The organism is Acinetobacter sp. ANC 4178 (assembly GCF_004331175.1).
GTDB lineage: Bacteria > Pseudomonadota > Gammaproteobacteria > Pseudomonadales > Moraxellaceae > Acinetobacter.
In genome coordinates, this window is record NZ_SJOD01000002.1 from 230,687 (window position 1) to 288,357 (window position 57,671).

The following is a 57,671-nucleotide window of genomic DNA, read 5'->3' on the forward strand; positions in this document are numbered from 1 at the left end:
AACGGCAAATACAACATCATGGACTTCGGTATTGGCTCGTGCATGACGTCCGCCAAGCATGACCATAAATAGGCTGGGCATTCTATTTCCTTTCTTTTGAGATATTTTTTTATAGCTAACAGGCGCTTCACGGAAGCATCATTCGCAATTGTTCGAGGTAAACTACACTTCGAGAGAAATGTTTTTGCAACTCCATTAATCACATGAAAGTATAGGACGAGTTTTGCGAATGACAATGCCTTTGGTTACTTTGGGCTTATCCAAAGTAACATTATGAACTCCTTACATTTGAGGTGTAAGCAGTAAGACTCCGTCAAAATTTAAATAACGTTACGACCAATACAATAAGATAGATTTGACCAAAGTTTTCATTGGCAGGAAATATCTTACTTTTGTTTCGGCAAAAGTAACAAAACCAGCTTATTGAGCAGACATTACATCCCTGTAAGGCTGCTCAACGGGCAACATCCATGTCGCCTTCCCTTATTCATGTTTTGGATAAACTTCTATTTCAAAAAAAATCGTGCTGAGCTTTCACCCAACACGATTTTTTAGAATCTGGTCTTTAAAGCGCTCGCAAATAGGGAGGCCTCAAAGAAGTCATTACATCTCAACCATTTCCACGCCATCAATACGTGCCACTGTCATCAAATCCTTATCACCACGACCAGAAACCGTCGCAATAATAATTTGATCCTTAGCCATCGTTGGCGCAAGTTTAGTGACATAAGCCATCGCATGAGAACTTTCTAATGCAGGAATGATGCCTTCAATCTGAGTTAAATCACGGAAACCTTGCAGAGCTTCATTGTCATTGATTGGCACATAATCCACACGGTGCATATCTTTTAGGAAACTATGCTCAGGACCTACACCTGGATAGTCCAGACCTGCTGAAATTGAATGCGTTTCAATGATTTGACCTTGTTCATCCGACATTAAATAAGTACGGTTACCATGTAAAACACCAACATGACCTGCATTCAATGGTGCAGAATGTTTACCTGTTTCAATGCCATAACCAGCAGCTTCAACACCATACATTTTCACATCTGGGTCATTCAAGAATGGATAGAACAAGCCCATTGCATTTGAACCACCACCGACACATGCCACCAAAGCATCAGGTAAACGCCCTGCTTGCTCTTGGATTTGCTTACGCGCTTCACGGCCAATAATCGATTGGAAATCACGTACCAATTGCGGATAAGGATGTGGGCCTGCAACCGTACCAATCACATAATAAGTTGAATCAACGTTGGTCACCCAATCACGCATGGCTTCGTTCATGGCATCTTTCAATGTTTTAGAGCCACTTTCTACAGGCACAACGGTTGCACCGAGTAAACGCATACGGTACACGTTCATGGCTTGACGTTTCACGTCCTCTGCACCCATGAACACCACACATTCAAGACCTAAACGTGCAGCAATCGTTGCTGTAGCTACGCCGTGCTGGCCCGCACCTGTTTCCGCAATAATTCGTTTTTTACCCGACAGTTTTGCCAATAAAGCCTGACCAATCGTGTTATTCACTTTATGTGAACCTGTATGATTAAGGTCTTCACGTTTTAAGTAAATTTGCGCGCCACCCAACTCTTTCGACCATCGCTCAGCATAATATAAAGGACTAGGACGACCTACATAGTAGGCGAGGTCACGGTCGAATTCTGCCAGAAACTGCTCATCATCTTTCATACGGAAATAGAGCTTTTCTAAGTCTTCTAATGCTGCCATTAGAGTTTCTGACACAAAACGTCCGCCATGGATACCAAAATGCCCACGTTCATCTGGGTATTGGGTATAGTCAATCACATTACTTTGCTGATCCACGATGGACTCCTTGCATGAAGTTATCTATAAGTTGTTGGTCTTTTATACCTTTTGCGGATTCTACGCCTCCGCTGACATCTACAGCATAAGCCCCAGTCGTCTTTATAGCGTCTTCAACATTAACGGGGGTTAAACCACCCGCTAAAATTAAAGGAATATCGAGCTTGGGGAATTGTGACCAGTCAAAACTGTGTCCTGTTCCCCCTTTTAATTCTGGATGCCAAGCATCTAAGAGTACTGCACTTGCACCTGCCTGTTGGTAGCATTGAACTTCTGCCACTACATCCAGTTCAGGTTTTACTTGAATAGCTTTATACCAGCGTCGTCCTACTTGTGCCGCAATCGCCTGACAGTCTTCTGGTGTTTCATCACCATGAAATTGCAACATATCTAAAGGTACATCCTTTAATACCTGAACAATTTCATCTGCCGTTGCATTTACAAATAAACCAATCACTTGTACATAAGCGGGAATTTTTTGTACCAAAACTTGTGCTTGCTCAATACTGACATGCCGCGGGCTTGGAGGATAAAAAACCAAGCCAATCGCATCCGCTCCCGACTGTACTACAGACTGGACATCTTCAACACGGGTAATTCCACAAATTTTGACACGAGTACGCATATTGCCTTAGCTCTAAACTCAGTCTGATTCATAGCCAGTCTATGAATATCAGGGCGTGTCATTGTAATGCAATTCTTTTCTCTTGAGTAAAGTTCATCCTGAATATTCTTTACATAGATTGTTTAATTCGCGTACAAACCTTATACTGCGCCCAAATGCAATAAGTCATAGCAATATGCTTTAGGGAAGTTGGTGCAAATCCAACACTGCCCCCGCAACGGTAAAACGAAACGTATATCTTTATAAGTTTGCACTTACATCACTGCACTCGTGTGGGAAGATGGGTATACCAATATTGTTCGCAATATTTATATTTAAGTCCGGAGACCTGCTTATCGCGCCGTTTAACTCAATCATTCACGGGGGGTGAATGTATGGAGCCAGCATGCCAAATTTATTTCAGCCTACTGCTTTAGTGGGCGCAATCGCTATTGCGATGGGTTTCTCTACGTCTGTATCTGCGCAAGATAACACGAATGTTGTGAATGCTTCTTTAGAAACATTGGTGGTTACTGCATCACGTTCTGAAGAAAAGATTGAAAATGTTCCTGCACGTATTTCTGTGATTGATGAAAAAACTATTGAACAGTCTCCAGTTACAGACCTTCCGACCCTACTCACTAAAGAAGCTGGCTTAACTGTAAAGCAAGTTGGTGGTTATGGACAAACAGCATCAGTATTCTTACGTGGTACCAATGCAGCGCATACTTTATTTCTACAAGATGGTATGCGTTCAAACATTGCAACTGTAGCTGGTACCAACATTCCTCTTTTTGACCTTTCAGATGTGAAACAAATTGAAATTCTAAAAGGTCCTGCCTCAGTTCAATATGGTACAGATGCAATTGGTGGTGTAATTCAGCTCATTTCCAAAATACCAACAGAAAACTCAATATTTACAACGATTGAAGCTGGTGAACGTAATACCTATAAAACCATTTTAGGTGTTGATGTTGCAGAAGACGGTTTTTATGCTCAGCTCCGCGGTCAACGTTTTGAAACTGATGGTGATCAAATTATTGCCAATGATGACCGTAAAGCAGGCTTTGACCAAAAAGGCTATAGTGCGAAAGTAGGCGTAGAAAAAGAAGCTTATGGTCTTTCTGCTGAAGTTAAAGAAAATAAAGGGACTGGTGATTATTTTTCTTATGGTGCACCAGAAGCTTATGACTTCCTTAACCGTCTCTATAACGTTCAAGGACGCTTAAACTTAAGCAATAATTTAACTTGGAATACGCGTCTTTCTCAGTTTGATGATCAATACAATGTAGTCAAGTCATCTTATCCTTCAATTGTAAATACAGAACAGCAAGAAATTGACTCCAACCTAAAATGGCAATTCACTCAGCATCAGAACATACTCTTTGGTGTTGAATACAATAAAACAGAAGCAGAGAAAGTCGCTGCTTATATCGGTGACACAGGCTTTAAATCCGACAATGAGACCATTGGCTATTACGTCCAACATCAGTTTAAAAATGATCTGTTCTCAACGCAAGCAGGTGTTCGTGTAGAAGATAATCAGCAGTTTGGTACACATACTGTTGGTCAACTCGCTGCTCGTTACTTTGCCACACCAAAAACAAGTTTTTACACCAATGTAGGTACAGCGTTTAGAGCACCTGTTGTAGGCCAAATTATTTCTGAACCATCATGGTGGGGCGGTAATCCAGACTTAAAACCAGAAGAAAGTATTTCTTATGAACTAGGTTTTGATCATTCCCTTAATTACGGTATTCAACTGTATGGTTCTGTTTATCAAACCAAAGTTGACAATCTTATGGTATCTAATGCCTCTACAGGATTTAAGTTTTACAATCTGAAGAAAGCAACGTTCACTGGATCCGAGCTTGGTTTAAAGTGGAAACAGGATAACTTATTCGCAAATGCAGAATATGCTTATGTACAACCCAAAAATGATGATACTGACGAAGATGCCCCAAACCGTCCACGTCAAAACTTCACATTATCTGCGGGTTGGGATAATGGAGTCTATGGTTTCACAACTTCTTTGGTTGCTAAAGGTTCATCTAAAGATATTCAACAGATTCCTGGATATGCCACGATCGACATGAATGCTTATTGGCAAATTAACCCACATGTAAAAGTGTTCTCAAACATTCACAACCTTGGGGATACAACTTATAAAGCGGCATGGAATAACGAAGTTAGCTCGTACTACCTTGCAAGCGGCCGCCTAGCTACCGCAGGAGTCACTTTCCGTTATTAATTTAACTTAAAGACTCAAAAAAATTTTAAAACAGCGCAGTTTATGGATAATGTTTTGACCGGCATTATCCTTTTTTTCATTTAAACCTAGGTAAAATTATGGGCCACCGTTTAAGTAAAATTTATACCCGCACAGGGGATACAGGAACCACAGGACTTGGTGATGGATCACGTGTAACTAAAGATGATCTACGAATTACCGCACTTGGTGATGTGGATGAACTCAATTCAACGATTGGTGTACTTCGTGCTCAAATTAGCGCAAGCCCTATTACTGACAAAGCAATCTGGGATAAAAGCTTAAGTCTCATTCAGCATTGGCTATTCGACTTAGGTGGTGAAGTATGCATTCCCAACTACCATTTACTACAACCTGTTTGTATTGAGTTTCTTGAAAAAGAAATTGACAACATGAATGAAAACTTGCCCATGCTGAAAGAATTTATTCTACCTTCAGGTTCTTTGGTATGTAGCTATGCACATCAAGCGCGAGCGGTATGCCGCCGTGCAGAACGTAGCCTAATGTCGGTACACACCCGTGACCAGAACATTCAAGCCACTGCACTACAGCTGCTCAACCGCCTATCTGACTGGCTCTTTGTTGCATCTCGCGCCTTACAGCGTGCTGAAGGTGGCTCGGAAGTACTGTGGCAAAAAAATATTAACGACACGATTTAAAAGTAAGTGCATTGATTGAGACTAAATCACCAGTATTCAGTCTCAATCATGACTTTTTCTGAATTTAAGATCATTTCAGCGAACTTTCATTTACATCAATATCCAAACATTTATTGAGGACTTAAATTTCTAAAAATAAGGGGACAAATACAAGACTATGGACTGTGAAATTTCAGATAAGTCCGTAATAATCAAACTAGAGCAATCACTAGGCAGATTAAAACATGCAAATTATCGGACATCGTGGCGCACGGGGTGAAGCCCCTGAAAATACTTTAGGTGGATTCCAATATTTACATGACTTAGGCATCCGTGCTGTCGAGTTTGATGTGCGCCAACTTAAAGATGACACCTTGGTCGTGATGCATGATGATAATTTTTTACGCACGACCTCAATTGAACAAAATCTTTACACCTGCACAGTGAATGATTTAGCTCACTACAACCAAGCCACGATCTGGATGGACTGGCAACCTCAGATAACGCCGACCCTAGAGCAAAGCTTGAATATTCTACGTGAATTTTCTCATCTAGAAGTGGAAGTGAAAGCCGTGAATGATTTTGCAGCAGCAGAAAAACTGATTCAAAGTTTAGAGCAAGCTTTGACAGGATTTGAGCACAATGCGGTTATCACCAGTTTTGACTTAAAAATTCACCAAGCTTTACAACAGTCTAACTCGCGATTTAACCGTGGACTTCTGATCGAAGAGGACATTCAAGAACGTGCCATTGAACAGGCACTAGCATTAGGCTGTAGCCGTATTGGCTGGATGAATCAATTGGCAAGTGATGCCTTAATTCAAGCAACCCAAGCAGCAGGATTAAAGGTTAGTGTCTGGACCGTCAATGATATTGATCGTGCCAAGCATCTACAAAGTTGCGGTATAGATGGTCTAATTACTGATTTTCCGAAGATGATGCAACAGCAATTACAGTCGGTTTAATTTCTAACGGTCAATACGAGTGAGCACAGCTTATAGGCCTCTTTCATTCGATTGACCCAAAGCACAGATAAAATACCTCAAGCAACCAATAAAAATAGCGGATTGGTTACGATAAATTCAATCTTAGCATAGTCTTATTCTGTTACTGTTTAGTACAATACAACTGTACAATAATGCTAGAGTACAAATGTTGCTCATGCTAATATGCCAGAATCTTAATCCTTACAACTTGTAATGATTTAAGTCCTCAATTTTAACCTGTATCAGGTTTCTAGGAGTGCTGTTGGAGATGAATCCTCCCCTACCTCAAGCCCCAATTAACTGGATTGCAATTTTTGCACTGGTTTTTTTACCTATTGTTGCAGTTATCGCTGTTCCACTCTATGCCATTAATCATGATTTTAGCGCAAGCGCGTGGGTCAGCATGATTGTGTTATTAGGTATAAGTAGTTTGGGTATTACTGCGGGCTATCATCGCTTATGGGCACATCGTGCTTATGAGGCGACGCTACCTTTAAAAATCATTCTGATGATTATGGGTACTTTTGCCGTTCAGAACAGTATTTTATTCTGGTCTTCTGGTCACCGTACACATCACCGTCATGTCGATGATGTGGAAAAAGATCCGTACTCAATCAATAAAGGCTTTTGGTTTGCCCATATGGGGTGGATGTTACATGACTATCCAGCAGCAGAGCCTAATTTTAAAAATGCACCTGACCTGTTAAATGACAAGTTGGTCATGTTCCAACATAAATATTATGTGCCTTTGGTTATTTTGGTACATACTGGTATTTTATTACCGATTGGTTGGGCGGTTGGCGATATGTGGGGCGTGTTACTTTTGGGTGGATTGGTACGTTTAATCCTGAGCCATCATGTGACCTTCTTCATTAACTCACTTTGCCATATGTGGGGTAAACGCCCATATACGGACGAAAATACTGCACGCGATAACTTCTTGCTTGCGATTGCCACTTGGGGTGAGGGTTATCACAACTATCACCATATTTTCCAATACGATTATCGTAATGGTGTGAAATGGTGGCAGTATGATCCAACCAAATGGTTAATCTGGTCATGTTCAAAACTCGGTTTAGCGAAAAACTTACGTCGTATTCCAAGCTTTAATATCAAAAAAGCTGAACTTGCGATGAAGTTCAAATACGCTGAACAAGACTTAGAAGTTCATGGTCTAAACGTTAGTGACGATATCAATTCGGCTAAAGCTCGTATTGCTCAAGAGTACGATGCATTTACTCAAACCTTGAATGACTGGGCAAAGTTGAAAGAACAAGAAATTCAAGCGAAGAAAACTGCTGTGGCTGAAAAAATCCATCTAATGGATGAGAAACTCAAAGTTGAATTTCAGTTGGTCGAAAAGCGTTTAGGACATCATCGTGAGACTTTAACCAAGCTGATGCGTAGCATTAAAAAAGCGCCTGTTTCACAGTAATTGCTGCCTAATGAATTGATCGTTTCGAAAGAAAGCTCCGCAAGGGGCTTTTTTTAGCAGTACATAAAAGAAAACCATATGAATATAGTGAACATCCCTTTCGGCATCACCCACTGGGCAGAGATACCAACCACGCATCATACAGGTGATCAAGGTTACGCCTTGTGGTGCACTCAGCAATTTGACACGATTCGCGTATGTATGGCGGAGTATTCGGAGAACTATTTGGCCCTTGCGTATAAACAAAGCAGTGCTTGATTTATCCTCATGGTGTTCTAAAGGGCATATCCTGTTGTGCTTAGAAGGCGAACTACACACCGAACTAGATGATGGTCGTAGCTTTACCCTCACGGCTGGCATGAGTTACCAAGTTGCGGATCAGGCCGAAGCCCATCGCTCATCTACCTCGAAGGGTGCCAAGCTGTTTATAGTTGACTAAAACAGTTGGATATATCTCTTAACACTAAAACTTTGCTATATTGATGGGGTCATGGCTTATCCCTTGTGATCCTTCACTATGCAGTTCAATTCGCGCTACTCCCTCCTTCCTTCAAAGCTTTATCACCATCAACAACCTCTGCCACTGAAAGGGGCAAAAGCAGGTCATTTCAATGCTGCATTGGCAGAACAGTTGCAATGGTCTGAAGTCGACAAACAGTCTTGGGTAGAGATTTGTAGCGGACAAAAACCCTTTAGTGAATTTGAACCATTGGCAATGGTCTATGCTGGGCATCAATTTGGTCAGTGGGCAGGGCAGCTCGGTGATGGTCGGGGTTTATTGATCGCGCAAATTCTCGATCAAAATGGGCAAACCATTGACATGCATTTAAAGGGTGCAGGCTCTACTCCTTACTCACGTATGGGCGATGGGCGTGCGGTATTACGCTCGGTTATTCGGGAGTATCTGGCTGGACATGCGCTGAATAGTTTAGGCATCGCATCGAGTAATGCCGTGGGCTTTACCTCATCGGCTCAAGGCGTGCAGCGGGAAAAACTAGAATTAGGTGCGATGATGTTACGCACATCAGACTGTCATATTCGTCTGGGGCACTTTGAGTGGATCAATCAGTATCAACCTGATTTACTCGCCGAATTTACCCAAAAATGTATGGAATGGCATTATCCTGAATGCTTACAAGCCGAACAACCCATCTTGGCTTTTGCCACCCAAGTGATTCAACGGACTGCGGTGATGATTGCCAAATGGCAATTGGTTGGTTTTGCACATGGCGTCATGAACACCGATAATTTGAATATTACGGGTTCAACCCTCGATTTTGGTCCTTACGGTTTTATGGAACGTTTCCGCCCCAATTGGATCAACAATCACTCGGATTACCAAGGTCGCTATACCTATCAGCAACAACCGAGCATTGGACACTGGAATTTATGGACATGGCTGAATAACCTCATTCCGCTTTGCCCTCAAGACTATGACAAAGAACAATGGAAGCAAGATCTTGCCACTTGCCTAGAGCACTATGAACCCACATTCTTGGAGCACTATAAACTAGGCTTAAGTCAGAAAATGGGCTTGCCTCATTTCCATACTGACAGTTTTGACTGTGCCATGACCTTCTTACGGATTCTACAAACCGAACAGCTCGACTACACCGAAAGCTTTATTCGTTTGCAAAATAAACAATATGAAATGATCAAAGATGATTGTCTCGACCGCCGTCAGTTTGAAAGTTTCCTTGTGCAATACCAACAGATTCGTGCCAATCAAGACACAGCAGAACTAGATGCTGCAATGCAACAAGCCAATCCTGTTTATCTCCTGCGCAATCACATGGCACAAAAAGCGATTGAACTGGCTGAGCGGAATGACTTTTCAGAAGTCGAACGTTTATTTGACCTACTCAGTCAACCGTTTGAGCGAAATGAGGCACTAGAGAAAGTTGGGGATTTAGCACCTTTGCCAACGGATGTTCCTGAAGTGATGGTGAGTTGTTCATCTTAAAAGATTGGCTTAAACTGTGGATAAATTCAACAATATCCACAGCCCCCTCCCATTAGAGTGATCATCACCATGTCCTTACATCTTGTTGCTGCAAAAGCTGCACTTGCCCTACCAGAAGTCACTTGTAGTCAGCCCTTTGGTGAAGGCTGTGATGTGTATAAAGTCATGGATAAAATATTTTTACTCAATTCATCTTTAAGTGGTGCAATTTTAAGTAACTTAAAAGTTACGCCTGACCACGGCGCGATGCTACGTGATATTTATCCATATATTCATGCAGGATGGCATATGAATAAAAAGCATTGGATTTCAATTTATGAGGATGAAAACATAGATTCGGATTTAGTCATTGATCTTGTTCAAAGTTCTTATGAACTCGTGGTATCCAAGCTGAATAAACAACAAAGACAGCGGATCGCTGCACTTAAAGCCATCACATAAATATTTGGTAAATACTTTTTCGAATTCTTCTCTTTAATTAATTCGAATTTTTCTCTTTAATTAATCTGACTTCGGCTTAAAAATTTATCTAATTTATTGAAAAACAATTATCTTGGCGGAGTGTTATTGAGTTCTCATCGAATTTCATCATTCGCCACTTCATCTTGCGCTTCGCCAAAGCTTTAGTCGCTTTGACTAGCTCGGGCTCGCCCTACTTTTGTTTAGGCAAAACCTGCTCACGTCTTTTATTTTTTTAAAATATATTTAAGAAACAATATCTTACTTACACCATGCAAGTTGCAGATGACATTTCCACATATTATCTCGGCTAAACAGCTTTCCGACATTTTCTATGTATTACCCACTTTGGAATAAAAAATCGAAATTAAAAGCAAAGTGGGTAATGCTAAGCTCATAAAAAAAGCCCAACATCCTGTCGGGCTTTTTCGTATTAGTTCGCTAGGTATAACTCCTGTCGTACCTCACATCCTAGTGTTGAACTTATCATTTTTGTTTTATGTTTTGGAACATCCTGTTCTCCATAACTGCATCTTATAAAAAATTTTAGGGCTGACCTAGACGCAATCCGCTTGAGTTGGTGTAAGCCAAAACGTACATAGAAAAATAAGCTTAATCAGACTTACCCCCAAAATTATCCGCAGAAATTGTGGATAGTTTTATGGATGACTGAAGCAGAACCTTACTCCTTAAAATTAATTTTTGCGTGATTTAAAACCAACTTTATAGCTCACTGCTTCAATCTGTTGGAAATACAACCTTTCCTTTCTCAATTTTGTTTATTTAATTACCTATACAGATCAATCCGAAAAGATTCAGTATGAGAGTCGCTCACTCTCCACCCAAGTTAATCAAAAGTCCATGCCAAACCTCAGACAAAAATCCTCTGAGGTTGAATAAAACCTAAGTCATTTTCCTGCTCAGTTGCTTATTTGATTTGATTATTGAAAAGTATGGGCTCTATCTCTCAATCCACCCCGAAGTGACATGCTCATCGCTAACGGAACGCTTCACTGACTTGAATACAGACTGATCGACCTTGTCTAAAACAAATGTAAAAGTAAAAAGACAAACTAAAATATTATTTAAGAGGCTTATAATTTACCCATGAGTCAGAACCCTAACGCTCAAAAGCCCAATAAAAAAGGACTCAGATTGAGTCCTTTTCAACATCATCACCTGCGCTTTAGCTTTTCTTCGACTTCAATGTTTTAAATAAAACAAATAACACGAAGATCCAGACAGGAAGCATCAAGACTGAAAGCATAAAACCTTGATTCCACATGATATATAAAATCATCAGCATAAAGGCCAAAACAAAATAATTGCTAAATGGTGCAAATAAGGCTGGAAACTTGGTCTGAATACCCTGTTTTTTCATACTCTGTCTAAATTTAAGATGAATCAAACTGATCATCATCCAATTCAACACCGCCGCACTGACCACAATATAAATCAGATAACTCAGTGCTTTTTCAGGCAAGAAGTAATTTAACAACACGCAACCAAAAATCAGTAATGCTGAAAATAAAACAGCCGCAATCGGTGTCCCTTGTCGATTAACCTGCTTAAAAACTTGCGGAGCATTGCCCTGTTCTGCCAGTCCTAATAGCATGCGACTATTGGCATACATGCCACTATTACACACAGAAACCGATGCAGTCAGAATAATAAAATTCAGTAAATGCGCTGCCCAATCAATGCCCATTTGCTTAAAAATAAGCACGAATGGACTTTTATCCAGCCCACCCAAATCCAATTGATTCCAAGGCACCAAAGATAAAAGAATCGCCAACGAGCAAATATAGAATAGGAAAACCCGAATCACGGTTTGATTGACTGCTTTTGGAATATTCTTTTCAGTATCTTCGGTTTCCGCAGCCGCCATACTGATCAGCTCAATGCCACCAAAAGCAAACATCATAAAGGCCAGCATATAAAACAAACCTTCAAAGCCATGTGGGAAAAACCCGCCATGTGCCCATAAGTTCGTGATGGATGCGGTTGAACCGACATCTGCCGTCAGCAAGAGGTAAACCCCGAAGATGATCATGGCGATAATCGCTACAACTTTAATCATCGACAGCCAAAATTCAGACTCTGCATACAGTTTGACATTGGCAAGATTGGCCAGTGTGATCACCACAAAGAACACCAACACCGAGACCCAAGCAGGAATATGTGGCCACCAGTAATTCACATACTTACCAATCGCAGTCAGCTCCGTCATCACCACCAAGATATACAGCACCCAGTAGTTCCAGCCCGTTAAAAAGCCTGAAAACCGCCCCCAATATTTAAAAGCAAAGTAGCTGAATGAACCCGTCACTGGCTCATGCACAATCATTTCACCGAGCTGACGCATAATTAAAAATGCAATCAAACCGCCAATCATATAACCCAAAATAATAGATGGGCCAGCAGACTCAATAATATGTGCTGAACCTAAAAACAATCCTGTACCAATTGCACCGCCCATAGCAATCAATTGGATATGGCGGTTCTTTAAACGGCGCTGAAGTTTAGGCATCTCGCTGCTCAAAACACATGCTCATCTGATAAAAAATGAATTGTACCGCTTGCACAAGCGATCAACCAGTCTTGTCCTTTAAAGTCGCTGATTGCTCTATCTCATTTTCACCCACTGGAGATTTAAAAGGACTACTAATTTTAATTGCCGCCTTTGCTTAAATCCCATAAAAAAAGCGGATAACCCAAGGCTTATCCGCTTCTTCTATCACTCAGAAAACTGAATTAATCTTCTGGATACTCAAAACGATAACCGACACCATACACCGCTTGAATCCATTCATGACGGTTGCCTGTTTCGGCTGCATCCGAAATTTTTCTACGTAAGTTTTTGATATGACTATCAATAACACGGTCTGCCACATCAAAACTATCTGGATTAATATGGTCTAATAATTGTACGCGTGAATAAACTTGTCCCACATGCTCAAGGAACAATTCCAATAAACGAAATTCGGTTGGAGTTAAATTGAGGGTCTTTTGTTGATACCAGATGCGTTGTTGAGCTTTATCTACTCGAAACAAGCCATTTTCTTCAGGCTCAGCTTTACGGTCTAAACGGCGTAAAACCGCCTGCACACGTGCCACCAGTTCTTTCGGACTAAAGGGTTTACAGATGTAATCATCAGCCCCCATATTTAAGCCCAATACACGATCAATTTCTTCGGTTCGTGCCGTCACCATAATAATTGGCAAGTCAGACTGCTCTCTAACCTTACGACAAATGGTCAGACCATCCATTCGAGGCACCATCAAGTCTAAAATCATCAGGCTTGGTTTGCGTTGCATAAAACTGTCATAGGCTTCCTGCCCATCATGAAACAGACTGACTTCAAGACCTGCTGCTTCTAGATAATCACGGACCAATTGAGCCAGTTCAACTTCATCTTCAACCAGCATAATATGCTTCATGAATATTTCCTTTATGGTTTCATTTGTTTGGGAAAAGTGAGTTTGCAACGCAAACCACCTAATGGTGAATGTTCAAAACGCAAATGCCCACCGAGTGCCTGAGCAATCTTACATGAAAGTGCCAAACCTAGCCCTGTTCCACCTGTACTTCGGGTTCGTGAATCATCCACACGATAGAATCGTTCACCCAAGTGCTGCAATTGTTCATCGGTCAAACCATACGGGCTATCATCTACATAAAGGCTCCACGCTGTTTCAGTTTGTTCCGTGTGAATCTGGATTTCTCCACCCAGTTCGGTATAACGAATACTGTTGCTGAGTAAGTTGACCACAATTTGTTTGAATCGGTCTGTATCTAATTGTAAGACAGGAGCATCACCTTGCACGCTGACTTTTAGATTGGCTTGTTCAAACTTCGGCTTAAAGTTTTCGACCTCTTGTACAATCACATCCCATGGATTTACAGCAGTAACATAACATTTCAATTGCTGAGCATCGGCTTGGGCCAAATCGGCCAAATCTTGGGTCAATTTTTTCAGGCTACTCACTTGACGCATCATGGCATCCAAATGCTCAGGAGTTGCCTTGCGGATACCATCTTGCATCGCTTCGATTTGCGCTTGTAACACAGCCAAAGGGGTTTTTAATTCGTGCGAAGTATCAGCCACCCATTGCCGACGCGAAGTCTCATGCTGGTCCAAAATTTCCGCCAATTGATTCAATTCATTAGATAAATCACCTAATTCATCATTACGGTTAATTTTGACTTTATGTTGGTAGTTGCCCTGAGTCAATTCACGTGTCCCGTTCAACAAGCGCTGAATCGGTTTCTTAAAATAGGTCGCCAGCAATAATGCAGCAATTAGACTGGCTAAAATGGTCAAGCCATAAACCAAAAATAAGTAGCGTTTTTGATTACTAAAGAAGTTGATACTTAAGGCATCATCTTGATCAAGGACGGGCTTTAAACCTAAATAACCCACCACTTTGTCATTTACGATAATCGGGCGATAGGAAATTTGATCTGAAGAAGGCTCACCCACCACAAATTGTCGCTTGGCATCATATAAAGATAAACGTGAACTTAGCCCTAAACGGTCTGGCATTGAAATAAATTGCTTTTTCTTGTTGCTCTCTTTTAACTTATTTTGCGCTTGCCCTTCTTTACGATCAGGTGGTCGGAAAGCATTTTCATTCGATTTTAAAGGAAATTTTAATCCTTCAAAGGGTTGGTATTCAGAGGGCAAGTTTAACTCTAGCCAGCGTAATTCTTCTTGGTCGAGCAAAGGTTTTCCCTGATCTGCCCGAGCCAGCGTTGCTGGTAAATTCACAAAGGTGTGTTCTTCAAAATAACGCTGCTGCAAGGCAATATCATATTGTCGGCGCAACCACCAATGCGACAGTCGATCATAGTCATCTGGGTCGGCCTGACCCTCAATTTGTAAAATCTGAGCCTGAATGGCATTGCCCCAGTCATGATAAACCGAATACACCCCTGCCAAGTTGGAAATCAGATGATCGAGCTTTTGCATTTCGACATCTGCCACATACTTGGTGAAATTTTTCTGCATGGTCCAGTGCAACACCCCTAAACTCAGTGTGATAATCACTAAGGTAGTCAGCAATACAGTCAAGAAGAGGCGTAGCGCAATCGGGACACGTCGAGTATTCAACAGTGGTGCTCGGTTGTTATTGTGTTAGTGCTATTGTAACCAACCTATTTTCAAAAAACCCTCCATTGTTTCTTCATCTTTATTATTTAATCTTTAAGCACAAATGAAAAATAGCGTGCTGGGGTAACTTGTAATGAACTTGACGAAAAAAATTGTATTAGCAACCTGCGGTATTTTAAGTGTCGGAGCATTAACAGCTTGCCAATCCACACCAGAACCACAAGAGCACCCGCACCACACGATGGATGGTCGACATGCTGATCGTCTAACGCCTGAACAACGTGCTGAACGCGATCAAATGCGTACCGAACACAAGGCCATGTTTAAACAAATGCAACAAGCCTGTGATGGCAAAACTGTGGGGCAAACTGTTCAGGTAAAAGCAGGCACGCAAACCATTGATGGTCAATGTCATATGATATTCCAACCTGACCACAAACGTGGACATGAGATGCGTATGAGTCAAGCCCCAATGCAAGGTGATGAAGGCATGATGCGTCCTCAACGCGGTGAAAAACTAACCGATGCACAACGCCAACAAATGGTGCAACAATTCGATCAACGTTTGAAAGAAAAACAAGCGTTCCAACAAGCGGTAGAAACTGCTTGTAAAGGTCAAGCAGATGGCAAAGCCGTACAAATTAAAGCAGGTGAACAAACCCTTTCAGGCAAATGTTCGGTACGTTTCTTCCCTAACCCACCTCAACCGAATACGGCTCCAACTACAAATATGGCACCACCTCAAGCCGCATAAGCCGATTTACAACAAAAAAGACGCCTCAAGCGTCTTTTTTTATGCCTAAATGAGCAACATAACTTTTTACGTTTTTTGACTATTTGTATCACCTAAAAAAACATAAAATCGTTTACACTCAATGTACTTAGAAAATTCAAGCCACCTTTTCTTGACTTTGCAGTCACTAAGAAATGAGGGACAAGTGCTTGTACCTTATAACAAGATGTTGCACGATTAACTTGTACTTAAAAACGTGTCATTGAAGGCACGTCACCATGTTTATTAGGATTATAACGCTGGTTAAAACCAGTATTGAGGAAAACCGACATGCCACAATACAAAGCGCCCTTACGTGATATGCAGTTTGTTTTGCATGAATTACTAAATGCTGAACAACATTATGCAAAACTTCCTGCTTTCCAAGAAACCGTAAGCCGTGAATTGGTTGACCAATATTTAGAAGCTGCGGCAGATTTCTGTGAAAATGAATTGTCTCCAATCAATCAAAGCGGTGACCGTGAAGGTTGTACTTGGAATGATGGTGTGGTGACTACACCTACTGGTTTTAAAGAAGCGTACCAAAAATATATCGAACTTGGCTTCCCGTCTCTTTCTGCTGAAGAACAATACGGCGGTCAAGGTTTACCAGTTTCTTTAGGTAACGTGATTTCAGAAATGGTCGGTACTGCGAACTGGGCATGGGGCATGTACCCTGGACTTTCTCACGGTGCAGTCCGTACTTTAGAACATCATGGTTCTCCTGAACAAAAAGATGCTTACCTACCAAACCTTGTATCAGGTGTTTGGACAGGCACAATGTGCTTAACTGAATCTCATGCAGGTTCTGACTTAGGTATTATCCGTACTAAAGCTGAACCAAATGCTGATGGTAGCTATGCGATTACTGGCGAGAAAATCTTTATCTCTGCTGGTGAACATGACATGGCAGAGAACATTATTCATATTGTACTTGCTCGTCTTCCTGGCGCACCAAAAGGCACCAAAGGTATTTCTCTATTCATCGTACCAAAATTCAACTTAAATGCTGATGGTACTGTGGGTGAGCGTAATGCGGTACGTTGTGGTTCGATCGAACACAAAATGGGTATTCATGGTAACGCGACTTGCGTCATTAACTTTGACAACGCAAAAGGCTACCTGATTGGACCTGAAAACCGTGGTCTAAACTGTATGTTCACCTTCATGAACACGGCACGTATTGGTACTGCTGTTCAAGGTCTTGCTGCATCTGAAGGTTCATTCCAAGGTGCACTTGCATATGCTAAAGACCGTTTAGCAATGCGTTCACTTTCTGGTCCTAAAGCTCCAGAAAAAGAAGCAGATCCAATTATTGTTCACCCTGCTGTCCGTAACATGCTATTGACGCAAAAAGCATATGCTGAAGCGGGTCGTGCATTGGTTTACTTATTGTCTTTCCATGCAGATATCGTTGAGCAAGGTGCGACTGAAGAAGAACGTAAATACTCTGACAACATCCTCTCGCTACTTACACCGATTGCTAAAGCATTCTTAACCGAAACAGGTTCTGAATCTGCAAAACACGGCGTACAAGTGTTTGGTGGTCACGGCTTTATTTCTGAACATGGCATGGAACAAATTGTTCGTGATACTCGTATCGCTTGCTTATATGAAGGTACAACTGAAATTCAAGCTTTGGACTTGTTAGGTCGTAAAGTTTTGGGTACTCAAGGTGCAATGTTAAAAGACTTCACCAAGATTATTCACAAATTCTGCGAAGCAAACAAAGACAATGCAGCAATGAAAGAGTTTGTTGAGCCACTTGCTGCGCTTAACAAAGAATGGGGCGACCTCACCATGCAAATTGGTATGCGCGCTATGCAAAACCCAGATGAAGTAGGTGCCGCTGCTGTAGATTACTTGTATTTCTCTGGTTATGTCACGCTGGCTTACCTCTGGGCTCAAATGGCGTTGGTTGCACAACAAACACTTGCTACGGGTACCACTGATGTTGACTTCTACAATGCAAAAGTGACCACTGCACATTTCTACTTCAAGAAAATCTTGCCACGTGTTCGTTCACACGTCGATGTGATTGCGGGTGGTGTAGAGCCATTAATGTCATTAGATGCAGAACACTTTGCGTTCTAAACATACTTTAATGTTGCTTGCAATGTTAATTTAAGAAAAAAGGACTGGTCGGTTTTGACGGTCCTTTTTTTATGTAATCAATGCTAAATTTAATTCAATCCATAATACGTTGAATGCGTGTTATTCCACATTCAGCACATGCAAATGTATACAACAAAGGTGAACGAATATGCCAATTTATAATGCCCCACTTGCGGATATGAAGTTTATCCTCAATGACGTTTTCAACGCAGAACAATTCTGGCAGTCTAATGAAAATCTTGCTCATGTAGACAGCGCAACAGCTGAAGCAATTCTCGAAGAAATGGCTAAATTTGCACAAAACGTAACCTTACCGCTTAATCGCACTGGTGATGAAGAAGGTGCAACTTATAACAATGGCGCGGTGACTACACCTGCTGGTTTTAAAGAAGCGTTTAAGCAATATGCTGAAGGTGGTTGGATTGGTTTAGCTGCAGATGAAGAATGGGGCGGTCAAGGCATGCCTAAAATGCTGACCGTACTTGCAGACGAAATGTTATTTGCAACCAACCCATCGTTCATGCTTTACCCATTACTTTCTGTGGGTGCTGGTATGGCACTGAATAGCTATGCCTCTCAAGAGCAAAAAGAAACGTATTTACCTAAAATTTACTCAGGTGAATGGTCAGGTACCATGTGCTTAACAGAACCACACTCAGGTACAGATTTAGGTATTATCAAAACTAAAGCTGAACGTAACGAAGATGGTACTTACAACATTACTGGCACTAAAATCTTCATTACTGGCGGTGACCACGACTTAGCTGAGAACATTATTCACTTGGTGTTGGCAAAAACTCCAGATGCACCTGCGGGTTCACGTGGTATTTCATTGTTCATCGTACCAAAATTCCTTGTCAACGAAGATGGTTCAGTAGGCGAACGTAATGCCGCAGGTCCTGGTTCAATCGAACACAAAATGGGGATCAAAGCCTCTGCAACTTGCGTCATGAACTTTGATGCTGCCAAAGGTTACCTCGTAGGCAAAGAAAATGAAGGTCTTGCTGCGATGTTCGTGATGATGAACTACGAACGCTTGTCGATGGGTATTCAAGGTCTGGGGGCGTCTGAATATGCCTACCAAAATGCAGCACAATATGCGACGGATCGTTTACAAGGTCGTAGTGCATCTGGCGTGAAATCACCAAACAAACCTGCAGACAGTATTTTGGTACATGGCGATGTACGTCGTATGTTGTTAAACGTACGTGCCAACAATGAAGCATCGCGTGCCTTTGCTGTGTATGTGGGTCAACAGTTAGACATCACCAAGTTCTCTACTGATGCTGCAGCAGTAAAACAAGCCAATGACCGCGTTGCGCTACTTACACCAATTGCGAAAGCATATTTAACCGACACCGCGTTCCAAGCAACGCTAGATGCGCAAATGTGCTTCGGTGGTCATGGCTATATCCGTGAATGGGGTATGGAACAATGTGTACGTGACTTACGTATTGCCCAAATTTACGAAGGAACCAATGGCGTTCAGTCACAAGACTTGATCGGTCGTAAAACCATTAAGTGTAATGGTGCCTACATTGCTGAATACATCGAAGAAATTCGTGATTTTGCCAATGGTTTAGATGCAGACTTGAACTTCATTAAAGATGCGACCTTAGATGCAGCAACAGAAGTTGCTGACCTGACTCAATTCGTACTTGAACAAGCGGCTGAAAATGTAGAATTCCCGAACGCAGCAGCGGTTGACTACTTACACGCTGTGGGCCTACTTAGCTTTGCTTATATGTTTGCCCGTATTGCCAATGCGGCAAAAGATAAAGACGGTGAGTTCTTCCAAAACAAATTAGTACTTGCGCAATACTTTGCACAACGCATTCTTCCTGAACTAGACATGCGTATTGCTAAAGTGAAAGCAGGTTCTGACTTGATCATGAACTTCAGTGAAGACTATTTCACTAGCCAAGCATAAGCATTCAATATAAAAAACGCCTGCATTGTCAGGCGTTTTTTTATGCAACAATGTTCATGTGCATGAAATTTGCTTATGATTGAATATGTTGTTATTTCATTCAATTCAAGGAGGTAAAGATGTCTGAACGAGATCCTAAAGTGGTCAAAATTGAAACCCTCCTCGACCGACTAGGCAATATAGCGGTTGAAAGCTTTCACTACATTGCCCTATTCATTATTGGCTGTATGGTGGCATGGTCCGCGGTGCATACTGTAATCGAGATTTTAACCGTCAAACAATACGCCACGATCGATGACATTCTATTGTTATTTATCTATTTAGAATTGGGCGCCATGGTGGGCATTTATTTTAAAACCAATCATATGCCCGTGCGTTTTCTGATTTATGTGGCGATTACTGCCCTCACCCGTCTTTTGATTTCAGACATTCAACACGATCATAAAGCCGATATGGACTTGGTGATTATTACAGGTTCAATTTTGATTCTTGCGCTAGCCATTTTAATTGTGCGTTATGCGTCATGGACATTTCCTTCCGTCATCCGCGATAAACATCATGATAAACCCTTACCGCTAGGTAAAACCCCACGTCCTGAAGATGATGAATTGGCTTAATTGAATCTTGTAAAGATTATATAGCTACTTTCGATCACGGCAGAGGTCACTTTGCCCAGATCGAAAGATGGCAGCATGCCTCTATCTAGGGACTAACACATAACGACCATTTTCAAAGATCCAGTACATGTTTTGTGGCGGTTCAGGTAACCCTAAACGTTGCCAGTCATTAATAATCCGATAATTTGAACTTTCAATCCTTGAATTGGCATCACCAAAAACATAACTGGTACTTTGATGATTGTATTGCGTGTAAGTCGGCGCTTGTAAGTTAATACTCACGTTGGCTTGTGGTCGATCCCAATTCGGTGGACGATGATCATGTGGCGGATAAGGTCGATTTGGATAAGGCGGTTGGGGTGGATAAGGTCGATAATTGGGCCGTTTGGTACTGGTTCCCTGATAATTCGACCAGCCATTGGCATCTGCAGAGGCATAGCTAGAACTCAGCATCAAGATGGCTATTCCACATGCAAAACAGAACTTCTCTTTCATCTGCTGCTCCCAATGATCTTTGTTGATATTTTAACCTATCTTGTTGCTCAAGCATGTATAAAAATAGCAGGCTGGGCAAAGATTTGTACACGATGCTCTTCCCACTCTGAATGTGAATTTGGATTGCTATGCTTTATGTTAAAATAATTTTTTTCATGGATTAGGTGGAACATTGTGGCGGAATTAAACTTTGAACGACTGCATCAATTTTTCTCAAAAGTACCAAGCGTGCAAAAAAGATTAATCGACTCTTATGGAACAGACGGTCAACATGCATGGTGGTTTAAATTCCAAATTAATGTCGATCATCCTCTCGCATGGCAAACCGTACAAGAACTGGGGCATGTACTGAATTACATTTCGACCAATGAACGTTTACCTACTGTATTCATCCCCGTTTCTCCTCCACCTTATATGAATGGTGAAGCCAAGGCGTTTCTGGCGTGGGTTATTCAATGTAACCATCCAGATTTTCCACCCGATGTGGTTTGTGACTGGCTCGAAGCCCGTTTACCACAGCCTGTTGAAGATGAAACGCAGTGGAAAATTAAAACTGATCTACATGAATTAGATAACATGACCGACAAAGATTTGGATCAAATCATTCCGCCAAACCCTTAGGTCTAAACAATTTCCCCCTCTCAATTCCTGATTTAAATCAGGAATTTCCTCCCTTTATTAAAGGGAGGTTAGGAGGGATTAAAAATTAAAACGTCGATAAACCACTCCACTCCATAAAACGATATAACGCATATTTCAACTTCGAGTCATCTGCATACTTGGCATAATCCACACTCATTTGTTTCCCTTCGAGGTTTGACCATGCCGTATTAAAGTACTGATTCGCATCTTGAAACACTTGAGCCTGAGTCGAACCCAGTACACGTAAATCTGTCTCTAAATTATAATTTTTAATATTTCGCGCGGTAAAATTGGCTGAACCTAAAATCATTTCACTGCTATTGCCACTACGCTTCACAATCATTTTACTGTGGCATTGTTCGCCTTGAGTGTTGCACCAACGCACAGAGATACCAACCGCATGTAACTCAGAGGCTACCTGACGGTTAGGAATACCATTTTTTTGACGTCCAAAAGCATCTTTATTCGGATCAAGTAAAACCCGCAGTTGCACACCACGCTCCTGTGCCGCGATGAGGGCCTGAATAATTTGTCGCTCAGATAAATAGAACATTGCCAAATCAATCTGATTGTGTTTCTTTGCAGTCGTAATTAAGTTTAAAGTTGCCTCCAGAATCGCTTGTTCCGTCAGGACTTGCACTTGGGGTTCTGTTTTCGCGGCCTCAAACTCACCCAGAATAATCATCGGAATGTCACCACCAGACATTCGACCTACCGCTTGCTCGGTCTTTAAAATATCGATAGCGGTATTGCCCATCACCACTAAAGCGACATTAGAATGTCGTGAACTACCATCATGTGGGTTCATCGACGTGACTAAAGCCTTCCATCCCTGCACCGTATCCACCACCAAGGTTTTACGATGATTGGCTTTAAAGTTAAATAAATTAAAATAACTGCGTAGAGTGATCGGTTCTTTACCAAATGGATTTGGCAACCAACCTTTTTCAGGATTATTGCCTGCATTTTGACAGCACAAATACCAGAAGCCTGACCAAGTTGGATTGGATGCCCGTAGTGGACGCAAATCGGTTTCAATCACATCAATCCCCGCTTGGCGCAATTGACGATAATGTTCAGGCGCTACACCGCCATAGACTGAATTAATAGGGTCGGTAATAAATTTAATTTCAACCTGCGGATACTGGCGGCGTTTCGAAATTAAGGCATCAGTTAATTGTTGGGTTAATGCTTGCTGTTGCAGTTTCGATTCACCGACTTCTTTATTGAATAAAAACATATCCAATACAATGGTCGTTTGGGCTTCATCAATCATTTTTAGCATTTCATTAAAAATGACGTGCTGTTGCTGCTGTTTGCCATCACGGGTTAAATACGTCTGATCCGCTAAAAACTTCACTTGGGCATGCCGTAGTTTCCCCGTGTAATTTAAACCTTCAGGCAACGGTTTTAGCGTGTGATAAATCCCTGACGCCAAATAGCCCAGTGCCAAGAAACTAACAATGACCGCAGCATAACGCCGCGGTGTCCAATTTAATTTATGATGAATTTTTCGAAAAATACGCATAAGAAAAAACCTAACCCAATAGGTTCAGGCTAGGTTTTCTTGACACATTTTTCAAGTGGCTTTGTGTGACATCACCTTGAATCCATTCAAAAAGTCAATGTTTACTTAGAAACCAAATTCCAACCCAACTGTGAAGTTCCGCCCCATTTGTGGCAGTGTCGATAAGAATGATGCATGGTTATATACCGTTTCATCTAACAGGTTATTGGCTTTGGCATAAACCCGATAATCCGTTTTATCCGATAGGCGGGCGGCATAAGCTAAACCCAGATTTACCATATTGTAGCCATCGGTTTCTGTTTCATAGACTGCAATTTTGTCTTGTTTGAAAGCACGGTAATATTCCGCAGTTCCCGAGAAACCATCACCAAAATCAGCGTCAAAACGTGTTCCTACACGACCACCAGGAACACGTGGCGCATCCCCTTCAGCATCGATTTTTCCACGTACATAGTCACCAAATAACGTGGTGGTATAGATTGGCGACAGTTGATATGAAATTTCCCCTTCAGCACCATAAAAACGTGCTTTATCTTGCGCATATTGAATTAGACGGAAATCTTCATAACGATCCAGCGTTTGGGCATAGATATAATTATCAAACCAATTATGGAACACATGAACATGATAGTTCAGTCGATCGGTATCGTAATGGAAACCCAATTCAAGGTTATTCGATTTCTCAACAGCTAAATTTTCATTGCCCAACTCGTAGGTATTGGTTGCCAGATGCTTACCTTGTGAATACAGCTCCTGCGCCATCGGTAACCGTTCTTGATGGGAGGCCACCAAAGACAATTTATAATTCGGTGCAAATGCCCAGTTCGCCGCACCTGAATAAGAAAATGCATGATCGTCATAATCTTTTTGTGGTGAATCAATATCGATATTTTGCTGATCCAAACGTGCTGCCAGTTCAAAATGCACATCGTTCCATTGGCGATGCTCTAAAGCAAACACACTCCATTTATCTGTGGTACTTGGCCCCGCAAATAACGCTTCTTCTCCTATGATATCGAGTTTTTGGCGACCAAACTGAGTGCCAATCACGCCTTCCCATGCCCCAATCGGGTTATGCAGCAATTCTAAACGCGTGTCATAACCTTGGCTTTTAAAGGTTGTGGCCGCTTGACCTTCTTCAATTTCATCATGTTGATAATCGGTATAACTCGCTTGTACACGTAGTTTTTGGAAGCCTGCAAATGGGTCTGCCAACTCACTTCTAAAATCATAACGCTCTGATTTTAGATCTACCCAAGGTCCCGCATGACTATGGTCATGTGCCTCATGTATATCTGCTTCATGCTCATGATCGTGCTCACCACAATGTAAATGTGGTTGTCCTGCTAAATGTGCTTCACAGCTTTCATATTCATGATTATGACCGGGCAATCCATATTGATCTTGACGATTGGTATAAGAAACTCCTGTAAAACCATGATCATAAATCCATGACAGTCCTAAAGTCACATTTTGAGACTCCGCAAAAGTGTTATCTACGCGACGTTCTTTTTCACCTTCATGAACATAATCTGGGGCAATATAATTATTTGCATCTCGTTTCAGGCCTTCAACACGTAATGCGACTTGATCACCCAAACCAACGGTTACCCCTGCTGTAGCTAACTTTTCATCGTTGCCCGTGTTGTAACGTACACCAAGTTTTCCTTCATAGCCGTTCTCTGGCATCTGGGTGGGAATCTTATTGTCCGTGACATTGACCAAACCACCTACATTTCCAGCCCCGTACAATAAGGTTGACGGACCACGTACAATTTCAATTTGCTTGGCTAAAGTCGGATCTACGGTCACTGCATGATCAGGCGATAAAGTCGATACATCCATGGTTTCAGAAGCATTTGCCAAGACTTTGACACGTGCCGCATCTTGCCCTCGAATCACGGGGCGACTGGCACCTGGACCAAACTGATTAGAATATACACCGACTTGATTACTTAACGCTTCACCTATGGTGGTACTGCCTTGCGCCAACTGATCGCTTTTAATCACGTGATCGGCAGCCGAATAATCCACGGCGGTCTGCACCAATGGATGTGCGGTCACTTGAATGGTGTCTAATTTTTGCGTAGATTCATTATCTTGTGCAAATGCAGAAGGTGCGATTACCGCAAGAATCGCAACGGAAAGTAAATTCTTATGAAAGTGCATGAGTCAGGTTTGGTCTGGTGAAAGTCATTAACTGTTATAATATAACATTACTATTATTTTGCAATAAGAAACAGAATCTCCCTGCTCAGTTCTTTATCTTGGTTTTAGCGCATTATCCATTTTATCGCCTTATTTCGAATTATGGGATTAACCTGATTTCATGCCTTTTACTCTTTCTCATGCTGTTCTCGCACCGCCCCTTGCCAAACTTAGCAAAGGGTATTTACCCACGGCTGCCCTCGCCATTGGTTGTATGACGCCCGATCTAACTCGGCTGTTTACCCAACAGGATGGTGGAAAAACCCATCTCTGGAGTGCTTTGATTTATCCGAATTTAGCAATTGGGCTGATTTTTTGTCTGTTCTGGTATTTACTCTATCGACCTGTGCTATATCGTTTTTTAGGCTTACAAGATCCATTGCAGCTAACACAACTTAAAACACGCATGGGTTTTGTTATAGGCATTGTCATTGGCATTTTGGTTGGGATAAGTACCCACCTGATTTGGGACGGGCTGACCCATGTCGACTTCAGAACCTTTGCCTTTCGGGATTTCCTAAGTCAAAGCATTTCCCTATTCGGGCAGCATTTTCCTGTGCATCGTGTGCTTCAAATTGGCACATCCATCCTGACATTACCTATCCTTGCTTGGATGTGTATCCATTATTTTCAACAATTTCGACAAAGAGAAAAAGTTTCGTTCAAGATTAAGCTTTATGCTTGGAGTTTATTTGGCTTAACGCTGCTGAGCGGCTTTTATTCAGTTTGGGATTATGCGCGTTATTTTTCTCATGAAGTCTGGGTCGCCAATCTGTACTATTTTACAGGGCGAAGCATCAATGAATTTACTCAAGTCGCTTTAGTCATCTTCAGCACAGGCTGTCTTATTTTTATGTTCTTCGATCAAAAACAGCATTTCAAATAACCTCAGGTTCCTGAATTTTGCACCGAAAAGCCCTGAAATAATGTGGAATTTGGATCTAGTCCTTGTGACAAAATCCTCAACGAGGCATAATCCTTCCTTTACGAGCGGTACGCTGTTTACGTATGCGCTTCCTTAACCCATATAGTTGGATTTTATACGCTATGATGCGAACTCATTACTGCGGTTCTTTAACCGAAGCCCAAATTGATGAAACCGTAACCCTTTGCGGTTGGGTACATCGTCGCCGTGACCACGGTGGTGTGATCTTCCTCGACATGCGTGACCGTGATGGTTTAGTTCAAGTCGTGATTGATCCAGATACTCCTGAAGCATTCGCAACTGCGGACAAAGCACGTTCAGAATTCGTATTAAAAATTACAGGCCGTGTACGTCGCCGTTATGAAGGCACAGAAAATGCCAATATGGTGAGCGGTCAAATCGAAGTTTTAGGTAAAGACATTGAAGTTCTGGCTCAATCTGAAACTCCGCCATTCCCATTAAATGACGAAAATACCAATATTTCAGAAGAAATTCGTTTGAAATATCGTTTCTTGGACATCCGTCGTCCAGAAATGTTAGAGCGCTTACGTTTCCGCTCTAAAGTGACTAACTTGATCCGTAACTATTTTGAAGATCACGGTTTCCTTGACGTTGAAACACCAATCTTGACCCGTGCAACACCAGAAGGTGCACGTGACTATTTAGTGCCAAGCCGTGTTTCAAATGGTAGCTTCTACGCACTTCCACAATCACCACAATTGTTCAAACAGTTGTTGATGGTGGGTGGTATTGATCGTTACTACCAAATCGCGAAATGCTTCCGTGACGAAGATTTGCGTGCAGATCGTCAGCCTGAATTTACCCAAATCGACGTTGAAACATCGTTCATGAGTGACGATGACATCATGGATTTAATGGAAGGCTTAACGGTTAAAATGTTCAACGAATTATTGAATGTAAAATTCGATAAATTTGAACGTATGACCTATGCAGACGCAATGCGTGACTATGCCTCTGACAAACCAGATATGCGTATTCCATTGAAATTGGTTGACGTTGCAGACTTAATGCAAGACGTTGAGTTCAAAGTATTCGCAGGTCCTGCTAAAGATCCTAAAGGTCGTATTGTAGCTTTACGCGTTCCAGGTGCAGGTTCTCTTCCACGTAGTGCAATTGATGAATACACTAAATTCGTTGGCATCTACGGTGCGAAAGGTTTGGCTTACATCAAAGTTAACGAACTTGAAAAAGGCATCGAAGGTCTTCAATCTCCAATCGTTAAATTCATCGAGCCAATCGTGCTTGATTTGTTAAAACGTGTTGGTGCTGAAAATGGCGACATCGTGTTCTTCGGTGCAGACAAAGCCAAAGTTGTTAATGACGCAATGGGCGCACTTCGTGTGAAGATTGGCCATGACATGAACCTTGCAACTTGTGAGTGGGCGCCGCTTTGGGTGGTTGACTTCCCAATGTTTGAAGAAACTGATGATGGCAAATGGACCTCTGTGCATCACCCATTCACCCTTCCAAAATCAAGTGTTGAAGAAGTGAAGAATAACCCAGGCGCTGCGCTTTCTGTTGCCTATGACATGGTATTGAACGGTACTGAAGTCGGCGGTGGTTCACTCCGTATCTATACTTTAGAAATGCAAAAAGCAATTTTTGAAGCATTAGGTATTGGCGAAGAAGAAGCCGAAGAAAAATTCAGCTTCTTACTGAATGCATTGCGTTACGGTGCACCTCCACACGGTGGTTTGGCATTTGGTCTTGATCGTTTAATCATGTTAATGACAGGCGCGACTTCAATTCGTGATGTGATTGCATTCCCGAAAACGAAGACTGCTGAATGTCCATTAACTCAAGCGCCAGCGCCAGTTGAAGCCAACCAATTGCGTGACTTAGGTATTCGTTTACGTGAAAAACAAAAAGCTGAAGCAAAAGAAGCATAAGCTTTAGCTTCACTCAAAACCCTGCACTCGTGCAGGGTTTTTTATGCTCAAATGTTCCAATCAATGACATTTTTGAAAATTACATCTTTACTAAGCATTCTTTAAATTTTCTTTTGAACTTTTCTTTCATCCCGCTTAGAGTAAGCAACAATAGCCTATATTCTGTTGCAACAGTTCTTGCCTTAATTATTCTATTCAAAAATCCATTTTGTTCTTAAGATGCTCATCTTTTTTTGATTCTATCTATCTTAGATTTTTAAGTCTCTTTACAAAATTTTCTCTCATCCTTTCTTGTAAAAAGATTCTTGAGTCAAAATATGGCTATTTATTTCCTGCTTAAATTTATCGCAATTTTACCTTTGTCATTTTTACAAAGAATCGCGCTTTGGATTGCCTATCTACTCTTTCATACAAGCTCCTCCATCAAACGAATTACAACGATTAATCTCCGATTGGCATATCCTGAATTAAATGAACAAGCCTTACAAAAGCGTCTTCGTCTCAGCATTCAAAGCCAATGCATGACCTATATCGAATTTGTAAAATGCTGGGGAATGTCGCCTCAATACAACTTCAACTTACTCAAGAATATTCATGGTGCAGAGCTCTTAGAAAAGGCTTTAGCCAATCAAAAAGGCGTGATTGTGGTCGTTCCTCACTTTGGTTGCTGGGAACTGTTAAATGCTTGGTTAAATATTTATACGCAACCCATGATCATGTACAAACCTGACAAAATAAAAGGCGTGAATCGGTATATTTTAAATGCCCGACAGAAATTTAATGCCACCTTGGTACCAACAGATGAAACAGGAATACGTCAAATTTTTAAGCATCTAAAGCAAGGTGGTCTGACTGTCGTTTTGCCTGATCATTTACCTAAAGCTTCTGGCGGAATTTATTCACATTTTTTCCAGCAGAATACACTATCGGCAACATTGGTTTCGAAAATGGCGGCCAAGACGCAATGCAATGTCATTGGCTTAAGCTGTATCCGTAATCCTGAATTATCCAGTTTTGATGTATATTGCACCGAATTGCCTCAAACAATTCTTTCAAAAGATTTACAACAGTCTGTGGATAGCTTAAATCTGGCAATGCAAGAGATGATTCAGCTCGCGCCCGAACAGTATATCTGGTCATACAAACGCTTCAGGAATTGTTATGGCAATGTCAATGTTTACAGCAAACACCCCATGATCTAACATTCTTTAAGAATTTGTTTGGATTATAAAAATAAAAGCTCAAATTGATATAAATTTGTATTGCATTGAGCTAATTGTTTTTATTCATTTGAGATCAATTCTGAGCAGTGGCATAATAGCCGCCAGTTTTATGTCGATAGATGAGCAAGCTTATGGCTATGCGTCCTGAAGTCCGCCGTCGTGGTCTTGTGGTAATTGTTTTTGCAGTCGTTCAATGGTTATTCATGCGTTATATTCTTGCCAATGACTTATTTAACTTAGACACTTCTAGCCGTATTCTGTATTTCTGCGTGAGCAGTTTAGGCGGTGCCTTTGCAATTTTTGTCGGCTTGATTTACATGGTGCTTAAAGGCAATCCTGACCATAAATAAAATTCATGAACTTAATCCGGAATCAAGTTCATGAAAGTCTTAGCCATCGTTTCTATATCTATAGTACTTTTGACTTCTTTAGGTATGCTGTAAGGATGATTAACACATTCTTTTAAAGCAAGGGCTAACGTCTCTATGTCATTTTTTGGAACTAGATAACGGTTCATAGTCGGGTTATCAAAGAGTAATGCTATACTACTACTTGAGTTATAACTTACTATTGGTACATCCAAACTCAATGCCTGTAATAAAGATATCGGGCTTCCCTCACTTGATGAGCTCATAACAACACACTGAGATTGGCATATAAAATCTTGCGGGCTATTAGACCAACCAAGAAAATCTACACGATCCTGTATATTCAATTTATTCACTAAACTTTTTAAAGATAAAATTTCAGGGCCATCACCTAATATTCCAAGTTTTCCACTCACTTTTGCTTTATAAAACGCCATAATAGTATGATCAACCTGCTTAAGATTCACTAAGCGTCCTAAAAATAAAGCATCCCACTTTTTTGAATTAAAACGTTTTGTATTTTCTGGTAACTCAATACCATTTGGAATGGTTACAAACTGTGATAATTCAAGGATCTTTTTATAAGCTTCTTCTAGATGGTTGCTAACAATAACAATCTTTTTCCCATTAAGTAGCTGTTTAAAATAAAATTTATGACGCTCGTAACGTAAATAACTTCGCAACTGTCCCCAAATATTCTTAAAAGGTCTTTTCTCCAATATTTCTCCATGTACCCAAAACCAGATTTTATCTTTTTGCCCAAGATAGTCATAAAGATAATATCCATTGTGAAATCCTAAAATAATTAAAGTGAAATTCCTGTTATTAATTTTTTCTTCAACCATAGCCTGTTCAGCTTCTGTTAAAGTTTTCCTTTTCCACAATTTACCATAAGAAAAATCATGGCGAATATTTAAACTGATAAGTTCAACTGACGGTTCAAGATGACAATTCTGATTAGTATTATCAAGTGCACAAACAGTGACTTCAACTAATGAAGAGCGGCTTAAAAAGTTTGCCAGAGCACATGTAATGCTTTGAGCACCACCCTTACCTAGATTATCAACGATAAAAAGTACTTTCTTCATTTCCGGATTTTCAACTTTAATAAATAATATCTAAACCAGTTATTTACTCTTAGCCATAAATATCCAGAAAAAGATTTATTTGTTTTAAAAAGTGCTTTTGCTATTTGTCTATTAATTTTATATTCAGCCAGAGGATATAAAAAATGAATTTTATAGTCTTGTATAATTTTTTTCATATCATTATACATTACTAAATGATTATGAGAAAAGTTAGAGCCATGTACCCTATAGCCACAAAAGACTTCTGGTATATAGTCGAGTCTTTCACCATTCTTTGTTAGCTTTAACAACAAGTACCAATCTTCAACTTTTATACTTTCATCATACCCATTTACATCTTTTAAGCTAGTCAAACGAATCATTTGTGTACATGCGGGCAAATCGTGCTTATTTAAAATAATATCTTCAAATGAAAACGATGGCTTATTAGAGATTCTCGTAGTAACAGCATTTCCATTTGCATCAATAATTGCTACTGCACCAAATACTCCAATAACAGGAGTATTTTCAAGGTATTCGACTTGTCTGGACGTTTTCTCAGGGAACATTATGTCATCTGATGCAATCAGAGATACATATTTTCCCTGACACCATTTTATTGCTTCATTTAGTGTCGCACTCAGGCCTTTATTTTCACGTGTATAACATTCGAATCTGATAAATCTTCCCCGACATTCTGACTCTATTTTTTTTATTTCCTCAAATGAGTCGTCTTTTGAACCATCATCGATAACTATGAGTTCAATAGATTGATAAGTTTGATTTAAGATAGACTGGATACTCTCAAGAATATACTGTCTATGATTATAACAAGGTATAATGATCGAAACTAAAGGCTGCATTTAACATACTCATGTCTACTAGAAATACTAAAAACCTGAATTACTTGTATTTGACTATTTAAACTCAATATAGTTCTCACTTAAATCTGCCATTTCCAAAAGTATTCATTCAACTAATAATTACCTCAACTTATTGCATTTTTTACACTTAACCTTATGTAATGATATATGCCGATAGAGGATACCTATAAAAAACCAATAAAATAGGTATGTATATAATTAAAATCTTACTACAACTTACCTTTTGAATTGGTTAAATATCCAAACTTAATATCTTCACATTCACCCAAAATATCCGATTCAAAATAGTTGATTAAGCTTAATCAACTATTTGTAGCAATTATAGACATCATGGATAAAAGCATTATGCTCTTTAGCGATTTGATCAAAACAATAAATTTCCAATGCTTCTTTTTTGGCTTGCTGGGCAATTTTTAGTGCTTCATCTGGATGATGAATCAGATATTCAATTCCATTTGCAAGATCTTGTGCATCCCCAACTTTTGCAACCCAGGCATTTTGCCTATGTTTACACACCTGCAATGGTCCAATATGGTCACTACTTAAAACAACTTTGCCCCATCCAAAAGCATCCAAAATTCCAAGTGGTTGAATGTCATTCAATGAAGGAATCGCCATCATATCTGCAGACTGATAAATCTCAGATTTTTCTTCAGCATTAATCCATCCAGGAAATTGAACTAGATGCTCAATTTTAAAATCTTTGACCATTTGCTCATATTCGGCTTTATTCTCACCATCTCCTGCAAGTATTGCTCTAACTTGAATATTTTTTTCATTTAACAAATGAATTGCTTCTATCAGGACATGTACCCCTTTATTCGGAATCATACGTGTCAACATTGCAATAGTGACAGGCTTACGTAAAGGTTGCGGTAATGCTGGTTCTGCGGGTAGATGCATAAGATTAGAAATTACACGATGCATTTTATGAGAATTCTGAGCATCCGATAAACGTGATTTAACTAAATGTTGAATATGTGGTGTAATATGAATAAATGCATCCGCACGTACCGTACGCTTTACATTATGACTATGATTTACTGCAATAACAGGAATTTTAACTCCCATTGTTAGCATTGCATTTTTAAACAGCCAAACTGCTTTACCACTATGAGCAATAATTACATCAGGTTTTTGTTTCTCAATGAATTTACGGATTTTTAATGCTGCTCGCAGACTATAAAAACCAGTGTTTGCAATCACATGTATAGGTCGACTACCGCTGCTAAGATGAGCATTTTCAGTTCCCCTTAATAAAACCACTTCATGCCCATACTGTTCTAATGTATCAGCAATATTCAGCATTGCTTGCCAACGCCCACCTGTAGCATCGCCATAAACTGTATTAATAATTTTCATATAAAATCAACCTAAACTACAATATTTTCATTAACTAAATGGACTATTCATGAACTGACTCAGCCTAATTTTTTCCAAGCACTCTATCAAGCCGAAGAAGTATATTTTCTGCATGATTGTGCTTTTTTATTTTCACTATGCTTTGACTAAAGTTTTGACTATTCATTTGATCAAACAATCCAATCCACCCTTGCTTCGCAAAAAACATCAACTGTCGTTGAATATCTAAATCCTGCATGCCTTTTTTATTATAAAAGACCAATAATGGTTGCCCTGACATTACTACTTCAGCCATCATTGAGGTTGAATCTGCACTTGATAAAACCCAATTTGCCGCCAAAATATAATCTTTAATATCACACTGTTGACCCTGCGCCACCCAAGTCATTTGATCTTTATCTTGAAAAATATCATGGGCATGACAGAACTCTTCCAAGCTATGTTCAAACTCAATCGATGTTCTTCTGGAAGTCGTCAGCAAAATATGGGCAGCAGGATATTCCAAGCGTATTTTTTGAAGGACTGCACCCCATTCTTCTACAGATCCGATACTAACGGTCTTGGTATCCGCACCAATCAATACCGTTATGACTTGAGCAGAAGATTGAATACCTAATTTTGTTCTGGCTTGAATTTGAGTTAAAGCCAAAGCACACATTTTGTTTGGAGCGACTGGATAATACAGATAATGTGCTAAATTTTCCTGTTCCGCGTGTATGGTAAATACCACATCAAAATAATGAGACTTGATGCCACGTAAAGAACTTGCCACGATATTTTTTACAGCTCGTGTTTTGGAGAGTTCTAGCTTAAGCAATGCATTGGGCAACAGCGTATTTCCACCAGCGGAGACAATATAAGCAACCTGTTTCTGCTTTAAATTTTCCAATTGTTCATGGGTCAAAAATGCAGTTAACCATGCCGTATTAGGGCTGAATTTCATCAACCATTTTAGTATTCGATACTGCCATTTACTGGGTAATTTGAGTTTGAGCCATTCAACTTGATAAGTCTGCTGTTGATTTAACAGTTGTACAATACCTTGTGTTTGTGTTTCATGCCCTGCTTTCCCATCGGTGAGCGCAAGAATAAGTGGTTGATCATTCAGCATTTAAAACCTCCCGATAAACGGATTCTACGTTTCTCAGCATGCCATCGAGTACCAATTCTTTTGCAGCAAACGCATAGACTGCTTTATAATTTTTCTGCATTTCCTCTAAATCTACCAATGCGTTGCGCATGAGTTGATTTAATCTATCTACATCGTTTTCAGGACATAAATATTGCTCTGGCAAGACCATGGTCATTGCACCTACTGCTGTCGAAACCATTGGTGTTTTACACAGTAAAGCTTCAATCATTGTATATGGGCAACCTTCATAATGAGATGACATTACATATAAAGAGGCTTGCTGCATCAACTCTGCAATATCGGACCTAAAGCCTAAAAGTTTCACAGACTGTTCTAAATCCAACTCCGTAATCAAATGTTGTAATTTTTCTTTTTCAAAACCATCACCAACAATCCAGAGCTCAGCATTTTGGATGCCTTTCCATGCTTGAATAAGCACATCAAACCCCTTAACTGGCACTAGCCTTCCTACAGCAAGCACCACAGGTGGTGTATGTTTCATAATATTGGCATTTAAAATTGGAGGCTCTATTCCATTCAGCACCACATGTTTATGGGGATGATCCAATACTTCTGCTGCATTTGGACTCACCGCAATCACAGCATTAAAAGCTTTAAACATTTTGGTGTTTTTTTTACGGCTATGTAGTGTTGCAACACTCTTCAGCTTTAAATACGGTAAAAGTAAACTCACCATTGCAGCTGCTTTATTTCCATGCACATGGACAATATCAGCATTTTCATTTTTTAATGCTTTATATAACTGATAAAGTACAAAAATATTACGCCGACTTTTACTCAAATCCACAGCTACAAAATGTACCTGCAAGCGATCACGATATTTTTCATGTGCAATGACAGTCACCTGATGACCATGTTGTTGTAAACCATGTGCTAGCTCAACCACATGCTTTTCTAAACCACCTTCCTCATCACCTGCCATCACAAGCGTAATGTTCATACTTAGCCCTCACGCTTGCCTAATTTTAATCTTAACTTCACGGCAAAGAGTGAATCTTTCCCACTAATTTTAATACGTTGCAACTGCATAAAATCAGGTTGCTCACCATCGATCCCTTCAATCGTCGTTACCGCATTGTGATAACCAGCCTGTTTGGCCAATCCCACATCACGGGCAGAATAAATCCCAAAAGGATAGGCAAAACTGGTCACTGGCTGTTGAGTTAATTGTTCAAGCTGCTGTTTAGACTCTGTTAATTCTAAAAGACATTCAGCATCACCCAGTTTAGCAAGATTGGCGTGAGTCATGGTGTGTGATCCAATTTCAACCCATCCACTCTGGGCCAAAAACTTCACTTGCTCATCATTGAGTTTCGGTTCACGAGCAAGTTCACCGCTATTATGATGTGCCTTTTTATAAGTCGACCAGTCTCGATCATGACGATCGACCACCACATAAATGGTGGCTTTGGCTTGATATTTTTCTAAAATTGGATATGCATTTTCCAAGTTATCCAAATAACCATCATCAAAAGTAATTGCGACAGTTTTTTCAGGGTGTTTCCCCCAATTCTGTTGTAATTCTTGCATGGTGACAAAATGAAAACCTTGCGTGCTCATCCATGCAACTTGCTGCTCAAATTGTTCGGGTGTAACTCTGAGCTTATTAAATTTTGCCCCATCAATATGCTCTCGCACCATGTGATACATCAACACACGTGGTCGTTTCCAATCTACCGCAGGTTTCCACCACGCAAACTTGTAACTAAACAGTACCACCATCACGAACAGAACAAGAAATAAGTAAATCACAGGCAACTTCTGCTTATTGAGCTAAAAGATATGTTGCCACACGCTCTGCTTCTTTAAAAGCATTTGGTTCGGGCAACTGAGCTAACAAGAGCGATTCCGAGATAATTCCTTTCTCCAATAATCCATCTACCGATGTGGTAATTCGGTCTTTTTTCATCCGATCCATGGCAATCACACCAACTCTACAACCCGCGGTCAATGCCTCATAAATCATCGAAACACTATCTTCCGTGACCCAAACTGCTTCTGCCTGTTGCATTTCTTCAAAGATCCAACCTTGTGGCGTCTGTTCTACAGGAAAAAAGTGCACATGAGGTAAAAAAGGATATCTCTTCAAACGTTCAACAAACGGCTCAGGTGTTCGACGCGAAGTGGTAATAATGATTTCATTCTTCGAGTGTTGCTCAACAATCGTTTGAATAGATGCAAATACTTTTTCATCATTCCATCGATGGCGTTTAGAAGAACCACCCAATGCAATTAAAATCCGTCCAGATTGATGACGTTGCTCATTCACGATTGGATTCAGTGCGCCTTGGGTCACAATCACATGATCAGATGCTTGAACATCATCATGTGCAGGAATCACACTATAATCAAACCATGAAAATGGAAAATTTGGTTTCATTAAAATCACGGTTTTCGCTTGGCGATAAATTTTTCCAAGCAATAACACGCGTAATTGGGTATGACTACCAACGCCAATAATTAAATCTGGCGAGGTTTTCAACTGTGGAGTTGATTTACGGAATAATCCAAGCAAAAGTGGAAATAAAGCTAAATCTTCTATCGAAATTTCTTCAAAACTCATGCTTTCTACAGATTGTCTTTGCATGGCTTTAAACAGACCAAGTGCTTGTGAACGATGTCCTGCTTTTCCATCACTGACATAGACAATATGCATAAACTTAAACCATGATAAAATTTCAATAAAAAAGGCGAAACCGAAGTCTCGCCTTTTGATCTTAACCGATCAACTTAGTTTACGTAAGTCAACCAGTGTGCATATTTGTCGTTACGACCTTGAACTGCATCAAAATAAGTCTTTTGAATTTCAGTCGTAATCGGACCACGTGCACCACAACCGATTTGACGATCATCGTATTCACGAATTGGCGTAACTTCGGCAGCAGTTCCAGTAAAGAATGCTTCATCCGCAATATAGAATTCGTCACGGGTGATACGGCGTTCTACAACTTCGTAACCCAAGTCTTTAGCAATAGTAATCACCGTTTGACGGGTAATACCGTCCAGCGCGCCACCTGAAATATCTGGGGTATGTAACACACCATCTTTCACAAGGAATACGTTTTCGCCAGAACCTTGGCATACATAGCCTTGTGGATCCATTAACATTGCTTCATCGTAACCTGAATGTGCAACTTCTTGATGAGCCAAAATAGACAAAGTATAGTTGCCCGAAGCTTTTGCTTTACACATGGTCACGTTTGGATGGTGATGCGTGAAAGAAGAAGTTTTTACACGAATCCCTTTCGCCATCGCTTCTTCACCCAAATATGCACCCCACCCCCAAGCTGCTACTGCAGCATGAATGGTGTTGTTTGTTGCAGCAATACCGAGCTTTTCAGAACCAATCCAGATTAAAGGACGTAAATAGCAAGAGGCTAATTTATTTTCACGAACCACATCAATTTGAGCTTGTTCTAGCGTCGCTTGATCAAATGGGACTTTCATTTGATAAATTTTTGCAGAATTAAGCAAACGCTTAGTGTGGTCTTTTAAACGGAAAATCGCTGTACCTTTTGGTGTTTCATAAGCACGTACACCTTCAAAGACACCCATACTGTAATGCAAAGTATGCGTTAAAACGTGAACTTTCGCTTCACGCCAGTCAACCAATTGTCCATCTTGCCAAATAAAACCATCACGATCAGCCAAATTCATGGCACACACTCCAAATTTTTATATACAGTCATTTTTATCCAACAGCCGCAGCAGTTGGATCTATTAGTCTTTGCCATAACTTGCAAACGATCACGCGGGTATTGTGCCAATCCGCAGCATTGACTTGCATGGATTGATTCGCAAGTGCTAAACGGTGGCTCTCGGCTCGTTCACTGAGATAAGCTTGAATCAATGCTGTTGCATCGTTACTGGATAAGCAACCTGCTTTTGCAGCGTCTTCAAGGATTCGTACATTGTCGGAGTAGTGGGCGAGATCGGGATTCGACCCACTCCAGGCTAACACAGCATACTGTGCCATAAATTCAATATCAACGATACCTCCTGCATCCTGTTTTAAATGAAAAATTCCATCTTTTTGTTGTTCTTTAGAAGAACCTAAATGGTCTTTCATTTTTTGGCGCATTTTGAGGACTTCTTCACGAACATTGGCCTCATCTCTTGGTAGCGTTAAGATGCGACAGCGCAGTTGCTCGAACTTCTCTCGCAATGTTTCCTCACCCGCAATCGAACGTGCACGCACCAATGCCTGATGCTCCCATAACCATGCATTTTTAAGCTGGTATTGTTCAAAGGCTTTCAAACTAGTAACAAGTACACCTGCTTCCCCCGAAGGACGCAAACGTGTATCAATTTCATAAACACGACCATCTAAAGTCTGTGTGGTCATTAATGAGATAAACTTTTGCGCCACACGCATGGCAAATTCAAAACCACTGATGGATTTTGGTCCGTCAGTATCTGCCTGCTCATCCATATAATGAATAAACACCAGATCCAAATCTGAACCATAGCCCAACTCAATGCCGCCAAGCTTACCATAGCCCACAACGGCAAAAGCCATGTGGTCAATCGCACAGCGCTGCCCCTCAATATCCACAGGAAAACCATGTCGTTTTGCAACCATCTGATATGCCAGATTCAACGTTGCATTGACTGAAACTTCTGCAATATCGGTTAAGGCATCGGACACTTTCATGAGTGGGCTTTCTGCCAAAACATCACTCGCGGCAACTGCCAAAACATTGGATTTTTTAAATAGACGGAGCACCCGCATCAGATCTTCCACTTCATCCAGTTCAATGCGTAGCAATTGCTGGCGTAAAGAATCCTGTAAATCCTGACGGCGTGGCAACTCAAAATCCATCGATAAAAATTCATCTAACAACACTGGATAATGCGTCAATTCTTCACAAATCCATGGGCTGACCGTCGCCATTTTGACTAACCGCTGTAGTGCCCCTTTGCTTTCGATCAACATCACCAGATATACCGTACGACGCATCACCGATTCGACCAAAGGCATTAAACGCAATAAGGCGGTCTGGGGCTTATCCGACTCCAAAATCGCTTCAATCAAATGTGGCCAGAACATTTTCAAACGTTGAACGGCTTTTGCAGGCAACTTTTTCAAAGCATTGCCATACCAAAATTCATGCACCAATTTTTTGGCATCATCATCCAATACGGCTTGTAGACGTTGTTCAAGCTGACCAAAACTCTCGACCAATGGGTCGGGTTCTTTTTCTTTAATCAAATGCTCGAATTGATAAATGACTTTGGCACGTTTTTGATTGAGTACATCCAGAAATGCTTGCCAGTCGGTATAACCCAGTGTATCTACCATACGTTGGCGCAGTTCAGGCTCATTCGGTAAAGATTGCGTCTGTTGATCATTTAATGCCTGAATGGCATGTTCAACTCGACGTAAAAATAAATAAGCATCTTCCAGTTCAACCACAACTTGTGGATCAAGTAATCCCACCTCACCCAAATGATGCAGACTCACCAAACATTGACGATCTTGCAACTCAAGCTTTGAACCGCCATAAATTAATTGGAATACCTGTACGATAAATTCGACTTCACGAATTCCGCCTGCACCCAATTTAATGTCATCTTCAATATTACGACGCGCCACTTCTCGTTCGATCATGGCTTTCATTTCACGCATAGCTTCAAATGCGGTGTAATCAACGTAGCGTCGGAATACAAATGGACGCGTCATGGCAAGTAGCTCATCACCTTCCTTGCCGCCCGTCACAATACGCGCTTTGATCCAAGCATAACGCTCCCATTCGCGTCCATGCTGACTCAAATATTTTTCCAAAGCCACATGGCTGATGGCGAGCGCAGATCCATCTCCCCACGGACGCAGACGCATATCCACTCGAAACACAAAACCATCGGCAGTCATGTGATCCAGTAAATAAATTAGCTTTTGCCCCCAAAGAATACAAAACTGCTGAACATCAATGCATTTACGCCCATTGGTTTCGCCTTGCTCATCAAAAGCAAAAATCAGATCAATGTCACTGGATAGGTTTAACTCTTGTGCACCATGTTTCCCCATGGCAATCACGATCAGGTCCTGAACTTTACCGCTATAGCCTATTGGCTCACCATGCTTGGCAACCAGAGGTTTACGCGCAAAATCTTTCGCTGCGCAAACCATCGCATCCGCAAAATCAGAAAGTTCACGTGTTAAGGTCACAACATTGGTCAATTGGTTTGCATCTTGCCAAATCCAACGAAACATCAAACGTGCCCGCAAAATGCGACTTAAGCGTAGCCATGTCGTTTCATCTTCCACACTGTGTAATGCCTGTTGAACTTGCGTAAAAATTTGGGGGGTGGTTAATGAAGTTTGAAACTGATCAACGCCATAATCTTGTTCTAGTAAGGTTGTATGGATTGCCAAAACCTGTTCTGCATACTGGCTCGCACACAACGTTTTTTGCAATTGTTCAGCGTTCATCAAGAGCTACTCTCCTTCTTTGGCACATGCCTGATTCAACTTTTTTTTAAACCATCAAGCTTCATGACATCTTAATTTTCATATCTGGGCTCATCCTGCTGTTTTAATCCTGATTCGAGCATCACTGGCGCTTTGAATCAGCAAAATTCTGGTTAAACAACAAGCATATTTCGAAATAATCTGAGCTGATATTGGGCATAAGTCTGAATTCGACTTCAGCTCGAGTGTACTCAATCAAATGCTGGGATACTACCGAATGCGTGTAGTTTTGAATGATTTTTTTGAACCATGTGAATCATCTGGAAAAGGTGTATCGTTAAGGCGAAACTTCTTTTTTCTTTTGGCTTTGACTCAAGGCTAAATAAGATTCCGCTTGCGGTAACGTCACCTTAAACAAGGTGCCTTCTCCTTCTTTAGATTGCACCTGAATTTTACCCTGATTAATTTCTACAAAACGTTTACACAGCACTAAACCAAGCCCCATGCCCTTTTCGCCATCCGTGCCTTTAAAACTGACCGTTAACCGTGGTTGGAATAACTGTTCGATTTGTTGTGCGGTCATGCCCAAGCCCGTATCTTGAATGGCAATCTCGACCCCTTTGCTTGTGACTTCAGCAGAAATTTTGACTACGCCAGAACCATCCATATGGGTAAACTTCAACGCATTGGAAACCAAATTCTGAATCACCGAAGTAACCATATTAATATCGGCAAAAACTTTGATCTCTTCAGGTACGGCATCAATCAATTGGATTTTCTTTTTAATCGCTAAGCCATTCAACACATCAAAAACAATTTTGGAAGCTTGTTTCAACTGGAAATTAATCGGATGGAAAACAAAACGTCCACCTTCTGCCATAGCCCAATTGAGTAAACTTTCTAATAAGCTATATGTTGATTGCGTCGTGTCATGCAAATAGTCGGCAATATTTTGAATACTGTCTTCATCCAAACTGCCACGCTCTTGAGCTAACACCTCTGAAAAACCGAGCAAGCCATGAAATGGGGCACGTAAATCATGTGCAATAATTTGGAAGAATTTGGTTTTACTAAAATTTAATGCAGACTGCTGCTCATACATTTCTTTCAGTTCTGCATAATCGATTTTAAGTTCAATATGCTTCATTAAACTGGCAAATAACTCTTGCAGCATTTGAATTTGATCTTGTGTAAATGCTTGTGCTTGATGGTCAAATAAAGCCACGTGACCAACCGAATTACCTTGGCTATTTTGTAAATTCAAAACCACTACACGAGGCTGCGAAACCAAGCCTAAAGTCGAAATTGTTGTTACAAAATTTTCATAATCAGGATGTCGTGCATCAATATACGCTTGTCTAACCAAACTGGGAAACAATGACGCACTGGCATAGGCTTTTAAACCCGACTGCATTGATACCCATGCATAAGGCTCAGTATGAAATTGTAAAACTGCATAATCCACAGCAAGCAGTTGCCGCGCCAATTTGAGAAAACTCGAAATTTGATTCTGTGATGACGTAATCCCTAACAGCAATGACAGTCTACATGCACTTAACTGCTCGGTTTCTGAGCCAATCTCTAAGAGTTGTATGTTCATAATTGCCTCGAGAAAATCAAACATTGCGACAGTAGATTGTGCAGATTCAGTTAAATCTTTAATTAAGAATGAATTTTTGAATTATGATACAAAAAATTAAAATATATTTACAAAAACAATATAATACTTAATCGGTGACTTGACCAGTAATGCATGTGTTAAACACATAGATAAATTTCATCAAAACTAGATTTTTATCTCGTTTCTCTATACATTGTCCAATGTAAAACAAGTTTCATTCAGACTGACTTTCAATCCAATATCGTCACTCGACAGCATATAGCACACACGCCATTTTCAACAGCACCTGACCCATATTGTGATGACCATTTTGCAAAGGCTACTTTCAAAACTCAATCTAGATTTGAGAAAGTTAATTCTTTTTCTTGCGATGTTCAGTGTGTTTAGCCTATTTGTAATTTCACTGGCCGTCAGCTATTACATTCAGCGCCAACAACTCATTGAAAATTCATTGTCTGTTAATTTTGATTATGCTTCAAAAATTGCCCAAGGAACCGATTTACAATTTAAAAGTTTAGTCAAGCAACTGGCATATAGTGCAGAAATTTTGGGTCATTCTTTTGATGATTCGAGCGCACTGCAAAATGAAGTCAATCGCCTACGCTATCAATCCGATTTTTTTGATAGCGTCGTGGTGATTAATAAAGAAGGACGGTTTGTCAGTTATGCACCAGAGCATTTGGCATTTGATAAAAAGTTAGTCAATAAAACCTATGGCATTCAACTGTCCTTAGAAAAAAAAGCCCCTGTTATTACACCGCCTTATTATTCAATTCGACATAATTTAATTGTCTTTATCTCACAACCCATTTTTGACCAAAACCACCAATATCTCGGTTTCATTGGTGGGGCGCTGTATTTAAAGAAGAATAATCTAATCCGCGAATTGCTCAGTATCAAATATAATTATCAAAACAGTTATATGTATGTGCTTGATCAATATAATCGTATTATTTTCCACCCTGATCCGAAACGAATTGGTGAAACCGTAACGCATAACTCGGGGCTCGCCCACATTCAGGCCACTAAGTATGGAAAAATGCAATTGGTGAATAGCCAAGGACATGAAAACCTTGCTGGATTTGCCTATGTACCATCTACCAAATGGATCATCGTTTCTCAACAACCCACCGCAGTATTATTAGAACAAGCCACCAGTATTGTTTATAAAATTTTATTCGGTATGTCGATCTTTTATTTGGTTATTTTCTTTATTGTTTGGCGGATTGCCTATCTCATTTCCAATCCACTCGAACAGCTTGCCAAAATGGCGAGTGTATTGAATACCCCAGATATCGATCAAAAAATTAAAAGCATTGAACCTTGGTATTTTGAAGTTTTAAAATTTCGCCTCTCTTTACTGCTGAGTGCCCAAAACTTTAAAAAACGGATTAATGAGCTAAATTACCATGTTAATACCGACCCACTGACAGGCTTTTATAACCGTCGTGGTATGGATGTATTTACGCAAGAATTGATCAATGCCAAAACCCAATTTTGTGTGATCGCCATTGATATTGATCACTTTAAGCAAGTGAATGACACTTACGGACATGACAAAGGCGATTTGGTTTTACAAAAAGTGGCTGAACTGATTCAGGCTAACTTCCGTGATAATGATGTATGTTGCCGTTTTGGCGGTGAGGAATTTATTGTTCTAACACCAAGTACCGATTTGGATATTGGTTATAAATTGGCAGAACGCCTAAGACTAAAATTAGAATCGACTTTAATTGAAGGGATTGGCCCGATCACCATTTCGATTGGTCTAGCACATTGGCCCGATTCTTCCGCACATATCAAGGCGGTAATGAAACTGGCTGATGAAAACCTCTATCAAGCCAAAGCGGATGGACGCAATCGCATCTGTATGTAACTTAAACAGGTGCTTTAGAATTTAATCGCGCCCAATCAATCTCCGCTTGAGCAATCCACATCAGACTAACGCCTTCAACCGCCTTGAACTTGATGATTAAAAGCGTTCGAGTTGGTCGACTGCCATTGGCATCGCAAGTAAATAACCTTGTAACTGCTGACAGCCTAAACGCGATAAAATTTCGGCTTGTGAAGCACATTCCACCCCTTCAGCAGTCACCACCAAACCAAGTTTAATCGCCAATTGAATAATACTTTCTAGAATCATTTCTTCTTTAGAATCAACTTCTAAATCATAAATAAACTCACGATCGATTTTCAGCTCGTCCACTGGAAGATTTTTTAAATACAGAAAACTCGAATGCCCTGTACCAAAATCATCAATTGCTAATTTGATGCCCATTTGACGCAAACGCTCAAAACTCAAAATACTGGATTCAATATGATGCATCGCAGTCGTTTCTGTAATTTCAATCATCAAATGGCTTGGATCAATTTGATATTTTTCAAATAACTGCTCTAGGTTGGTAAATAAATGCTTGTGCTCAAATTGCACTGCAGAAAGGTTTACCGCAACAGGAAAAAACGGTGCGTTATTTTTTTCCCAAATTTGAATCTGACGGCAGGCTTGTTCAATCACCCAATAGCCCAGTTCAATAATAAGTCCCGTCTTTTCAGCGCCTCGAATAAACATATTGGGGGTTAATAGCCCCAAAGTTGGATGCTGCCAACGAATTAATGCTTCCACACCACAAATTTGATGATCGTGGGTAGTAAATTTAGGTTGGTAAAACAAGATAAATTGCTGTTCTTCCACAGCCTTATATAAATCATTGATTAATTTAGTTAAACTTTTTGTTTCCTGCTGATCTACCGTATAGTTAAACACTGAATAGGTATTGCGACCCTGATATTTCGAGGAAAGCATTGCCGCATCTGCGTTGATTAATAAATCTTGCAGATTATTGCCATGTTCAGGGAACATCGCAATACCGACACTTGCCGAGATATTAATTTCCTTCCCTGCAATCAAAAAGCTATTTTGAATTTGTTCAAGTGCAATATTTGCCATCTGCTCAGCTTGTTCTAAGCTTGCATCTTCAATCACCATCAAAAATTCATCTCCACCAATACGGAGCAATTTTTGATGTTCATTCAATTGTGCATGAATACGGCTTGATAGCTGTACCAACAATTGGTCACCAACATGATGACCAAAGACATCATTTACCCCCTTAAATCGATCTAAATCAATAAAAAGAAAAGCAATTTTTTGGTCATTGTAACGGTGATTGGTAAATAGAAAGTGGGCATATTCCGCTAAATACAAACGATTCGGCAATTTTGTTAGATTGTCCCGAACCGCTTGTTTCGCCAGCTCTTGGTTTGCAGTATATAATTGTATGTTGCGCTCTTCTAAACGTTGCTCTAACACCGCGACAAAAAAAGCAGCAATAAAAATCAGGGATGTCACCAATAATACAGTGAATAAAATTAGACTATAACCCGATTGGTTTAAGGTGATCAGATCTGTCGCATATTTCACAAACTTGGTTGCGGCCATACCACTAAAATGCATACCGACAATGGTGGTCGACATCATTAACGCGATACCTAGTTTTAACCAAAATTTATATTTGATTGCAGCTTTATATTTAAATGTTAACCATAAGGTTAAGCCTGAACCGCAAATTGCAAAAATAATCGAGAACACCACCAACATGGCATCGTATTGAATATGATAAGACGGCAATTCTAATGCCAACATCCCAGTATAGTGCATACCAGAGATACCCAACCCCATCAATACTGCCCCCATAATGAGACGTGCAAATGATAAGGTTGGACCGGTAATCAGCCATATGGCAAACGTAGAAGCAATAAATGCAATTAAATAAGAGGTTAAAGTCAGCCAAAAATCGACAGTAAATGATTCTGGAAAATGGCAGGCAAAAATAGCAATAAAATGCATACACCAAATGGCAACCCCAAGCACCAATCCACTGGTCACCAAAATTACGTTGTGAAGCTTCTGCTGTGGCCCACGGAATAATAATTGTTCGAGTGACACGACCATTAAACATGCCAACAAAGCAAATAAAATAGAACCTATAACTAGGCTTAAATCATAATGTATATGAACCATATAAAGCTTCCGTTTAGGTCATCTTTTTTTTATCAATACATTCAAAGTCGAGCTCTCAAGTGATAAAAACGTTAAGTTTTTTTCAAATTTTATAATCTTGTTTAGAATCTAATACTCTATCGTTTTGGTCAAGTGTTTATTCTTGATTATTTTTAAAAAAAAGTGCCTTAGTTGACCGTTATCCATTTATTTTTTATGCCTTTTTTAATACTCAAAATACCATAAAGCCAGCCCGATTGGGCTGGCTTTAAATCAGGTCGATGCAGTGAAGGAGTTAGGACTTCACTTTCTGTATTTTCGCATAATCGAGCAATACATTCGCTGCTTCGGTCACAAATGCTTCCTCTTCAGGTAATGCGGGACGTTGTGTTGCTTTCATTTTGGCACGGGACTCCGCCAAAGCATCTAGAGATGCTTGATAGCTCTCCCAATTTGCATATGGCTTTTGACCTGTCGCCTGACGACGTTGGTTTTCGGCCTGTAAAGTTGCTTGTTCTAGTGCAGTCAATTCCGCTTTACGCTGATCAATATCGAGAACAATACGTTTTTGCTCATCCGATTTTTTGGCAATCGCTTTGCGCTGTTCCAAATATTTGAACTGCGGCTCAACACTTACACGCTGTTCAGAAGCTTGATCCAGTTGCTGTACATAAGGTTTTACTGAACCTTCGCGTTTAAATGGTGCGGTCGGAATGGTATCCCATTTCAAGGCATTCTTCGCTTTACGCTCACCAAACTCTTCGTTATAAATATCCACCAAAGTCACATCTGGAATGACACCTTTATTTTGCGTACTTCCCCCAGTCACTCGATAGAACTTACGCTGCGTTAAGGTCGCCTGTCCATATGCCAAACTGTCTAGTTGAACTTGTGCAGTCCCCTTACCTGTGGTGGTACTCCCAATCACAATGCCACGCTCATAATCTTGAATCGCAGCAGAGTAAATTTCACTGGCCGAAGCTGAAGCTAAATTGACCAAGATTGCCAATGGCCCCGCATAGGTTTGCGCACCACCGTCATCATCTTCAAACACGCTCACATTGCCATTGCCATCGCGAATCTGTACCACTGGACCCGACTTAATCACCTGCCCAAGCATACGTGCAACTTCTTCTAAAGAGCCACCTGGGTTATTACGCAAATCAATAATGATGCCTTCTACATTTTTCGTTTGCAGATCTTTTAAGGCGTTGTTGGTATCTTCAGACACTGAACGATATTCATTGCCCGCACGACGCGCGCGATAATTCAAGTAGAACGATGGAATTTCAATCACTCCCATCCGATGCACTTTGCCATCACGTTTCACTTCGACCACACGTGAACGCACCCCAGCATCTTCTTCCTGAATCACATCACGGACAATTGTCACATTCCGTGCTTGGCTCATTGAAGCACCTGTTGCCAACAAGCGTACCGTTACTTTGGTACCTCGTTTACCACGAATCAACCCGACAATTTCATTGCTTGGCCAACCCACAACATCAATCATTTTTTCGCCGTCTTGTGCCACACCAATAATGCGGTCACCCGACTTGACTTGCCCTGTTTTGCTTGCAGGGCCACCATCTACGATGGTTTCAATCTTGGTGTAGTCTTCATTGCCACGTTCTGGACGAATCGACACCCCAATCCCTTCCAACTGCAAGGTCGTTTGACGGTTTAATTCCATCGCATCGACAGGTGGGAAATAGTTGCTGTGCGGATCGTAGGTCAGCATCATCGCATTTAAGGTTTTATCTAGAACATCATCACTTTTGGTTCGGCTAATTCGCTCCAATTGACGCGTATAACGTTTGGTCAGCGTCTGAACAGGGGTTAAATCTTCTGGACTGGTCAAATCCTGCCCATTGGCAAGTTCAGGATTATCTTTTAAAACTTTTTGCTTGGCTTGCTCTTCTTGTTTACTGATGTTCAAATTAATGAGTTGTGACACCAGCATCTTTTGCCAATAAGTACGTTGTTCTTGGGCATTTTTAAAATAAGCCGCTTTTTCACGATCGACATCAATATAGACATTCGGCTGATTCAAGTTTTGCGGCTTTTTCAACTCTGCCAACATATATTCATAAAACTGTGACAAACGCTCACGATATTGGGCATGAATGGCATAAGGACCAGTTAAATCCCCTGCTTTTAATGCCGCACCAAAAGTTGCGCCATATTGCTTTTTGTATTGCTCAACTTCTGTGCTCAGGAAAATGGTATGGTCTGGATCTAAACTGTCCAGATAAAAATCAAGAATGCGGTTCGAAGTGTCTGCATCCAAACGCATATTTAAATAATGTTGACGGTCAACTAAGGTGGCCAATTGTCGTGAAACCAGCGCTTGTTCTTTTGTTGGCACGACAGATTTTGAGACTACAGCGGTATCGTTGGCTGCAATTGCTTGATTGATTGCGTGTGTGAAAAACAAACCACCAGTCGCAATGGCAACTGCACAAGCTATTGTTTGAAGTTTCATAAATAATTTGTACTTCCTTGGTTTTCGACCAAAATTACTGCGTCGTTATTCAACATGAATGGTGCAGATTCAACATCTTAAACAACTAAATATGTTTATGTCGTGTAGTTTTATCATAATCTGTGCTGACAAAATGTAGCAAATCATTGCAGAATTCGGGTATTGTTTCGCGGAAGCCGATCCCTTCAGCTTCTTTATTTAAATAATTCAAACACGGACACCGATATGATTGGCGCATTGATGCTAGACATCGCTGGCACAGAACTTACTCAAGAAGATATTGAACTATTGCAAGCTCCGCAAGTCGGTGGTGTGATTTTATTTGCACGAAATATTCAGTCCCCACAACAAGTCCGTGCACTGACCGATCATATGCGTCAAATTCGTCCTGAAATTTTAATTGCAGTCGATCAGGAAGGCGGACGTGTACAACGTTTAAAACAAGGTTTTACCCTACTACCTGCCATGGGTCGCTTTGGTGAGTTATACCAACAAGATGCAGCGCAAGCATTAGACCTTGCTGAACAATGTGGCTGGCTCATGGCAACTGAGGTGTTGGCTGTTGGAATTGATTTTAGCTTTGCGCCTGTACTCGACTTAAATGACATTAGCGATGTGATTGGTGACCGTGGTTTCGCCAAAAACATGCAAGACATTGTGCCGCTTGCCAGTGCCTTCCTAAAAGGAATGAAACGTGCAGGCATGGCGTCAACAGGTAAACATTTCCCTGGGCATGGCTCAGTGAAGGCCGACTCACATGTCGCAGCGGCAATTGATTCACGTCCTTATGCGGAAATCTTTGCCAAAGATATGCAAAGTTTTATCCAATTGATGCCGCAACTCGATGCCCTGATGCCTGCCCATGTGATTTATGATCAGGTCGATCCAAACCCAGCAGGCTTCTCTGAGTTCTGGATTCAAAACATTCTTCGTCAAGAATTAAAATTTGATGGCGTACTGTTCTCCGATGATTTAAGCATGCAGGCTGCCTGTGTTGCAGGCGGGGCTGATGCTCGTATTCAAGCTGCACTCAAAGCAGGCTGTGATATGGGTCTGGTATGTAATGATCGTGCTGCACAATGTATTGCTTTAGCTGGCATGACTGAACTGCCTCTACCAAATCAACAACGTTTAGAGCGTATGCGCGGGAAAATCCCGAATATTGAAATTGGTGAAACCTTCGCGCTGGGTGCTGAATGGCAACGCATAAGAGACAACATTACCGCCTTTAGAAATGCCAACTAACTATTCGACGGAAGGAGCACCACAAAGTGCTCCTTTTTATTTATGATGTGAATACTTTCAGCAACGATTGCTGTACTAAAATCAAAACAAAAAAGTAGGTCAGGAAGACATGACAGAAGGACTTTCACAACATCGCCACATCTCTTTTACCGCCCATTACACAGGCTATATTTGGTATCAAATGGGGATTTCAAATGCCGTTTTTGCCACAGCCAAAGGTAAATTTTTAGCAAAACTGGTACACCCTTTAGAGTCTTGGGCAGAACGTTATGTAGGGGGCAGTATGCGTAGCACCTTAAAACAACGCCACCGCATGATTGATGAACATCTCTATCAATTGATTGCCCAGCATCCAAAGTTACAGGTCTTAGAAATTGCGTGTGGGCTTTCACCGCGTGGCTGGAGTTTCCGTCGCAAGTTTCCCCATTTGGTCTATCGAGAATTAGACTTGCCCGAAATGGCACACGTCAAAACTCAAGCCTTGCAACAGCTTGAATCAAATAGTCCTCAGGTGCTGAGCGCAGATATTTTTAGCGATGAATTTACTCAGGTTTTTCAAAAGTTTGACACGCAATTTCCACTGGTCGTAATTAGCGAAGGTCTGATTAACTATTTTGATAAAACCTTATTGGCGCAATTATTCCAAGCCATTAACAACAATGGGCAGCATTTTCCCGAAATTCATTATCTCAGTGATATTTATCCTGAACCCGTCAAAAACAAATTGGCACATATCATTTGGAGTAGCAGCAAGCTGTTAAAAATGATGTCTCGCAGTGCCTTTAGTTTTCACTTTACTCAACCGAGTGAAGTGCAGATTTTTTTGCAAAATGCAGGTTTTCAAACGTCATCTGTCATTCAACCCAAACTCTATTTTCAAGCACAAACAGATCAAACCACATCAGAAGAACATCTTGGCGATTTGGTCTGGATGCTGCATGCCTCTAGTAAACCATGCCCCTCATCATCTATTTTAAAGTAGTAAAATAAAGGGAGCTTTAAATCGCTCCCTTTGATTGACACTTCATTGCAAATTTCTTGTCGCTGGTCTTTAGGCACTTGCAGACATCATTAAGGCTTGCTGGCGTTGAATATAGCGCAGTAGACGTTCTGCCACGTCAAAACTGCCATGCTTAAATAAAGCACGAACATGTGTTTCTCCTGTTTCAAAGATTAAACATTCAATCGCAAAAGAACCCTCTTCATCGTGCAGATGTAAAGCTAAATCACGTGGATATTGTGCAGCAATTTGACTGTCAGCTTGGGTAAAATTCAGTTTTAAACCAAAGAAATTCATATCTTCAATTTCAGTTGCAAGTACTAAATCTGAATGACGATGAGTTAACTGAGTAAAAGGTTGACTCACCTGAACTCGCGCTTCACCGCGGCGCTCCAAGGTTAATAGCTGCGCTCGGGTCATATTCAGAATGCCATCTAACTGCTGAATAGATTCACCACGTAAATAAGTTGCGAATAAATGCATGGTTTCTTTACGGCGTTGTAATTGTGGCACATGATCCGCATTGGCAATCATGGCAAATTCCATATCAGGACATTGCAAGGCAAAGTTGGCATTTTCATAAGGCAAGGTGAAACTGTCATATTGACCGCATGCGACCAAAACCTTACAGCTCGGAATCGGCACATCAGTTAAACGGAGCAAGCGATTACAGTTAATTTCATAACGTTCTTGCTCGGTTGCAGTAAATTCGGCCATCTGCCGAAAGAACAAGCGTTTTGCCGTTGGTGACATTCGAGTCACATCCAGTTTGGCATGATTCACCAAATACAAAATGACCGCCTGCCCGAATTCCTCCATACGCTGTTCTTGCATGAGAAATAAGGATTCTTCGAGTAACATGCGCCAGCTTTTGCGTGTTTTTTGCATCACCCCCATCAAAATCATGCGATCAATCAATTCTGGACGTAAATCTGCCAAACCCGATGCCAATACTGAACCTAAAGACATCCCCATGACCGAAACTCGCTTCAGCCCAACAATATCCAGCCATTGCCCCAACATGACTGCAAGATCACTTAACTCTAATGTCCCTGCCGAAAGCCCTGAATCGACATTGGTAATTTGCTGATTTGCACCCATAGAAGGTAAATCAATTAAAATGACAGGCCCTGCGGCAAACAGTTGTTCTACACAATATTTATAAGAGTTAAAATTTTGGAATGCGCCACCAATAATCACAATCGGGGTACGGTGAAGTGTTTCAGGTTCAGCAATCGCCATGTACTCGATTTTCCACCCATCTATCCAAGTGGTTCGAGCTGGCTGTTTAAAGCTGTGCTTATTATATAAATCAAAAAAACCATGACGGTTTATTGATGACTGTAATTCCGCGTCCAATTGGATAATGGAATTCATATTCCTTACCTCCATCCTTGTCTTATTTTTATTTTGCAAGACACTACTTTATGCAACGTATGTGCCTATTTTTAAGCACAAACTCATTCTATTTTTGTGTAAGACGTCAATGTCATTATCGCTTGTCATAATATACAAAGGTTGTTTTTAGACGCAACTCATTCCATGACCGCTTATCTTTTTTTTAAGGTAAAAGCGATGTAAGACACAATGCACGCTAAAGTTTTGCCTATTTTCACGGAGAGACTTCATTGTCACTACACAGGCTGTTAATATCGGAACTGAAATTTCTAAGTGATCAAACCGCCATGCAAGAGTCGATTGAACAATATATGCAAACGGTAGGACAACAAGCACGCCAAGCTTCTCGCGTGTTAGCTAGCGCTTCTACCCAAATGAAAAACAATGCTTTGTCAGCAATTTACACAGCATTGCAAAACAATGAGTCTACAATTTTAGCGGCCAACCAAATCGACATGGATAAAGGCCGTAACAATCAATTAGACAGTGCCTTGCTTGATCGCTTAGAACTCAACCCCACACGCTTCAAAGCGATGCTACAAGGTCTTAAAGATGTCATCAGTCTGGTCGATCCTATTGGTGAAATCACAGATTTAGCCTACCGTCCTTCTGGTATCCAAATTGGCAAAATGCGCGTACCACTGGGTGTGGTCGGGATGATTTATGAGTCGCGTCCGAACGTGACCTTGGAAGCCGCTTCACTTGCCTTAAAGTCTGGTAATGCCATTATTTTACGTGGTGGTTCTGAAGCATTAGAATCGAATAAAGCCATTGCGGCTGCTATTCAGCACGGACTTAAAGCATCAGGTTTGCCTGAAACTTCAGTTCAAGTGATTAATACAACAGATCGTGCAGCAGTCGGTCACTTGATCACCATGTCGGAATATGTGGATGTAATCGTTCCACGTGGAGGCAAAGGCTTAATTGAACGGATTAGCAATGAAGCCCGTATTCCTGTGATTAAACATTTAGATGGTAACTGCCATGTATTTATTGAGGCACAAGCAGACTTACACAAAGCTCTACCGATTGCACTGAATGCCAAAACCCATCGCTACGGCGTATGTAATGCCATGGAAACTTTACTGGTTGATGAGCAAGTTGCCGAAGAATTTTTACCGCGTATCGCAGAGCTGTATGCAGAGAAGAATGTTGAACTGCGTGGTTGTCTTGAAACACAACGTATTCTAGGCTCTGGGGTTAAACCTGCGAGTGAAGAAGATTGGTATACCGAATATTTAGGTCCAATTTTGGCAGTCAAAGTGGTCTCAGGAATGGATGAAGCGATTGATCATATTAACAAATATGGTTCACATCACACCGATGCGATTATTACTGAAAACTTCAGTTTGGCGCGTCAATTCCTTGCTCGCGTTGACTCAAGCTCAGTGATGGTGAATGCCTCAACTCGTTTTGCTGATGGCTTTGAATATGGTTTAGGTGCTGAAATTGGGATTTCTACCGACAAGATTCATGCCCGTGGCCCAGTCGGCTTAGAAGGTTTGACTTCGCAAAAATGGATTGTGTTAGGCGACGGACAAATTCGTCAATAATTCCTCTCTATCTAAAGTATTTTTATGTGTTCAGTTTCAGCCATGAAGCTGAACACAGCGACTACACTATCCCTGCCCTAAATCTTGTAACATGATAAAAAAATTGAAAAAGATAAAAGGGAAATCGCATGTTCTACTATTTGATCATTTGTACCTTTTTACTGGCATTACTGGTTTCTTTTACGGTAATGAAAATTTTTTCCAATTCGATTAATGCGATTCTGGCACGCATTATTCACGATCCGATTCATGAAGCTTGGGCAAAATACACCAAATTTGCCGGTATGGTGGTTGGAACATCTTCAGGCATTCGTATTTACGATATGGAAAAATACATCACGCCGCTGACTTATACTGAAAATGACAAGAAAATTGTGATTGAACTGACTCAAGAGCGTTGGGTATTGGAAATTTACCGAACGATCATCGAAACCTTACAAGGTCTGGCTTGGATGATGCTGGTCTTTTTTATGGTGGCATTAATTGCCTATGTGATTGTACGCTGGTCAGAAATCAAGTATCAAAACTAAGCATAAAAACAACACTTAGCACCTGCTCAAAATTCATTTCTCGTGTTAGGTTAAAGACGTATAGGAAGCAAAATTTATACTTGAGTACTATTTCATGAATAAATGGAAACCTTCAACCAATAAATTCTATTTATTATTATTTCACTGGTCGATAGTGCTTAAGTCTAATCTCCTAAAGTCTATCTAGGACAGAAAATCAACACATGATAAAACATCATTACTGATCTGGATTGCATTGAAAAGTACTGCATAAAGATCACTTTAGGGACGACTTATTTCAATTAAAATTCGGGTATTTAAACGTGTCTACATCAGTATTAGTAATTAACTGCGGTTCATCTTCAATTAAATATGCACTTGTTTCAGAACGCCGTGAAGATCGTATTTTTGGTTTAGCAGAAAACTTAGGCTCTGCTGAAGCCCGCATTAAAGGTGTCACTGTTGGTGGTGCACCACTAGAACTGTCTATTCCTCATGCTGATCATGAAAAAGCATTGGAAACAATCTTAGAGCGTCTATCTCACTATAACCCTCAAGCCATTGGTCATCGCGTTGTACATGGTGGTACATTGACCAAAGCTGAATTACTAACCCCAGAAATTATTGAACGTATTCGTGAAGCGACGCCGCTTGCACCGCTTCACAACCCTGCTCATCTTGTTGGCATTGACGCAACGATGCGTTTATTCCCTGAATTGCCACAAGTTGCGGTCTTTGATACTGCATTCCACCAAACGATGCCTGCACACGCTTACCGCTATGCAGTGCCTAAATTCCTCTACACTGAACACAATGTCCGTCGCTACGGCTTCCACGGTACCAGCCATGCTTACGTATCTGAACGTGGTTCTGAGTTGGCAGGCAGCTTAAAACAAGGTGGCTGGCTGACAGCTCATCTCGGCAATGGTAGCTCTACTTGTGCCATCTGGAATGGTCAAAGTGTTGACACTTCTATGGGCTTAACGCCACTTGAAGGCATTGTAATGGGGACACGTAGTGGCGATGTAGACCCAAGCTTACATAGTTTCTTAGCCTCTAACTTAGGTTGGGATGTCTATAAAATTGACAAAATGCTGAATAAAGAAAGTGGCTTACTCGGTTTATCAGACAACCTTTCAAATGACATGCGCACTTTGATTGAAGCATCTGAACAAGGTAATGAAGATGCGACTTTAGCGATTGAAGTTTTCTGCTATCGCCTTGCAAAATCTTTAGCTGGACTTAGCTGTGGTTTACCACGCTTAGATGGTTTGTTCTTCACAGGTGGTATTGGTGAAAACTCTGCCTATATCCGTGAAAAAACCATGACATACTTACCACACTTCGGCTTTAACCTAAATAAAGAGCAAAACAACAGCCTTAAACGTGGTACTGAAGGGCGTATTGATGCAGGGACTGGTCCACAAATTTGGGTCATTCCAACTGATGAAGAAGGTCGCATTGCCAAAGAGACAGCTAGCGTTGTCGACCATGAGGTTAATCAGACAACCGCAAAAAAGCCTGAATCAACTGCCGCGATTGCTTAAGCAATCGCGCCTTGATTGCCTTTCCTATTTTTAATGAATACATAACGACTATGAAAACAATTCTTTTAGTCCCAACTGGTGAAGGCGTTGGCCTAACATCGGCATGTTTAGGTTTAAGCTATGCTTTAGAATGCCAAGGTGTTAAAGCTGGCTTTCTAAAACCTTTTTCTCAAGAAACTAAAATTGAAGCTGATCGTACCAGCGCACTTTTTCAGCATCTTACCAAAAGTGAAACCGTTGAACCCATTCCCTATGCAACCGTCACTCAGCAATTAAACTGTGGCGAAAGTGATGAACTGCTGGAAGAAGCTGTTCGCTTACATCGTCAAATTGCAAAAAAACATGACATTATTATTGTTGAAGGTTTATTACCAAACGCACGTGATGCTTTTGCCTCTGAACTGAATGCCGCTTTAGCAAAAGCATTAGATGCTAAAGTCATTATCGTGAGCAATGCCGATATTCATAAAGCCTCTGCAACAGCTGAAAAAGTCGAAGCTCAACTGCGTCATTTTGGTGGTGCATCGAGTGATCGTACTGCTGGGGTGCTATTCATGCGTACCAAAGGCTTGCCTGAAGGTTCTGCACAAATTCCATTAACCTTCGATCCAAGCCTACGCTTAGTAAGTGATACCAACAAATTTGTAGCAGATATTCAAAAAACTCATGCCCATATTGGTACAGCGCAGTTGCCCGTCATTGGTCTGGTACCATTCAGTAATACACTGAGCGTACCGCGCATGTCTGATTTGGCAGCCAATTTACAAGCTGAATGGATTAGCCAAGGCGAAGCTTTACAACGTCGTGTGTTGCACAGCAGCCTGATTGCAGCCAATATTGAACACGAACTAGATAAGTTTGTTGCTGGCGAATTAATCATTAGTGCTTCAGACCGTATTGATGTTTTATTGGCAAGTAGCTTAGCCAGCAGTAATGGGACGCCGCTTGCGGGTCTATTATTGACTGAACATCATGCACCTAACAGTCAAATTCTAGATTTCTGCCAAGCTGCAATTAAACAAGGCTTACCAATCTTACATACCCCACTGAGTACGTTTGAAACTGCCCAAAGCTTAATGAATTTAAGCAATGAAATTCCAGTAGATGACACTGAACGTGCCGAGCAAGTCACCCGCTTTGTGTCTAGCCACATTAATGAAGAATGGCTCGCTCTACTCTTGAAGGGCACTTACAATCCACGTTTGTCTCCTTCTGCTTTCCGTCACGAACTGGTGCAAAAATCCATTCATGCCAAAAAGCGCATTGTATTACCTGAAGGTGATGAACCACGTACGATTCAAGCCGCAGCAATCTGTCAATCTCGTGGCATTGCCCAATGTATTCTTTTGGCAAAACCAGAAGCTGTGGTTGAGGTGGCAAAAGCACGTAATATCGAGTTGC

General features: G+C 40.8%; 44 protein-coding genes, 1 pseudogene and 1 riboswitch (2 of these 46 running past the window's edge). Of the genes and pseudogenes, 23 read left to right on the top strand and 22 right to left on the bottom strand.

Annotated elements, in window-relative coordinates:
- The 3 genes from E0H87_RS05410 to E0H87_RS05420 all read right to left on the bottom strand — a co-directional run.
- Window positions 1–81, bottom strand: partial view of a DUF1543 domain-containing protein gene (locus tag E0H87_RS05410; protein ID WP_131322667.1) — the start only. Its footprint begins 435 nt before the window's first position; 81 of the gene's 516 nt are visible here — the first part of the coding sequence; its start codon is at window positions 79–81; its stop codon lies off the left edge, out of view.
- Between the two features lie 522 nt (window positions 82–603).
- The gene (trpB, locus tag E0H87_RS05415) at window positions 604–1,833 is read right to left on the bottom strand and encodes a tryptophan synthase subunit beta (RefSeq protein ID WP_131322668.1); all 1,230 of its coding nucleotides are present in this window, start codon (window positions 1,831–1,833) and stop codon (window positions 604–606) included.
- Complete coding sequence (locus tag E0H87_RS05420; RefSeq protein ID WP_131322669.1) at window positions 1,817–2,458, bottom strand: phosphoribosylanthranilate isomerase; 642 nt, start codon at window positions 2,456–2,458, stop codon at window positions 1,817–1,819. Before E0H87_RS05420 ends, trpB begins: the two co-directional genes overlap by 17 nt.
- A 145-nt stretch (window positions 2,459–2,603) precedes the next feature.
- Window positions 2,604–2,809, top strand: a riboswitch (cobalamin riboswitch).
- A 34-nt stretch (window positions 2,810–2,843) separates the two neighbouring features.
- Between E0H87_RS05420 and E0H87_RS05425 the strand changes: the two genes are divergently transcribed.
- The 7 genes and pseudogenes from E0H87_RS05425 (at window position 2,844) to E0H87_RS05455 (ending at window position 10,169) form a co-directional block, all read left to right on the top strand.
- Window positions 2,844–4,688, top strand: coding sequence for a TonB-dependent receptor plug domain-containing protein (locus E0H87_RS05425; protein WP_131322670.1), 1,845 nt, complete (start codon window positions 2,844–2,846; stop codon window positions 4,686–4,688).
- A 98-nt stretch (window positions 4,689–4,786) separates the two neighbouring features.
- Window positions 4,787–5,365 (top strand): cob(I)yrinic acid a,c-diamide adenosyltransferase, encoded by a 579-nt coding sequence (locus E0H87_RS05430; protein WP_131322671.1) that lies wholly within the window; start codon window positions 4,787–4,789, stop codon window positions 5,363–5,365.
- Window positions 5,366–5,589: 224 nt separating this feature from the next.
- Window positions 5,590–6,309, top strand: coding sequence for a glycerophosphodiester phosphodiesterase (locus tag E0H87_RS05435; protein ID WP_131322672.1), 720 nt, complete (start codon window positions 5,590–5,592; stop codon window positions 6,307–6,309).
- A gap of 289 nt (window positions 6,310–6,598) precedes the next feature.
- Window positions 6,599–7,765: an acyl-CoA desaturase gene (locus E0H87_RS05440; protein ID WP_131322673.1), complete on the top strand. Its 1,167-nt coding sequence runs from the start codon at window positions 6,599–6,601 to the stop codon at window positions 7,763–7,765.
- Between the two features lie 78 nt (window positions 7,766–7,843).
- Window positions 7,844–8,204: pseudogene (locus tag E0H87_RS05445) on the top strand (DHCW motif cupin fold protein).
- A gap of 78 nt (window positions 8,205–8,282) precedes the next feature.
- Window positions 8,283–9,728, top strand: coding sequence for a protein adenylyltransferase SelO (locus E0H87_RS05450; RefSeq protein ID WP_131322674.1), 1,446 nt, complete (start codon window positions 8,283–8,285; stop codon window positions 9,726–9,728).
- Between the two features lie 69 nt (window positions 9,729–9,797).
- Window positions 9,798–10,169: an MmcQ/YjbR family DNA-binding protein gene (locus E0H87_RS05455; protein ID WP_131322675.1), complete on the top strand. Its 372-nt coding sequence runs from the start codon at window positions 9,798–9,800 to the stop codon at window positions 10,167–10,169.
- A 1,204-nt stretch (window positions 10,170–11,373) separates the two neighbouring features.
- Here E0H87_RS05455 and E0H87_RS05460 read toward each other — a convergent pair.
- The 3 genes from E0H87_RS05460 to baeS form a co-directional block, all read right to left on the bottom strand.
- Window positions 11,374–12,729, bottom strand: coding sequence for an amino acid permease (locus tag E0H87_RS05460; RefSeq protein WP_131322676.1), 1,356 nt, complete (start codon window positions 12,727–12,729; stop codon window positions 11,374–11,376).
- A gap of 212 nt (window positions 12,730–12,941) precedes the next feature.
- Window positions 12,942–13,628 carry a response regulator gene (locus tag E0H87_RS05465; RefSeq protein WP_131322677.1) on the bottom strand — a complete coding sequence of 229 codons (687 nt, stop codon included), beginning with the start codon at window positions 13,626–13,628 and terminating at the stop codon, window positions 12,942–12,944.
- Between the two features lie 11 nt (window positions 13,629–13,639).
- A complete protein-coding gene (gene baeS, locus E0H87_RS05470) occupies window positions 13,640–15,301 on the bottom strand; it encodes a sensor histidine kinase efflux regulator BaeS (protein WP_131322678.1) in 1,662 nt (553 codons plus the stop codon).
- Between the two features lie 133 nt (window positions 15,302–15,434).
- Between baeS and E0H87_RS05475 the strand changes: the two genes are divergently transcribed.
- The 4 genes from E0H87_RS05475 (at window position 15,435) to E0H87_RS05490 (ending at window position 20,735) form a co-directional block, all read left to right on the top strand.
- A complete protein-coding gene (locus E0H87_RS05475) occupies window positions 15,435–16,055 on the top strand; it encodes a hypothetical protein (RefSeq protein WP_131322679.1) in 621 nt (206 codons plus the stop codon).
- A gap of 309 nt (window positions 16,056–16,364) precedes the next feature.
- Complete coding sequence (locus tag E0H87_RS05480; protein ID WP_131322680.1) at window positions 16,365–18,167, top strand: acyl-CoA dehydrogenase C-terminal domain-containing protein; 1,803 nt, start codon at window positions 16,365–16,367, stop codon at window positions 18,165–18,167.
- A gap of 169 nt (window positions 18,168–18,336) precedes the next feature.
- Window positions 18,337–20,118: an acyl-CoA dehydrogenase C-terminal domain-containing protein gene (locus E0H87_RS05485; protein WP_131322681.1), complete on the top strand. Its 1,782-nt coding sequence runs from the start codon at window positions 18,337–18,339 to the stop codon at window positions 20,116–20,118.
- A 119-nt stretch (window positions 20,119–20,237) separates the two neighbouring features.
- Window positions 20,238–20,735 carry a phosphate-starvation-inducible protein PsiE gene (locus E0H87_RS05490; RefSeq protein ID WP_131322682.1) on the top strand — a complete coding sequence of 166 codons (498 nt, stop codon included), beginning with the start codon at window positions 20,238–20,240 and terminating at the stop codon, window positions 20,733–20,735.
- A gap of 81 nt (window positions 20,736–20,816) precedes the next feature.
- Here the strand turns inward: E0H87_RS05490 and E0H87_RS05495 are convergent, their stop codons facing one another.
- Window positions 20,817–21,230: an RcnB family protein gene (locus E0H87_RS05495; RefSeq protein ID WP_131322683.1), complete on the bottom strand. Its 414-nt coding sequence runs from the start codon at window positions 21,228–21,230 to the stop codon at window positions 20,817–20,819.
- A 174-nt stretch (window positions 21,231–21,404) separates the two neighbouring features.
- Here E0H87_RS05495 and E0H87_RS05500 point away from each other — a divergent pair, with 174 nt between their 5' ends.
- Entirely contained in the window at window positions 21,405–21,851 is a 447-nt protein-coding gene (locus tag E0H87_RS05500; RefSeq protein ID WP_131322684.1) for a hypothetical protein, read from the top strand.
- Window positions 21,852–21,936: 85 nt separating this feature from the next.
- On the opposite strand, the gene E0H87_RS05505 is transcribed toward E0H87_RS05500, so the two are convergent.
- Together E0H87_RS05505 and znuD are read right to left on the bottom strand one after the other, a co-directional pair.
- On the bottom strand, window positions 21,937–23,400 hold the full coding sequence (locus tag E0H87_RS05505) for a phospholipase D family protein (protein WP_131322685.1): 1,464 nt from the start codon (window positions 23,398–23,400) through the stop codon (window positions 21,937–21,939).
- A 105-nt stretch (window positions 23,401–23,505) separates the two neighbouring features.
- The gene (znuD, locus tag E0H87_RS05510; RefSeq protein ID WP_131322686.1) at window positions 23,506–25,569 is read right to left on the bottom strand and encodes a zinc piracy TonB-dependent receptor ZnuD; all 2,064 of its coding nucleotides are present in this window, start codon (window positions 25,567–25,569) and stop codon (window positions 23,506–23,508) included.
- 160 nt (window positions 25,570–25,729) lie between these two features.
- On the opposite strand from znuD, the gene E0H87_RS05515 reads away from it, so the two are divergent.
- From E0H87_RS05515 to E0H87_RS05530, 4 genes are all read left to right on the top strand, one after another.
- Window positions 25,730–26,494 (top strand): DUF4184 family protein, encoded by a 765-nt coding sequence (locus E0H87_RS05515; RefSeq protein WP_131322687.1) that lies wholly within the window; start codon window positions 25,730–25,732, stop codon window positions 26,492–26,494.
- A 161-nt stretch (window positions 26,495–26,655) separates the two neighbouring features.
- Entirely contained in the window at window positions 26,656–28,443 is a 1,788-nt protein-coding gene (gene aspS / locus E0H87_RS05520; protein WP_131322688.1) for an aspartate--tRNA ligase, read from the top strand.
- 317 nt (window positions 28,444–28,760) lie between these two features.
- Window positions 28,761–29,645, top strand: coding sequence for a lysophospholipid acyltransferase family protein (locus E0H87_RS05525; protein ID WP_131322689.1), 885 nt, complete (start codon window positions 28,761–28,763; stop codon window positions 29,643–29,645).
- A gap of 152 nt (window positions 29,646–29,797) precedes the next feature.
- Window positions 29,798–30,016, top strand: coding sequence for a hypothetical protein (locus E0H87_RS05530; protein WP_131322690.1), 219 nt, complete (start codon window positions 29,798–29,800; stop codon window positions 30,014–30,016).
- Window positions 30,017–30,027: 11 nt separating this feature from the next.
- Here E0H87_RS05530 and E0H87_RS05535 read toward each other — a convergent pair whose 3' ends face one another.
- From E0H87_RS05535 to E0H87_RS05580, 10 genes are all read right to left on the bottom strand, one after another.
- Entirely contained in the window at window positions 30,028–31,122 is a 1,095-nt protein-coding gene (locus tag E0H87_RS05535; RefSeq protein WP_131322691.1) for a glycosyltransferase, read from the bottom strand.
- Window positions 31,119–31,964: a glycosyltransferase family 2 protein gene (locus E0H87_RS05540; RefSeq protein ID WP_131322692.1), complete on the bottom strand. Its 846-nt coding sequence runs from the start codon at window positions 31,962–31,964 to the stop codon at window positions 31,119–31,121. Before E0H87_RS05540 ends, E0H87_RS05535 begins: the two co-directional genes overlap by 4 nt.
- Before the next feature lie 327 nt (window positions 31,965–32,291).
- Window positions 32,292–33,347, bottom strand: coding sequence for a glycosyltransferase family 4 protein (locus E0H87_RS05545; RefSeq protein WP_131322693.1), 1,056 nt, complete (start codon window positions 33,345–33,347; stop codon window positions 32,292–32,294).
- Window positions 33,348–33,411: 64 nt separating this feature from the next.
- Complete coding sequence (locus E0H87_RS05550; protein WP_131322694.1) at window positions 33,412–34,458, bottom strand: ELM1/GtrOC1 family putative glycosyltransferase; 1,047 nt, start codon at window positions 34,456–34,458, stop codon at window positions 33,412–33,414.
- Window positions 34,448–35,440, bottom strand: coding sequence for a glycosyltransferase (locus E0H87_RS05555; protein WP_131322695.1), 993 nt, complete (start codon window positions 35,438–35,440; stop codon window positions 34,448–34,450). Before E0H87_RS05555 ends, E0H87_RS05550 begins: the two co-directional genes overlap by 11 nt.
- Window positions 35,441–35,442: 2 nt before the next feature.
- Complete coding sequence (locus E0H87_RS05560; protein ID WP_413773111.1) at window positions 35,443–36,222, bottom strand: polysaccharide deacetylase family protein; 780 nt, start codon at window positions 36,220–36,222, stop codon at window positions 35,443–35,445.
- Between the two features lie 43 nt (window positions 36,223–36,265).
- Window positions 36,266–37,156, bottom strand: coding sequence for a mitochondrial fission ELM1 family protein (locus tag E0H87_RS05565; RefSeq protein ID WP_131322697.1), 891 nt, complete (start codon window positions 37,154–37,156; stop codon window positions 36,266–36,268).
- Window positions 37,157–37,230: 74 nt separating this feature from the next.
- Window positions 37,231–38,157 carry a branched-chain amino acid transaminase gene (locus E0H87_RS05570; RefSeq protein WP_131322698.1) on the bottom strand — a complete coding sequence of 309 codons (927 nt, stop codon included), beginning with the start codon at window positions 38,155–38,157 and terminating at the stop codon, window positions 37,231–37,233.
- Between the two features lie 34 nt (window positions 38,158–38,191).
- The gene (glnE, locus tag E0H87_RS05575) at window positions 38,192–40,933 is read right to left on the bottom strand and encodes a bifunctional [glutamate--ammonia ligase]-adenylyl-L-tyrosine phosphorylase/[glutamate--ammonia-ligase] adenylyltransferase (RefSeq protein ID WP_131322699.1); all 2,742 of its coding nucleotides are present in this window, start codon (window positions 40,931–40,933) and stop codon (window positions 38,192–38,194) included.
- A gap of 316 nt (window positions 40,934–41,249) precedes the next feature.
- A complete protein-coding gene (locus tag E0H87_RS05580; protein WP_131322700.1) occupies window positions 41,250–42,512 on the bottom strand; it encodes a sensor histidine kinase in 1,263 nt (420 codons plus the stop codon).
- Window positions 42,513–42,834: 322 nt separating this feature from the next.
- On the opposite strand from E0H87_RS05580, the gene E0H87_RS05585 reads away from it, so the two are divergent.
- Window positions 42,835–44,409 (top strand): sensor domain-containing diguanylate cyclase, encoded by a 1,575-nt coding sequence (locus E0H87_RS05585; protein ID WP_131322701.1) that lies wholly within the window; start codon window positions 42,835–42,837, stop codon window positions 44,407–44,409.
- 96 nt (window positions 44,410–44,505) lie between these two features.
- Here E0H87_RS05585 and E0H87_RS05590 read toward each other — a convergent pair whose 3' ends face one another.
- Window positions 44,506–46,554 carry an EAL domain-containing protein gene (locus E0H87_RS05590; protein WP_131322702.1) on the bottom strand — a complete coding sequence of 683 codons (2,049 nt, stop codon included), beginning with the start codon at window positions 46,552–46,554 and terminating at the stop codon, window positions 44,506–44,508.
- Between the two features lie 274 nt (window positions 46,555–46,828).
- A complete protein-coding gene (locus E0H87_RS05595; protein ID WP_131322703.1) occupies window positions 46,829–49,018 on the bottom strand; it encodes a carboxy terminal-processing peptidase in 2,190 nt (729 codons plus the stop codon).
- A gap of 225 nt (window positions 49,019–49,243) precedes the next feature.
- On the opposite strand from E0H87_RS05595, the gene nagZ reads away from it, so the two are divergent.
- Window positions 49,244–50,263 carry a beta-N-acetylhexosaminidase gene (nagZ, locus tag E0H87_RS05600; protein ID WP_131322704.1) on the top strand — a complete coding sequence of 340 codons (1,020 nt, stop codon included), beginning with the start codon at window positions 49,244–49,246 and terminating at the stop codon, window positions 50,261–50,263.
- A 109-nt stretch (window positions 50,264–50,372) separates the two neighbouring features.
- The gene (locus tag E0H87_RS05605; protein WP_131322705.1) at window positions 50,373–51,245 is read left to right on the top strand and encodes a class I SAM-dependent methyltransferase; all 873 of its coding nucleotides are present in this window, start codon (window positions 50,373–50,375) and stop codon (window positions 51,243–51,245) included.
- Window positions 51,246–51,314: 69 nt separating this feature from the next.
- On the opposite strand, the gene E0H87_RS05610 is transcribed toward E0H87_RS05605, so the two are convergent.
- Window positions 51,315–52,640, bottom strand: coding sequence for an alpha/beta fold hydrolase (locus tag E0H87_RS05610; RefSeq protein ID WP_131322706.1), 1,326 nt, complete (start codon window positions 52,638–52,640; stop codon window positions 51,315–51,317).
- Between the two features lie 308 nt (window positions 52,641–52,948).
- Here E0H87_RS05610 and E0H87_RS05615 point away from each other — a divergent pair, with 308 nt between their 5' ends.
- The 4 genes from E0H87_RS05615 to pta all read left to right on the top strand — a co-directional run.
- Complete coding sequence (locus E0H87_RS05615) at window positions 52,949–54,214, top strand: glutamate-5-semialdehyde dehydrogenase (protein ID WP_131322942.1); 1,266 nt, start codon at window positions 52,949–52,951, stop codon at window positions 54,212–54,214.
- 128 nt (window positions 54,215–54,342) lie between these two features.
- Window positions 54,343–54,744 (top strand): hypothetical protein, encoded by a 402-nt coding sequence (locus tag E0H87_RS05620; RefSeq protein ID WP_016168218.1) that lies wholly within the window; start codon window positions 54,343–54,345, stop codon window positions 54,742–54,744.
- 302 nt (window positions 54,745–55,046) lie between these two features.
- Window positions 55,047–56,270 (top strand): acetate/propionate family kinase, encoded by a 1,224-nt coding sequence (locus E0H87_RS05625; RefSeq protein WP_131322707.1) that lies wholly within the window; start codon window positions 55,047–55,049, stop codon window positions 56,268–56,270.
- A gap of 50 nt (window positions 56,271–56,320) precedes the next feature.
- On the top strand, window positions 56,321–57,671 hold the 5' portion of the coding sequence (gene pta, locus E0H87_RS05630) for a phosphate acetyltransferase (RefSeq protein WP_131322708.1). 809 nt of this gene lie beyond the right edge of the window; 1,351 of the gene's 2,160 nt are visible here — the first part of the coding sequence; the start codon lies at window positions 56,321–56,323; its stop codon lies off the right edge, out of view.

Coding starts and splice junctions, on each gene's coding strand:
- E0H87_RS05420 (WP_131322669.1), bottom strand. CDS start 2,458: ATGCGTACTCGTGTCAAAATTTGTGGAATTACCCGTGTTGAAGATGTC.
- E0H87_RS05425 (WP_131322670.1), top strand. CDS start 2,844: ATGCCAAATTTATTTCAGCCTACTGCTTTAGTGGGCGCAATCGCTATT.
- E0H87_RS05430 (WP_131322671.1), top strand. CDS start 4,787: ATGGGCCACCGTTTAAGTAAAATTTATACCCGCACAGGGGATACAGGA.
- E0H87_RS05435 (WP_131322672.1), top strand. CDS start 5,590: ATGCAAATTATCGGACATCGTGGCGCACGGGGTGAAGCCCCTGAAAAT.
- E0H87_RS05440 (WP_131322673.1), top strand. CDS start 6,599: ATGAATCCTCCCCTACCTCAAGCCCCAATTAACTGGATTGCAATTTTT.
- E0H87_RS05450 (WP_131322674.1), top strand. CDS start 8,283: ATGCAGTTCAATTCGCGCTACTCCCTCCTTCCTTCAAAGCTTTATCAC.
- E0H87_RS05455 (WP_131322675.1), top strand. CDS start 9,798: ATGTCCTTACATCTTGTTGCTGCAAAAGCTGCACTTGCCCTACCAGAA.
- E0H87_RS05465 (WP_131322677.1), bottom strand. CDS start 13,628: ATGAAGCATATTATGCTGGTTGAAGATGAAGTTGAACTGGCTCAATTG.
- E0H87_RS05475 (WP_131322679.1), top strand. CDS start 15,435: ATGAACTTGACGAAAAAAATTGTATTAGCAACCTGCGGTATTTTAAGT.
- E0H87_RS05480 (WP_131322680.1), top strand. CDS start 16,365: ATGCCACAATACAAAGCGCCCTTACGTGATATGCAGTTTGTTTTGCAT.
- E0H87_RS05485 (WP_131322681.1), top strand. CDS start 18,337: ATGCCAATTTATAATGCCCCACTTGCGGATATGAAGTTTATCCTCAAT.
- E0H87_RS05490 (WP_131322682.1), top strand. CDS start 20,238: ATGTCTGAACGAGATCCTAAAGTGGTCAAAATTGAAACCCTCCTCGAC.
- E0H87_RS05495 (WP_131322683.1), bottom strand. CDS start 21,230: ATGAAAGAGAAGTTCTGTTTTGCATGTGGAATAGCCATCTTGATGCTG.
- E0H87_RS05505 (WP_131322685.1), bottom strand. CDS start 23,400: ATGCGTATTTTTCGAAAAATTCATCATAAATTAAATTGGACACCGCGG.
- znuD (WP_131322686.1), bottom strand. CDS start 25,569: ATGCACTTTCATAAGAATTTACTTTCCGTTGCGATTCTTGCGGTAATC.
- E0H87_RS05515 (WP_131322687.1), top strand. CDS start 25,730: ATGCCTTTTACTCTTTCTCATGCTGTTCTCGCACCGCCCCTTGCCAAA.
- aspS (WP_131322688.1), top strand. CDS start 26,656: ATGATGCGAACTCATTACTGCGGTTCTTTAACCGAAGCCCAAATTGAT.
- E0H87_RS05525 (WP_131322689.1), top strand. CDS start 28,761: ATGGCTATTTATTTCCTGCTTAAATTTATCGCAATTTTACCTTTGTCA.
- E0H87_RS05530 (WP_131322690.1), top strand. CDS start 29,798: ATGGCTATGCGTCCTGAAGTCCGCCGTCGTGGTCTTGTGGTAATTGTT.
- E0H87_RS05535 (WP_131322691.1), bottom strand. CDS start 31,122: ATGAAGAAAGTACTTTTTATCGTTGATAATCTAGGTAAGGGTGGTGCT.
- E0H87_RS05540 (WP_131322692.1), bottom strand. CDS start 31,964: ATGCAGCCTTTAGTTTCGATCATTATACCTTGTTATAATCATAGACAG.
- E0H87_RS05545 (WP_131322693.1), bottom strand. CDS start 33,347: ATGAAAATTATTAATACAGTTTATGGCGATGCTACAGGTGGGCGTTGG.
- E0H87_RS05550 (WP_131322694.1), bottom strand. CDS start 34,458: ATGCTGAATGATCAACCACTTATTCTTGCGCTCACCGATGGGAAAGCA.
- E0H87_RS05555 (WP_131322695.1), bottom strand. CDS start 35,440: ATGAACATTACGCTTGTGATGGCAGGTGATGAGGAAGGTGGTTTAGAA.
- E0H87_RS05560 (WP_413773111.1), bottom strand. CDS start 36,222: ATGGTGGTACTGTTTAGTTACAAGTTTGCGTGGTGGAAACCTGCGGTA.
- E0H87_RS05565 (WP_131322697.1), bottom strand. CDS start 37,156: ATGCATATTGTCTATGTCAGTGATGGAAAAGCAGGACATCGTTCACAA.
- E0H87_RS05570 (WP_131322698.1), bottom strand. CDS start 38,157: ATGAATTTGGCTGATCGTGATGGTTTTATTTGGCAAGATGGACAATTG.
- glnE (WP_131322699.1), bottom strand. CDS start 40,933: ATGAACGCTGAACAATTGCAAAAAACGTTGTGTGCGAGCCAGTATGCA.
- E0H87_RS05580 (WP_131322700.1), bottom strand. CDS start 42,512: ATGAACATACAACTCTTAGAGATTGGCTCAGAAACCGAGCAGTTAAGT.
- E0H87_RS05585 (WP_131322701.1), top strand. CDS start 42,835: ATGACCATTTTGCAAAGGCTACTTTCAAAACTCAATCTAGATTTGAGA.
- E0H87_RS05590 (WP_131322702.1), bottom strand. CDS start 46,554: ATGGTTCATATACATTATGATTTAAGCCTAGTTATAGGTTCTATTTTA.
- E0H87_RS05595 (WP_131322703.1), bottom strand. CDS start 49,018: ATGAAACTTCAAACAATAGCTTGTGCAGTTGCCATTGCGACTGGTGGT.
- nagZ (WP_131322704.1), top strand. CDS start 49,244: ATGATTGGCGCATTGATGCTAGACATCGCTGGCACAGAACTTACTCAA.
- E0H87_RS05605 (WP_131322705.1), top strand. CDS start 50,373: ATGACAGAAGGACTTTCACAACATCGCCACATCTCTTTTACCGCCCAT.
- E0H87_RS05610 (WP_131322706.1), bottom strand. CDS start 52,640: ATGAATTCCATTATCCAATTGGACGCGGAATTACAGTCATCAATAAAC.
- E0H87_RS05615 (WP_131322942.1), top strand. CDS start 52,949: ATGCAAGAGTCGATTGAACAATATATGCAAACGGTAGGACAACAAGCA.
- E0H87_RS05620 (WP_016168218.1), top strand. CDS start 54,343: ATGTTCTACTATTTGATCATTTGTACCTTTTTACTGGCATTACTGGTT.